This window comes from Achromobacter colocynthidis, from assembly GCF_057334535.1.
Genome location: NZ_JBHFIZ010000039.1, coordinates 767,238 through 808,688 on the forward strand (window position 1 = coordinate 767,238; position 41,451 = coordinate 808,688).

At 63.4% G+C, this 41,451-nt stretch carries 43 protein-coding genes, 1 other RNA gene and 1 pseudogene; 20 read left to right on the plus strand and 25 right to left on the minus strand.

What is annotated here, in order from left to right; translation table 11 throughout:
• From ACE04A_RS29895 to ACE04A_RS29905, 3 genes and pseudogenes are all read right to left on the minus strand, one after another.
• Window positions 1-700, minus strand: a pseudogene (locus ACE04A_RS29895) (TAXI family TRAP transporter solute-binding subunit); the annotation flags it as partial.
• Entirely contained in the window at window positions 697-1,905 is a 1,209-nt protein-coding gene (gene gltS, locus ACE04A_RS29900) for a sodium/glutamate symporter (protein ID WP_279995029.1), read from the minus strand. The gene gltS and the pseudogene ACE04A_RS29895, both read right to left, overlap by 4 nt.
• 164 nt (window positions 1,906-2,069) lie before the next feature.
• Window positions 2,070-2,585 carry a GNAT family N-acetyltransferase gene (locus ACE04A_RS29905; protein ID WP_448718203.1) on the minus strand — a complete coding sequence of 172 codons (516 nt, stop codon included), beginning with the start codon at window positions 2,583-2,585 and terminating at the stop codon, window positions 2,070-2,072.
• A gap of 238 nt (window positions 2,586-2,823) precedes the next feature.
• Here ACE04A_RS29905 and ACE04A_RS29910 point away from each other — a divergent pair, with 238 nt between their 5' ends.
• Window positions 2,824-3,900 carry a glycosyltransferase family 2 protein gene (locus ACE04A_RS29910; protein WP_485820808.1) on the plus strand — a complete coding sequence of 359 codons (1,077 nt, stop codon included), beginning with the start codon at window positions 2,824-2,826 and terminating at the stop codon, window positions 3,898-3,900.
• A gap of 30 nt (window positions 3,901-3,930) precedes the next feature.
• Here the strand turns inward: ACE04A_RS29910 and ACE04A_RS29915 are convergent, their stop codons facing one another.
• Complete coding sequence (locus ACE04A_RS29915) at window positions 3,931-4,323, minus strand: GtrA family protein (RefSeq protein ID WP_259253029.1); 393 nt, start codon at window positions 4,321-4,323, stop codon at window positions 3,931-3,933.
• A 36-nt stretch (window positions 4,324-4,359) separates the two neighbouring features.
• On the opposite strand from ACE04A_RS29915, the gene ACE04A_RS29920 reads away from it, so the two are divergent.
• Complete coding sequence (locus tag ACE04A_RS29920; RefSeq protein WP_448718206.1) at window positions 4,360-5,169, plus strand: ChbG/HpnK family deacetylase; 810 nt, start codon at window positions 4,360-4,362, stop codon at window positions 5,167-5,169.
• Between the two features lie 18 nt (window positions 5,170-5,187).
• Here the strand turns inward: ACE04A_RS29920 and ACE04A_RS29925 are convergent, their stop codons facing one another.
• Window positions 5,188-6,066, minus strand: coding sequence for a LysR family transcriptional regulator (locus ACE04A_RS29925; RefSeq protein ID WP_259253031.1), 879 nt, complete (start codon window positions 6,064-6,066; stop codon window positions 5,188-5,190).
• A 95-nt stretch (window positions 6,067-6,161) separates the two neighbouring features.
• On the opposite strand from ACE04A_RS29925, the gene ACE04A_RS29930 reads away from it, so the two are divergent.
• Complete coding sequence (locus tag ACE04A_RS29930) at window positions 6,162-6,686, plus strand: multidrug/biocide efflux PACE transporter (protein WP_259253032.1); 525 nt, start codon at window positions 6,162-6,164, stop codon at window positions 6,684-6,686.
• Window positions 6,687-6,691: 5 nt separating this feature from the next.
• Here ACE04A_RS29930 and ACE04A_RS29935 read toward each other — a convergent pair whose 3' ends face one another.
• The 4 genes from ACE04A_RS29935 to ACE04A_RS29950 all read right to left on the minus strand — a co-directional run bounded on the left by ACE04A_RS29935 (window position 6,692) and on the right by ACE04A_RS29950 (window position 9,991).
• Entirely contained in the window at window positions 6,692-7,342 is a 651-nt protein-coding gene (locus tag ACE04A_RS29935) for a GntR family transcriptional regulator (protein WP_485820809.1), read from the minus strand.
• Window positions 7,343-7,441: 99 nt separating this feature from the next.
• Window positions 7,442-8,329, minus strand: a complete 888-nt coding sequence (locus ACE04A_RS29940) for an alpha/beta hydrolase (protein ID WP_485820810.1) — start codon at window positions 8,327-8,329, stop codon at window positions 7,442-7,444.
• Window positions 8,330-8,429: 100 nt separating this feature from the next.
• A complete protein-coding gene (locus ACE04A_RS29945; RefSeq protein ID WP_100853151.1) occupies window positions 8,430-9,074 on the minus strand; it encodes a LysE family translocator in 645 nt (214 codons plus the stop codon).
• Window positions 9,071-9,991 (minus strand): DMT family transporter, encoded by a 921-nt coding sequence (locus ACE04A_RS29950; RefSeq protein ID WP_438859684.1) that lies wholly within the window; start codon window positions 9,989-9,991, stop codon window positions 9,071-9,073. Before ACE04A_RS29950 ends, ACE04A_RS29945 begins: the two co-directional genes overlap by 4 nt.
• Before the next feature lie 179 nt (window positions 9,992-10,170).
• Between ACE04A_RS29950 and ACE04A_RS29955 the strand changes: the two genes are divergently transcribed.
• From ACE04A_RS29955 to fusA, 4 genes are all read left to right on the plus strand, one after another.
• Complete coding sequence (locus tag ACE04A_RS29955) at window positions 10,171-11,586, plus strand: aminotransferase-like domain-containing protein (RefSeq protein ID WP_100853149.1); 1,416 nt, start codon at window positions 10,171-10,173, stop codon at window positions 11,584-11,586.
• Between the two features lie 29 nt (window positions 11,587-11,615).
• Window positions 11,616-11,960: a protein tyrosine phosphatase family protein gene (locus ACE04A_RS29960; protein WP_279995024.1), complete on the plus strand. Its 345-nt coding sequence runs from the start codon at window positions 11,616-11,618 to the stop codon at window positions 11,958-11,960.
• Between the two features lie 88 nt (window positions 11,961-12,048).
• On the plus strand, window positions 12,049-12,513 hold the full coding sequence (locus ACE04A_RS29965; protein WP_050449174.1) for a universal stress protein: 465 nt from the start codon (window positions 12,049-12,051) through the stop codon (window positions 12,511-12,513).
• A gap of 323 nt (window positions 12,514-12,836) precedes the next feature.
• Entirely contained in the window at window positions 12,837-14,948 is a 2,112-nt protein-coding gene (gene fusA / locus ACE04A_RS29970; protein WP_259253036.1) for an elongation factor G, read from the plus strand.
• 42 nt (window positions 14,949-14,990) lie between these two features.
• Here fusA and ACE04A_RS29975 read toward each other — a convergent pair whose 3' ends face one another.
• Entirely contained in the window at window positions 14,991-15,800 is an 810-nt protein-coding gene (locus tag ACE04A_RS29975; protein WP_279995023.1) for an alpha/beta fold hydrolase, read from the minus strand.
• A gap of 157 nt (window positions 15,801-15,957) precedes the next feature.
• Here ACE04A_RS29975 and ACE04A_RS29980 point away from each other — a divergent pair, with 157 nt between their 5' ends.
• The gene (locus ACE04A_RS29980; protein WP_259253038.1) at window positions 15,958-16,455 is read left to right on the plus strand and encodes a YbaK/EbsC family protein; all 498 of its coding nucleotides are present in this window, start codon (window positions 15,958-15,960) and stop codon (window positions 16,453-16,455) included.
• Window positions 16,456-16,507: 52 nt separating this feature from the next.
• Here the strand turns inward: ACE04A_RS29980 and ACE04A_RS29985 are convergent, their stop codons facing one another.
• From ACE04A_RS29985 to ACE04A_RS30030, 10 genes are all read right to left on the minus strand, one after another.
• A complete protein-coding gene (locus tag ACE04A_RS29985) occupies window positions 16,508-17,305 on the minus strand; it encodes an ABC transporter ATP-binding protein (RefSeq protein ID WP_279995022.1) in 798 nt (265 codons plus the stop codon).
• Window positions 17,302-18,345 (minus strand): FecCD family ABC transporter permease, encoded by a 1,044-nt coding sequence (locus ACE04A_RS29990; RefSeq protein WP_259253040.1) that lies wholly within the window; start codon window positions 18,343-18,345, stop codon window positions 17,302-17,304. Before ACE04A_RS29990 ends, ACE04A_RS29985 begins: the two co-directional genes overlap by 4 nt.
• Window positions 18,345-19,031, minus strand: coding sequence for a tol-pal system protein YbgF (ybgF, locus tag ACE04A_RS29995; protein ID WP_100853142.1), 687 nt, complete (start codon window positions 19,029-19,031; stop codon window positions 18,345-18,347). The genes ACE04A_RS29990 and ybgF overlap by 1 nt, the downstream gene beginning before the upstream one ends.
• A gap of 85 nt (window positions 19,032-19,116) precedes the next feature.
• Window positions 19,117-19,617 (minus strand): peptidoglycan-associated lipoprotein Pal, encoded by a 501-nt coding sequence (gene pal, locus ACE04A_RS30000; RefSeq protein ID WP_050449181.1) that lies wholly within the window; start codon window positions 19,615-19,617, stop codon window positions 19,117-19,119.
• A 31-nt stretch (window positions 19,618-19,648) separates the two neighbouring features.
• The gene (tolB, locus tag ACE04A_RS30005) at window positions 19,649-20,899 is read right to left on the minus strand and encodes a Tol-Pal system beta propeller repeat protein TolB (RefSeq protein WP_485820817.1); all 1,251 of its coding nucleotides are present in this window, start codon (window positions 20,897-20,899) and stop codon (window positions 19,649-19,651) included.
• Between the two features lie 85 nt (window positions 20,900-20,984).
• Window positions 20,985-22,151: a cell envelope integrity protein TolA gene (gene tolA, locus ACE04A_RS30010; RefSeq protein WP_485820811.1), complete on the minus strand. Its 1,167-nt coding sequence runs from the start codon at window positions 22,149-22,151 to the stop codon at window positions 20,985-20,987.
• Between the two features lie 39 nt (window positions 22,152-22,190).
• The gene (locus ACE04A_RS30015; protein ID WP_100853140.1) at window positions 22,191-22,652 is read right to left on the minus strand and encodes an ExbD/TolR family protein; all 462 of its coding nucleotides are present in this window, start codon (window positions 22,650-22,652) and stop codon (window positions 22,191-22,193) included.
• On the minus strand, window positions 22,652-23,332 hold the full coding sequence (tolQ, locus tag ACE04A_RS30020; protein ID WP_485820812.1) for a protein TolQ: 681 nt from the start codon (window positions 23,330-23,332) through the stop codon (window positions 22,652-22,654). Before tolQ ends, ACE04A_RS30015 begins: the two co-directional genes overlap by 1 nt.
• Before the next feature lie 2 nt (window positions 23,333-23,334).
• The gene (gene ybgC / locus ACE04A_RS30025) at window positions 23,335-23,757 is read right to left on the minus strand and encodes a tol-pal system-associated acyl-CoA thioesterase (RefSeq protein ID WP_100853139.1); all 423 of its coding nucleotides are present in this window, start codon (window positions 23,755-23,757) and stop codon (window positions 23,335-23,337) included.
• 59 nt (window positions 23,758-23,816) lie between these two features.
• Window positions 23,817-25,547 carry a proline--tRNA ligase gene (locus ACE04A_RS30030; protein WP_448718210.1) on the minus strand — a complete coding sequence of 577 codons (1,731 nt, stop codon included), beginning with the start codon at window positions 25,545-25,547 and terminating at the stop codon, window positions 23,817-23,819.
• A 65-nt stretch (window positions 25,548-25,612) separates the two neighbouring features.
• On the opposite strand from ACE04A_RS30030, the gene ACE04A_RS30035 reads away from it, so the two are divergent.
• From ACE04A_RS30035 to ACE04A_RS30060, 6 genes are all read left to right on the plus strand, one after another.
• A complete protein-coding gene (locus ACE04A_RS30035) occupies window positions 25,613-26,185 on the plus strand; it encodes an RNA pyrophosphohydrolase (RefSeq protein WP_006217428.1) in 573 nt (190 codons plus the stop codon).
• A complete protein-coding gene (locus ACE04A_RS30040; protein WP_100853137.1) occupies window positions 26,166-26,855 on the plus strand; it encodes a response regulator in 690 nt (229 codons plus the stop codon). The genes ACE04A_RS30035 and ACE04A_RS30040 overlap by 20 nt, the downstream gene beginning before the upstream one ends.
• Entirely contained in the window at window positions 26,852-28,384 is a 1,533-nt protein-coding gene (locus ACE04A_RS30045) for a sensor histidine kinase (RefSeq protein ID WP_259253056.1), read from the plus strand. The genes ACE04A_RS30040 and ACE04A_RS30045 overlap by 4 nt, the downstream gene beginning before the upstream one ends.
• A 265-nt stretch (window positions 28,385-28,649) precedes the next feature.
• Complete coding sequence (locus ACE04A_RS30050; protein WP_259253097.1) at window positions 28,650-29,078, plus strand: tripartite tricarboxylate transporter TctB family protein; 429 nt, start codon at window positions 28,650-28,652, stop codon at window positions 29,076-29,078.
• Between the two features lie 6 nt (window positions 29,079-29,084).
• Window positions 29,085-30,614 (plus strand): tripartite tricarboxylate transporter permease, encoded by a 1,530-nt coding sequence (locus tag ACE04A_RS30055; protein ID WP_448718211.1) that lies wholly within the window; start codon window positions 29,085-29,087, stop codon window positions 30,612-30,614.
• Between the two features lie 113 nt (window positions 30,615-30,727).
• On the plus strand, window positions 30,728-31,657 hold the full coding sequence (locus ACE04A_RS30060) for a 2-hydroxyacid dehydrogenase (protein ID WP_438859162.1): 930 nt from the start codon (window positions 30,728-30,730) through the stop codon (window positions 31,655-31,657).
• On the opposite strand, the gene ACE04A_RS30065 is transcribed toward ACE04A_RS30060, so the two are convergent.
• Window positions 31,651-32,589: a LysR family transcriptional regulator gene (locus ACE04A_RS30065; RefSeq protein WP_259253065.1), complete on the minus strand. Its 939-nt coding sequence runs from the start codon at window positions 32,587-32,589 to the stop codon at window positions 31,651-31,653. The two genes, ACE04A_RS30060 and ACE04A_RS30065, sit on opposite strands and share 7 nt — an antisense overlap.
• A gap of 200 nt (window positions 32,590-32,789) precedes the next feature.
• On the opposite strand from ACE04A_RS30065, the gene ACE04A_RS30070 reads away from it, so the two are divergent.
• Entirely contained in the window at window positions 32,790-33,419 is a 630-nt protein-coding gene (locus ACE04A_RS30070; RefSeq protein ID WP_448718212.1) for an FMN-dependent NADH-azoreductase, read from the plus strand.
• A 71-nt stretch (window positions 33,420-33,490) separates the two neighbouring features.
• Here the strand turns inward: ACE04A_RS30070 and ACE04A_RS30075 are convergent, their stop codons facing one another.
• The 3 genes from ACE04A_RS30075 to ACE04A_RS30085 form a co-directional block, all read right to left on the minus strand.
• Window positions 33,491-34,396 carry an NAD(P)-dependent oxidoreductase gene (locus ACE04A_RS30075; RefSeq protein WP_485820813.1) on the minus strand — a complete coding sequence of 302 codons (906 nt, stop codon included), beginning with the start codon at window positions 34,394-34,396 and terminating at the stop codon, window positions 33,491-33,493.
• A 159-nt stretch (window positions 34,397-34,555) separates the two neighbouring features.
• On the minus strand, window positions 34,556-36,061 hold the full coding sequence (locus tag ACE04A_RS30080) for a tripartite tricarboxylate transporter permease (protein WP_391440916.1): 1,506 nt from the start codon (window positions 36,059-36,061) through the stop codon (window positions 34,556-34,558).
• A gap of 13 nt (window positions 36,062-36,074) precedes the next feature.
• On the minus strand, window positions 36,075-36,539 hold the full coding sequence (locus tag ACE04A_RS30085) for a tripartite tricarboxylate transporter TctB family protein (protein WP_100853131.1): 465 nt from the start codon (window positions 36,537-36,539) through the stop codon (window positions 36,075-36,077).
• 478 nt (window positions 36,540-37,017) lie between these two features.
• Here ACE04A_RS30085 and ACE04A_RS30090 point away from each other — a divergent pair, with 478 nt between their 5' ends.
• The 4 genes from ACE04A_RS30090 to ACE04A_RS30105 all read left to right on the plus strand — a co-directional run bounded on the left by ACE04A_RS30090 (window position 37,018) and on the right by ACE04A_RS30105 (window position 38,843).
• Window positions 37,018-37,464 carry a hypothetical protein gene (locus ACE04A_RS30090; protein WP_279995018.1) on the plus strand — a complete coding sequence of 149 codons (447 nt, stop codon included), beginning with the start codon at window positions 37,018-37,020 and terminating at the stop codon, window positions 37,462-37,464.
• The gene (locus ACE04A_RS30095; protein ID WP_006217444.1) at window positions 37,464-37,775 is read left to right on the plus strand and encodes a cell division protein ZapA; all 312 of its coding nucleotides are present in this window, start codon (window positions 37,464-37,466) and stop codon (window positions 37,773-37,775) included. Before ACE04A_RS30090 ends, ACE04A_RS30095 begins: the two co-directional genes overlap by 1 nt.
• A gap of 32 nt (window positions 37,776-37,807) precedes the next feature.
• Window positions 37,808-37,990, plus strand: a non-coding RNA gene (ssrS, locus tag ACE04A_RS30100) — 6S RNA.
• Window positions 37,991-38,081: 91 nt separating this feature from the next.
• Window positions 38,082-38,843 (plus strand): SIMPL domain-containing protein, encoded by a 762-nt coding sequence (locus ACE04A_RS30105; protein WP_448718213.1) that lies wholly within the window; start codon window positions 38,082-38,084, stop codon window positions 38,841-38,843.
• Here the strand turns inward: ACE04A_RS30105 and lgt are convergent.
• Complete coding sequence (gene lgt, locus ACE04A_RS30110; protein ID WP_259253082.1) at window positions 38,818-39,606, minus strand: prolipoprotein diacylglyceryl transferase; 789 nt, start codon at window positions 39,604-39,606, stop codon at window positions 38,818-38,820. The two genes, ACE04A_RS30105 and lgt, sit on opposite strands and share 26 nt — an antisense overlap.
• Window positions 39,607-39,737: 131 nt before the next feature.
• Between lgt and ilvD the strand changes: the two genes are divergently transcribed.
• A complete protein-coding gene (gene ilvD, locus ACE04A_RS30115) occupies window positions 39,738-41,423 on the plus strand; it encodes a dihydroxy-acid dehydratase (protein ID WP_259253083.1) in 1,686 nt (561 codons plus the stop codon).
• Window positions 41,424-41,451: the final 28 nt, after the last annotated feature.

Here is a 41,451-nt window from a genome sequence, read left to right on the forward strand (position 1 = left end):
GGCGGGCGCGCCCCACGGCGCTGAGGGCGCGCGCGAATGCCACGTATTCGCCACCGTCGGGGCCGCCCGCCAGTGGGTAGCCTTGTTGCAGGCGCGCCAGCCGACCATTGATGCGCGCGACCGAGCGTTCCAGTTCCTGCTGCACGACATTCTGTGCCGTGCTTGACGCACTGTAGGCGACGGAATGGGTGATCTGGTCCAGCGCATCCAGCAATCGCCGGGTGACGGGGGGCGGGGCGCCGGTATCCAGCGACGGCGCTTCGGCGGCTTTGAAGCCCGCCGGCGTAACGCGTTTCCAGGTGTCGCCCTCTTGGCGATAGATGGCACTGGCGTGCGCCACCAGACGGTCGCCGGCCTGGTTCCCGCCAGACTTCACGCCGCTGATGCTGCGCGGGCCCGCGCCCAGCAATGTCACCAGCGACGCCGCGCCGGGTTGGTCCCAGGCGCCCAGCGCGATGTCGCGCCCCAAGGTCAGTTCGACGTCGTAATACACCACGCGACGGCTTTCGCCCGCGGGCGCATTGCTGTCGGAGGCGGAGCCACGGCGTTTCAGGTCCGTGATGCGGAACAGACCCTCGCCATAGGTGGCGGCCAGCGCGGAGTTGACGTCGGCACGTAGCGCATCGGCATCGGGTGCGCGGCCGCAAGCGGCCAGCATCAGGCAGAGCGCGATCAGGACAAGGCGTTTGAACATGGTCACATCCCCCCCACGAACGGCAAGGAGATCAAGGACGTCAGCACGATGACGTTCAGGATGTCCACCAGGAACGCGCCCGTGACCGGCACCACGATGAACGCCTCCGGCGCGGGGCCGTGGCGGCGCGTCAAGGCTTGCATGTTGGCAATGGCGGTAGCGGTAGCGCCCAGGCCGAAGCCGCAGAAGGCTGCCGACATGATGGCCGCTTCGTAGTCACTCTTGAGCAGCCGGAAAACAACCCAGGCGGCATACAGCGCGCAGAACAGCGTCTGCACCACCAGCATCAGGGCCAGCGGGCCGGCCAGCCGCGCCACGCTGGACAGGTCCAGCGTCATCATGGTCATGCCCAGGAAGAGCGAGAGCGCGATGGTGCCGATGATCTCGGTGACGCGGTCGTCCAGCTTCAGGCCGAGGCGCGCGCCGCCGTTGCGGATGAGCACGCCGGTGGCCAGGCACCACAGGAAGTTGGGCAGGCTGACGGGGGCGCCCTCGACCAGCATGGCCAGATAGCCGCCCACGACCAGGCAGACAAACGCCGCCGTCATCGACACGATGAACGACCCGGCGGTGGCGGGTTCCGTGGGCTCGGCAAGGTCTGGCACCTTGTTGCCGGTATCTGCCTTGGGGTCCAGGCTGCCGGCCAGCTTGTGCCGGCGCATCAGCCATTCCGCCACCGGGCCACCCACCACGCCGCCCAGCACCAGGCCCAAGGTGGCGGAGGTCATCGCCAGGGCCATGACGTCCTGGATGTTGTTGAAGTCGGCAAAGCGCGTCGCATAGGCCGCGCCGGTTCCATGCCCACCCACAAGGGTGATCGTGCCGCCCAAGAGTCCCATCAGCGGATGCATGTCCAGCAGCCAGGCCATGCCCAGGCCCACGGCGTTCTGCAAAATCAGGAAGGGGATCAGCGCCAGTAGAAAGGCGATCAGGCGGGGGCCGCCCTTGGCCAGCAATTTCAAGTTTGCCGTCAGGCCGATGCAGCCGAAGAACAGCAGCAGCAAGGTGGGCCTGATGCTGGTTTCCATCGAGACGGAAACGCCGCCCCAGTTCGCCAGTGCGTAGGCCAGGATGGCGAACAACAGGCCGCCTACGATGGGGTCGGGAATGCTGTAGCGGCGCAGGATGCCGATGTTGGTGGTCAGCACGCGGCCGATGACTAGCACCAGGCAGCAGGCTAGCAGGGACTGGACGGGCGAAAGCGAGATCATATAAACCTTCGCGCCCGGGCGGGGCGCAGCAAGTCAGACTATCGGAACCGTTGCCGCCACATCATTGAGATTGCGGCCCTATATTACGGCCGCGAATGTCGCGATGTATAGAAAAGAAGCGTCAACGCGCGGGGCCTTGCGATGCAAGGCCCGGGACAGGGCGGCTACAGCGGAAAGCTGCGCGCCATGTAGCTGGCCTGAGGGCCATAGCCCGCCAATTTGTCGGCCAAGGCCAAATCGTTTTTATCGGGCGCGGCGTTTGCCTCGGACACGGGACGGTAGCCGTGGCGGTGCCAGTAGCTGGTCGCCGATGCCAGCGACACCAGGCTGGCGCGTTGCAGTCCGCATTCCATGGCACGTGAAGCCGCCGTGCGCAGCAGCGCCTGGCCCACGCCCAGCCCTTGCGCGGACGGCGCCACGGCGCAGTCGTGCAGGAACCAGTGGTCAGCCTGCGTGGGCAGCGCCGTCAACGCCACCCCCAGGGCAGGCGGCAAGCCCGCGTCCCAGGGATACGAAATCAGATAACCCAGCACGGCGTCATCGTCCGACGCGCAGGCCACCCAGCAGTGATCGGGCGCGAGCATCAAGCGATTCAAAAAGAACGCAGCGCTTTCCAGCAGAAAGTTGGGATAGGCAAGGGCCTGGGTATCCAAGATGCCGTCCACGTCGCTGGCAAGCATAGGTCGGACTCGGTATTGCATAACAACCTGTAAAGACAAAAAAACTGCCGCGCATTTTACCGATGCGGGCCGGGACGCCGTTTCACGGGGCGTGACGAATCAGGGACGTATAGCGGCAGCCAGGGGGCCTGCGCCGGCCGGGCCGGCAGGTTGGCGCTTGGGCATTTCATGAAAATTTGACGCAGTGCCGCACATACTTCGCGTCATTGCATTCCCTGCATTCCTAGACCACCGTCGTATGCATCTTCATTTCCGGTCTGACCCGATAGCTCAGCGCGTGCTGACTCACCCGTACCCGCTGGAGACGCCTTGGGCCGCGAGAGCAGCGGTCGCGTCCGCGGCGGTGCCATATGACAGTTGTGTCTCCTGCGTGGTTCCCTGCCTGAACGAAGCCGAAAATCTGCGCGTCTTGCTGCCGCTCTTGCGCAGTCGCTTGTCGGCGCGTTGCACCCGTTGGGAAATCATTGTGGCGGACGACGGCAGCACGGACGCCACGGAATCGCTGATGGCCGAATGGACGCAGCACGCGGGCTTTCGCTACGTGCAGTTATCGCGCAACTTTGGCAAGGAAGCCGCGCTAAGCGCCGGGCTGCAAGCCGCCATCGGCGACGCCGTCATCTGCCTGGATGCCGACCTGCAACACCCGCCCGCGTTGATCGAGCAGATGCTGGCCCGTTGGGCCGCGGGCGCCGAGATGGTTTACGCCGTGCGCGAAACCCGGCATGACGAGTCTTGGTTCAAGCGCTCTGGCGCGCGCTGGTTCTACAAGCTGTTGAGCAGTGCGCGTGGCGTCGATGTGCCGGCACACGCGGGAGATTTCCGCCTGATGGACCGGGGCGTCGTCGACGCGCTGAACGCCTTGCCCGAACGTACCCGTTTCATGAAGGGCCTGTACGCCTGGGTCGGCTTCAAAGGCGAGGCGCTGCCCTACACGCCCGATGAGCGCATGCATGGCAACAGCCGCTTCGGCGGCATACGCCTGTTTCGCCTGGCACTGGACGGCTTGACGGCCTTTACCACCTGGCCGCTGCGGCTGGTGAGCCTGGCCGGTGTGGTCTTCGCGTTCGCGGCGATGTCTTATGCCGCGTATCTGGTGGGCGACTACCTCCACTCTGGCAACCCCGTTTCGGGTTGGACGACCATCGTCACCGCCGTGCTTTTCTTTGCCGGCGTGAACCTGATTTCGCTGGGTGTCGTGGGCGAATACGTCGCGCGCATCTTTGACGAGGTCAAGGGGCGGCCGCTGTATGTGGTGCGCCAGCGGCGCGGCCGGCCCATGGATGCCGGCACGGACTCTGGCAAGCCTGGCGTCTGATCCTGGCCTCTGACCCCGCTCGTGCGCCGCTTAGTTGGCGGGCTTGCGGAAGGCCCACAGCCTGCTCGCCACGAACGTGGCGAACGCCAGACCGATCAGGATCAGGGCCAGCAAGACGTCATAGCGGATGTTGGTGGTGTGCAGCAGCAGCGCATAGGCCGACTCGTTGATGACGAAGCCTGCCGCTGAAATTAAGAAGAAACGACGGATCGCTATGGTCCAGGGAATTTGGGCATGTTGGAACGTCAGCCGATAGTGGCCAGCGAACGACACGGCGAAGGCGACCAGCCATCCGATCAGGTTGGCGGCCAGCGGCGGCATGGCGAAAGCCTCGACGCAGCCGACGGCAACCGCCCAATGCGTTGCGGCCGCGGCGCATCCAACGGCAACAAAGAGGCTGATCTGGTGAAGCAAGGCGCGCATGGGGCCGGCGTGAATGGGAATATTGAGGTAAATGCGATGAGCAAACGAGTCATAGTCTGCGGCGACGATTTTGGCATGAATGCCGACATCGATGAAGGCATGATTGCACTGGCCGACATGGGCCGAATCAGCGCGGTCAGTTGTCTGGTGTTGGGGCCAACCTTTGCCGCCAACGCCCGCCGCCTGGGCGAGCGCAACGTCGATATCGGCCTGCATGTGAACCTGACTGAATCGCTGGGCGCCGGGGCCATGCCGATGCCTGCCTTGGGCAAGCTGATCTTCAACGCCTATGCGGGCCGCCTGGACACGGACTGGGTTCAGGCACAACTGGACCAGCAGTTCGATGCGTTTGACGCCGCGTTCGGCCGTGCGCCGGATTACGTCGATGGCCATCAGCACGTGCATCAGTTGCCGGGCATACGCGATCAGGTGCTGTCGCAGTTGAAGCGGCGCCAGGGCGCGCAACGACCCTGGTTGCGCCAGACCGCGCCGGGCATGCTTTGCGGTATTCCGCTCAAGGAATCGATCAAGGCGCGCGTCATCGGGGCGCTGGGTGCGGGGGCGCTGGCGCGTCAGGCCAGCCGCGACGGGCTGCGCACCAATCGCCGGCTGCTGGGCGTGTATGGGTTCGAAGGCGGCAAGCGGCGTTATGCGGATCTGTTGCAGCACTGGCTGTTCAATGCGCGCGACGGCGACTTGCTGATGTGCCATCCCGCCATGCGCGTCCAAGATGGCAATCCAATGTCGAGCCAACGCCGTGCCGAGTTCGATGTACTGGCAAGCCCCAAGCTGGGTGACTGGATGAACGCCAATGGCGTGCGCATCTCTCGGCTGCCCGCGTACTGAAGCGGGGCCGCGCGCGGATCAGCGCTGCCGGGAAGCGTCGCGGGTCAGGCTATCCAGCAGCCAGGCGCCTGCCGGCCCCAACGCGCGTCGGGTGGACCAGACGGCGTCCACGCGGATGTGGCGGGGCCAGCCCGGCACCGTCAGTTCCACGAGTTGGTCGCGGCCAAAACGTTGGATCATCCAGCGGGGCAGTTCGGCCCAGCCAAAACCCAGGCTCGCCATTTCCAGCAGCATCAGGTAACCCGGCGCCGACCAGGTGGCGTTCGGCGGTGCGGCGTCCTTATCGTCAAGCTCGTAGGTGCTCAGGCGCAGTTCGCGTTCGAGCCTGAGCGCATCGGTGCCGACGCTGGGCTGGCTGGCCAGTGGATGGTTGCGGCCTACGCACAAGACGATTTCGGAAAGCTCCGACAACGTTGCGTGCGCCACGTCGGGCGGGTAATCGTCCTGCGCGGCCATCAGGCCCAAATGCGCGCGGCCTTGCTGCACCAGCGCCACCACATCTTCGTATTCGGCGATCAGGCATTCAAAGCGCAGCGCCGGGTAGCGCTGGTCGATCTGGCTGAGCATGTTCTCGAATGTCTTCGACTGGAACGTGTCCGACAGCACTACGGTCAGCCGGGGTTCCAGGCCCTCGGCCAACTGGTTGGCGCTGCGGTTGAAGCGGTCGTTGGCGGCCAGCACCTGCAGCGCCTGGCCCAGCAGCACCTGGCCGGCTTCGGTCAGGGCGGGCTGCCGCTGGCTGCGGTTGAAGAGGGTGACGTTCAGGTCCACCTCCAGGTTCGCGATGGTCTCGCTGATGGTGGACTGGCTTTTGCCCAGCTTGCGGGCGGCGGCGGAAAAGGAACCTTCAGAGGCGACCTGGGCGAATGCCGCCAGGGATTCGAGCGAGTGGCGCATGGTTGTATCGGGTTTTCCGATGGATAGTATCTTTATCGTACCGGAAATATCGTCGAAAATCGTCGCCGTTCTCTTCAATCGACCGCAGGTGGGTCATGTCGCAATCCTCCAAAACCCCAAGCACCAAAACCCTCAAAGAACGTTTCTTCCACGCTTTCCTGTTCGAAATCCTGGCCATCGGCCTGTGCGCGCCGGCTGCCGCCTGGGCCATGGGCAAATCCTTGTTTGAAATGGGCGTGCTGACCGCGGTGATCGCCTGGATCGCGCTGGTGTGGAACATGATCTACAACGCCGGATTCGACCGCCTGGAAAACCGCTTGGGGTTCACCCGCAACATGCGCGTGCGGGTCGTCCACGCCTTTGGCTTCGAGCTGGGCCTGATCTTGATCGTGATTCCGCTGGCGGCCTGGTGGCTCAATATCAGCCTGTGGGAAGCCTTCGTGCTGGACATTGCGCTGGTGCTGTTCTACCTGCCCTACGCCTTCCTGTACAACCTGGCCTACGACCGCTCGCGCCCGCGCGTCATGCAGTGGCTGGGCCGGGGCAAGGCGGACGAGGCGCCGCCGACGGCCGTTACCCCGACGGTCGCTCCCCCGACGGTCGCTCCCATTACGCGCTGATTAAATTACGCGTTGATCACCTTGCGCGTGAACATCTCCAGGTAGTCCATCAACGAATCGGCGCCCTTGATGGCGTCGGCTTCGTTGCCGGTGGCGATGCCTTGGGCCATCAACATGTGGCGGCGCGCACCCTCGGCGATGTCGCCTTCATGCTGATAGGCGTACCAGAAGCGCCGGCATTGGATGATCAGCGGCTCGACGGCGTTCACCGCCGACTCATTACGACAGGCCTGATGGCAAACATGGTCCAACAACTGGTCCGCGTGCATGTAGTCGTCCAGGTTGTCGCCTTCCGAGGCGCGGATCATCTGCGCCGCGCATTCCACGATCTGGCTGCGTTGCGCGGAGGTGGCCCGGCGTGCGGCGTTGGCGGCTATCAGATGTTCCAGCGCGCGGCGGGTCTGAATCAGATCCATGTGATCCGCCAACTGGATCATCGATACGCGCAGGCCACGCCTGGGTTCCTGGCGGATCAGGCCGGCCGCCACCATGCGCAGCAGCGCTTCCCGCAGCGGCGTTCGCCCCAAACCGGTTTTTTCAACCAGATCTGCTTCCACCACCGCGCTGCCCGGTTCTAATTGCAGCGTGGCGATCATGCTTTCGATCTGGCCGTAGGCGACGTCCGCGGCGCGCCGCTTGGGCTCTGCTCCAGCCATGAATTATTGCTTTCCTTGGGTGTGCACCATTGCTTGCCGGCCAGCAGTTTGCGCCGATCCGTATCGTAACCTAGCGCATTGGCGCGAGCGAAGGCGCGCTCAGCCTTCCTTGCGCGTGTAGGCGCGCGAGGCGTCCTGCATGAAGGTTCTTACGGCGGCATCGTACTGCGGGCCGCTGCGGAAGGCGCCCGAGTGCGAGGCGCCGTCGATTTTTACCAGCCGCTTCAGCTCCGGCGCCACATTGCGGGCGGCGGCGAACAGTTCGTCGCTCATCGTGTGCGGCACCACGCGGTCGGCCGTGCCGTGCATGAACAGCATGGGCGTATGCATGCGCGCCAGCTTGTCCACCGAGTCAAAGGGCTGCGTCACCACCACCCCCGCGCCGGGAACTTTGCCCCAGCGCAATGTGCCCAGCATGGCGCCGATGCTGGTGAAGCTGGATTCCACGATCAGGCCGGCAAAATCGGGTTGTTCGGGGCGGGCCGCCAGGTCGATGGCGATGGCGCCGCCCAGGCTATGGCCATAAACGAAGCGGCGCGCGGGGTTGGGTTGCAGCCGGGCCAATTCCTTCAGTCCCGCCATGGCGTCTTCCAGCGCGCTTTCTTCCGAGGGCAGGCGCGGTGTCGAGGCCCCGAACCCCCGGTAGTCGATGGCCAGCACCGAATAGCCCATGCGCGCCCATCCGTCGATGCGAAAGGCGCTGCCGTTCAGGTTCCAGCGCGCCCCATGCAGGTAAAGCACGGTGGGCGCGTTTGCCTGGGCGCTTTGCCGGTACCAGGCACGAATCTGGTCACCATTGGCCAGCTTCAGGTCGTAGACCTCGGTGCCGGCGGCGGGTTCGCGCCACCACGTCTGCGGTTCGGATTGGGGGGAGAAGATCGTCTGGCGTTGCCAGGAGTCCAACTGCGAGCAGCCGACCACGCTGGCGGCGGCCAGCAGGGCAGCGACGAATAGTCGGCGGGGAGAAAAGCGGGGAAGGGCGGGCATGGAAAATATGACCCTGTTGGGCCGGCTGGGTTCCGCCGTCAGCATACTCCCGGATGCGCCGGGGCCGTCAACACCCCGTGCCCGCCAGCCGGCCTTGGCTTCAGCGCAGCAGGTCCAGCGCCACGGGATACAGGGATGCCACCAGCAGCAGCGCCATGCCCACGTTGAACGCGCGAATCGCCCAGGGCTTGTGCAGTACGCGGCGCAGGGCGGTGCCGAATGTGACCCACACGCCGATGCTGGGCAGGTTGACCACGCCGCACACCACGGTGGCGATGACCAGATTGGCGAAGAAGCCATTTTGCGGCGTATAGGTGGCCACCACGCCCACCGCCATGACCCAGGCCTTCGGGTTGACCCACTGGAACGCCGCCGCTTGCAGGAAAGTGAACGGCTTGCCGCGGGCCTCGCCATCTTCCATGTCGCCGGAGTTGGCAATCTTCCAGGCCAGGTAAAGCAGGTAGGCCGCGCCGGCGTACTTCAGCGCGGTGTAAAGCTCGGGCACCTGCTGGAACGCCGAACCCAGTCCGATGCCCACCAGGAAGATCATCAAGGTGAATCCCAGGTTCACCCCCAGCAGGTGGGGCAGGCTGCGGCGAAAGCCAAAGTTCAAGCCGGACGACGCCAGCATGACGTTATTGGGTCCCGGCGTAATCGAGCTGACCAGCGCAAACAGGGCCAGCGGCCCCAACAGCGACATGGAAGCCAGGGGCACGTCGGCCCAGTTGGTCGGGAACAGATTCATTTTTGGGTCCTTACGATGGCGCGGCGTCCGCCGGCAATAACGGCGATCACGGCAGCGGCAAAGACGAATGTCGACGCCTCCACGGTTTCGCCAAACAACAATGCGGCCGCGACGACGGTCAGGAAGGGCTGCAGCAACTGCACTTGGCCTACCCGGGCAATGCCGCCCACGGCCAGGCCGCGATACCAGGCGAAGAATCCAAGAAACATAGATCCGATCGCAAGATACGCGCAAGCTGAAACCACGGCGGCGCTTGGCCAGGTGGCTTGCGCCGCCATCCAGCCAACCGGCGCGGCGACGACGGGCGCGCTGATCGCCAGCGCCCAACAAATGGTGCGCGAGCCGCCCAGCGTGCGCGCGGCGCGTCCACCTTCCGCATAGCCCATGCCGCCCAGCACAACCGCCACGAGCAACCACAGGTAGCCCGTGCTCAAGGTGCCGTCGCCCTGGCGCAGCGCATAAACCGTTACCAGCGCGGCGCCGACGATCGCCCAGCTCCAAAAGGAGGCGGAAGGTCGTTCGCCGCTGCGTAATGCGGCAAAGGCAGCGGTCGACAGCGGCAGCAGCCCGTTGAACACGGCGCCGTGCGCGGCAGGCACCGTCTGCATTGCCATGGACGACGCCAGGGGCCAGCCCACCACGATGCCCAAGGCGGCAAGAATGACGCCGGGCCATTCCTGCCGGTTCGGTCGCCGGCTGCGCGTCACCCAAAGCAGGGCGACGGCCGGTACCGCCGCCACCAGCGCTCGTCCCAGCCCGACCAATAGCGGAGCTAGTTCGGCCACGGCCAAGCGGGTCATGGGCAGCGTCAGGGAAAAGACCAGGACACCCAGGAAGCCGTATCCATAGCCTTCCCAGACAGAGGAGGGCGCGGCGGGCATCGCCGGGGCCGGGGGATAGAGCGTGGAGCGGGTCATGTGATTACCGGAAAACAGGGGAGGACGTCACCCATTGCGGGCAAGCCGTATTGCTGTCACTCTACGCATAGTTATCGGTACAGTACCGGTACACTTCGGCATATCACTTTAATCACTGGCCTGGTCAAATTCCCATGACAGTTGCTCCTCCCCCCGCTTCCTCCCTGCCTTGGCTGCCCGTGCGCCAGGCCGATGCCTCGCTGGTGTCGCAATTGGCCGACGGCCTGGCGCGCCGCATCGACGAACAAGGCCTGCGTCCGGGAACGCGGCTGCCGTCCATTCGCAAAATGGCCGAGCAGTCCGGCGTCAGCCGGTTTACGGTGGTCGAGGCCTATGATCGCCTGGTCGCCCGGGGGCTGGTGCAGTCACGCCGTGGGGCCGGCTTCTTCGTCCGCGCGCGCAGCGGCCCCTTGGCGGCGGTGGCCACAGCCCCTGCCGCTTCGCTCGCGCCGCCCGCGCGCATCGATATTGCCTGGTTGCTGCGCAGCATGTTTCGCGAAACCACCGCACAGGGCATGCCGGGCGGCGCGGGCCTTTTGCCGGCCGACTGGCTCGATCCTGAAATGGTGGCCGGCGCGGTGCGCGCGGTGGGGCGGTCGGTGCGCGCCAACCTCGTCAGTTACGGCCACCCGCAGGGCTTTGCGCCGTTGCGGCAGCAGATTGCGGCCACCTTGCAGAACGACGGCGTGCCCGCGCACCCCGAACTGAATCTGCTGACCACGAACGGCGTCACGCACGGCCTGGACCTGATCGCCCGGTACCTGGTCAAACCCGGCGACACCGTATTGGTGGAAGACCCCGCCTGGTTCGTCATCTTCGGCCGCCTGGCGGCATTTGGCGCACGCCTGATCGGCGTGCCGCGCGGGCCCGATGGCCCGGATATCGCCCTGTTGGAGCAACTGGCCGCCGAGCACAAGCCCAAGCTGTTCATCATCAACAGCGCCGTCCACAACCCCACCGGGCACACGCTGTCCGCCGGCGTGGCCTACGACATCCTGCGCATCGCCGAACGCCACGACTTCATGGTCGTCGAGGACGACACCTATGGCGAGCTGCATCCGGGCGGCGCCATGAAACTGGCCGTGCTTGACCGGCTGAACCGCGTCATCCTGGTCAGCGGCTATTCCAAGATGCTGGCCGCGAGCCTGCGCGTGGGCTATGTCGCGGCCAACCCCGACATTCTTCAGAAATTGGCCGACTTGAAAATGCTGGCCGGCCTGACTTCGCCCGAACTGGGCGAGCGCGTGATCCATCGCGTGCTGATGGAAGGGCAGTACCGGCGCCACATCGAGCGCGTGCGCGCAAGAGTGGACGACGCGCGTCAGCGCTGCCTGAAAGGCTTGCTGAAGCTGGGCCTGACAGTGCCCCACGAGCCCAATGCCGGAATGTTTGTCTGGGCTGACTGCGGACGCGATAGCGAGGTGCTGGCGCGCGAGGCCGCCGACCGGGGGATGCTGCTGGCGCCGGGCACGCTGTTTTCCCCGTCGCAGGCGCCGTCGACCATGCTGCGCTTTTCCGTCTCGATCGCCGATGACCGCGGGATCTGGACCCAATTGGAAAAACTCTTCGCGCAAAACGGCTCCTACAATCAATAATATGCAGCTATCTATTTGAAGGAACCGCCATGTCCGCACCGATCAAACCCCTGACTGAAAACTTCGCCGTCGCGCCGCAACTCGGCCCCGACGACATGGCTGACGTTGCCGCCGCAGGCTACAAGAGCGTCATCATCAACCGCCCCGACTTCGAAGGCGGCCCGGACCAGCCCACCGCCGCCGACGTGTCCAAGGCCGCCGAAGCGGCCGGCCTGAAAATCGAATACCAACCCGTGGTGGGCAGCGCCATGACGGTGTCGGATGTAGTTCGCTTTGCCGAATTGCTGAAAACCCTGCCGGGTCCCGTGCTGGCCTATTGCCGCACCGGCACCCGTTGCACCAACCTGTACGCCGCCGCCCAGCAATTAGGTTGACGCACGTCAAGATCGCCGGGCTCACCTTGATGTGGGCCGGGCGGCTTTCCGGTAGCATAAAGATCCCTCTCAAACAGGAGCAGGCAAGATGTTCAAGAAGATCCTGATTCCCACCGACGGTTCGCCGTTGTCGGCCCAAGCCGCCAATGCGGGCATTTCCTTCGCACGTTCGGTCGGCGCGGAAGTCGTCGCGCTGTATGTCACCCAGCCGTTTGCGGCCACCATCGGGTTTGACGGCATGGCCGCCGCCTACGCCATCACCGACGAAGACTACGAGAAGGCATCGGCCGAGCAAGCCGACAAGTATCTGAAGCAGATCACCGACCGCGCCGATACCGCCGGGGTCAAATCCGAATCGCGCGCCGTGTCCAACTTCAACGTTGCGGACGGCATCGTGCAAGCCGCCTCCGACGTCGGCTGCGACCTGATCTTCATCGGCAGCCACGGCCGCAGCGGCCTGTCGCGCCTGCTGTTGGGCAGCGTCACCGCCAAGGTGCTGTCGCTGGCGACCACCGCCGTGCTGGTGTATCGCGTCAAAGAAGACAAGAAGTAAGGCGGGCGGCAAGGCCGGGCGTGCGCGCCTGGCCCATCGCTGCCGCCTCGCGTGCCGTGCACAGCCCCTCTTTCAAGAGGGGCTTTTTTGTGGGCGTTGCGCACGCGTTGCCGCCCGGCGGGGCGGCGGTAAAGCCGCGATGCCGGGTTTCCTTGTCGGCCGTAGTGGCAAAGCTTGAAACTTGGCGCGCGGCGCGTAATATTCACGCATCAGCGCGGGCGCGGTTACGCATCACCCCACACGAAACGCGGCATGGCGCCCGCCGCGGCAGCGCCCGGTCGGGCTTGCCGTACTGCCTAGTGGTTTACTGCAAGGAAGAGGCCATGACTCGCAAGACGCGCATCGAGCTTTACCGCAACATCGGCATCAGCGCCCATATCGACGCGGGCAAAACGACGACGACCGAGCGCATCCTCTTCTACACCGGTATCACCCACAAAATCGGCGAAGTCCATGACGGCGCCGCCGTGATGGACTGGATGGAACAAGAGCAGGAACGCGGCATCACCATCACGTCGGCCGCCACCACCGCCTTCTGGAAGGGCATGGCGGGCAATTACCCCGAGCACCGCATCAACATCATCGACACGCCGGGCCACGTTGACTTCACCATTGAAGTTGAACGGTCCATGCGCGTGCTGGATGGCGCCGTCATGGTCTATGACGCCGTGGGCGGCGTGCAGCCGCAGTCAGAAACCGTCTGGCGCCAGGCCAACAAGTACAAGGTGCCGCGCCTGGCGTTCGTGAACAAGATGGATCGCGTGGGCGCCGATTTCCTGCGCGTGCAGCGCCAGATCGCCGAACGCCTGAAAGGCGACGCCGTGCCGATCCAACTGCCCGTGGGCGCCGAAGACCACTTCGAAGGCGTGATCGACCTGGTCAAGATGAAGGCCATCATCTGGGACGATGCCAGCCAGGGCGTGAAATTCCAGTACGTGGACATTCCCGCAGCCATGCAGGACGAGGCCCGGAAGTGGCACGACAAGATGGTCGAAAAGGCCGCCGAAGCCAATGAAACCCTGCTTGAAAAATACCTGTCGGGCGAAACCCTGACGGAAGACGAGATCAAGCAGGGCCTGCGTGCGCGCACGATCGCCAACGAAATCGTGCCCATGCTTTGCGGCAGTGCCTTCAAGAACAAGGGCGTGCAAGCCATGCTGGACGCTGTCATCGACTACATGCCGTCGCCGTTGGACGTGCCTGCCATCAAGGGCCACGACGAGCGCGACGGCGAGATTGAACGCCATTCCGCCGACAACGAACCGTTCTCGGCCTTGGCCTTCAAGATCATGACGGACCCCTTCGTTGGCCAACTGGTGTTCTTCCGCGTGTATTCAGGCGTGGTGAAATCCGGCGACTCTGTCTACAACCCCATCAAGGGCAAGAAGGAACGGCTGGGCCGCATCCTGCAGATGCACGCCAACGAACGGCGCGAAATCACCGAGGTGTACGCGGGCGATATTGCCGCGGCCGTGGGGATCAAGGATGTCACCACCGGCGACACCCTTTCAGACCCCGCCCACATCATCATCCTGGAACGCATGGTCTTCCCCGAGCCGGTCATTTCCCAGGCGGTGGAGCCCAAGACCAAGGCCGACCAGGAAAAGATGGGCATCGCCTTGAACCGGCTGGCGCAGGAAGACCCGTCGTTCCGCGTGCGCACCGACGAGGAATCCGGCCAGACCATTATTTCGGGCATGGGTGAGCTGCATCTGGAAATTCTGGTCGACCGCATGAAGCGCGAGTTCAACGTCGAGGCCACCGTCGGCAAGCCGCAGGTGGCGTACCGCGAAACCATTCGCAAGGTCTGCAACGAAGTCGAAGGCAAGTTCGTCAAGCAGTCGGGCGGACGCGGCCAGTACGGCCATGTGGTATTGAAGCTTGAGCCGCAAGAACCCGGCAAGGGCTACGAGTTTGTGGACGCCATCAAGGGCGGCGTGGTGCCGCGCGAATTCATTCCGGCGGTCGACAAGGGCATACGCGAGTCCCTGAACGCAGGCGTATTGGCGGGCTACCCGGTGGTCGATGTGAAGGCGACGCTGTTCTTCGGCTCGTACCACGACGTGGACTCCAACGAAAACGCCTTCAAGATGGCGGGCTCGATGGCGTTCAAGGAAGGCATGCGTCGCGCGGATCCGGTCTTGCTTGAACCGATGATGCAGGTCGAGGTGGAAACGCCTGAAGACTTCACGGGCAACGTGATGGGCGACCTGTCTTCGCGGCGCGGCATGGTGCAGGGCATGGAAGACATTGCGGGCGGCGGCGGCAAGGTCGTGCGCGCCGAAGTGCCGCTGGCCGAGATGTTCGGCTATTCGACGTCATTGCGCTCGCTGACGCAGGGCCGCGCTACCTACACGATGGAGTTCAAGCACTACGCCGAAGCGCCGCGCCAGGTGGCGCAGGAAATCATCGCGGCCCAAGGCTCGGGGCGCTGAGCACGTACGCAACGCAACGCGATGCAATGCCGTGCATGAGCCTTAGCCGCCGATGAATTCCTGGATGGCGCCATTGAAGGCGCGCGGGTTGCCCAGGTTCATGCCATGGGACGAACCCACGACGGTCACGCGCTGGGCGTGCGGCAGCCATTCAGACAAGGCGTCCAGCACGGCGGGGTAGGGGGCGGGGCTCAGTGCCCCGCCGATCAACAGCGTGGGCAGCTTCAGCGTGCGGATCTGTTGCGGGGTCAGCGCTTCGGGGTGTTCGTCGGCTTGGCCGAAGAGCGTGCCCACGTTGTCGCGCACCATTTCCTTGAACCAGGGCACCATGCGTTGCCAGGTGTCCGGCCCCGTGACGGTGTCGACGAACAGCGCCAGGCCTTGCTCGACCTCGCCCTGGCGGATCAGCGCCAAGGCCCGCTGGCGAAATCCCCCGCGCGCGTCGCCGCCGCCAGGCAGCGGCAGGCCCGGGTCAGCCAAGGTCAGGCTGCGCACGGCATCAGGCCGGCTCAGCGCCGCTTCCAGCACGACGCGGCCGCCACGGGAATGGCCCACCAGATGGGCGGGGCCGCCCGCCACGGTATCGATGAATTCCAGCACGTCGGCGGCGTGCTGCTCAATGGAAAACCCATCGCCTTCGCCGTCCCAGGTTTCGGGCCAATACCGGCGCAGGCACACGGCCAGCACGCGGAATGATTTTCCCAGCGGCGCCATCTGCGACTTCCAGTAGCGGCAGTCGGACAGCGACCCGTGCACCAGCACCAGCGGCACGCCGCTGCCGTATTCGGTGTAAGACATGGCGTAGCCGCCAATCAGGGCGGTTTGCAGGGGTAGGACGGGTTCGGAACGCATGGGGGAAGAAAGCGGAAAGGCCAGGTCCGCATTCTAGCCCGGCACTGACGGCGGCCCATCCGCCCGGTCGCTTCGGGCAGCGCTGATAAACTCATCGTCGGCTTTCCGAACGCAGCGTCTGCATCGCTGCCGTCTTGTCTTCATGGAGTCTGTCACGATGTCCCCTGAGTCCCTTGCCCTGTTGCCCGAATCCGCCCAACGCGTCGCCCGCCTGTTGTTGGAAATTGGGCATGACAAGCCGGTCGTGATCCTGCCGCAAACCGGCAAGACCTCGGCGGAGGCGGCGGCGGGCTTGGGCTGCGAGGTGGCGCAGATTGCCAAGTCGATCATTTTTCGGCGCGCCTCGGATGACGCGCCGGTGTTGGTCATCGCCAGCGGCGCCAATCGCGTGGACGAGGCCAAGGTGGCGGAGCAGGTGGGGGCGCTTGCCAAGGCCGACGCCAAATTCGTGCGCGACATGACGGGCTACGCCATCGGCGGCGTCTGCCCGATCGGCCACGCCGTCAAACCGGTGATGCTGCTGGACGCGGATCTCTTCAATTACGACAGCCTGTGGGCCGCCGCTGGCCACCCGCACGCGGTGTTCAACCTGACGCCGAAGCAGCTAGCCGACATGACCGGCGCGCCGGTGGTGGACGTGGCCCAGCGCGGCTGACTCCGCGCATTGGTCAAGCACATTGGCTACGTGCACGGGGCAAGCGCCGAGATCAGCGCGGGTGCTCGTCCAGCCCGTCGATCAGCACTTGCCGCAGTCCGCGCGAACACGCTTCCACGCGGCCCTGCACGCCATACACCGCGGCCAGTGAATCCGGCGTGATCACCTCGGCCGGCGTGCCTTGCGCGTGCAGCCGACCGTGTTGAATCATCACCGCCCGGTCGGCGTGTTGCAGCGCCACATTCAGGTCATGCAACACGATGACGCTGATCAGCCCATGTTCCCGCGTTTCCTGTTTCAGCAGGCGCATCACGTGGAACTGGTAGTTCAAGTCCAGCGCGGACAAGGGCTCGTCCAGCAGCAGCACGCGGGGCTGGCGGATCAGCGCTTGCGCCAATCCCACCAATTGCTTTTGCCCGCCGGAAAGCGCATCCAGGTAATGCAGCGCAAGGTGCGCAATGCCCAGCCGCTCCAGCAGGCGGTCGATGTCCGTCAATGCCAGCGGAGGCGCCTGCGCGTGCCGGCTGGCGTTGGCAGCAACCAGCACGGATTCAAACACCCGCAAATGCACGGCGGCGGGCAGGCTCTGCGGCAGGTAGACCAGATGCCGGGCGCGTTCTCCCACACCTAATCGGCTTAGGTCCTGGCCGTCCAGCAAGACACTGCCGCTGCGGGTGCGCACCAAGCCCGCCAAGGCTTTCAGCAAGGTCGATTTACCACTGCCGTTCGGCCCAAGCAGGGCGGTGACTTCGCCCGCGGCCAGCGACGGTATCGACAGCGCATGCAGCACATCGTCGCGGGCATAGCCCGCACTCAGTTGATGCACGTTCAAGGCCATGCCGCGCGTCATGGCAGTTGGCGGCGCAAGATCACCGCGATAAAAAATGGAATACCGACCAGCGCCGTGACGATGCCCACGGGCACGACTACGCCGGGCACCAGGTTCTTGGATACGACCGACGCCAGCGACAAAATCAGGCCGCCCACCAACGCGCTGCCGGGTAGATAAAAGCGATGGTCTTCGCCGAATAGCCGTCGGGCGATATGCGGCGCCACCAAGCCGATGAAGCCGATCGTGCCGACAAACGCCACGGCCAACGCCGACAACAGGCTCACGCGGGCAAGCGCCGCCACGCGCACGCGGCGGACGTCAACGCCAAAACTGGCCGCGCGGTCCTCGCCCAGCCGTAGGGCGGTCAGCTTCCATGACTGGCGCATCGCCAGGGGCAGGCCAATGGCCACGGACAGGGCCACCACCCCGGCGCTTGTCCAATCCGAGCGGGACAGGCTGCCCATGGTCCAGAAGACCAGGCTTTGCAGCGCCTCGGCGCTGGCCAGAAACTGCACCAGCGACACCAGGGAATTGAACGAGAACACCATCGCGATGCCGAACAGCACGACGCCCGAGGTGTTCATGCCGCGCCAACGCGCAACCACGTCCAGCAATAGCGCTGCCAGCATGGCGAACAGGAAAGCGTTGCCCGCGATCAGCCAGGCGTCGGGAATGCCCGGCACGCCCAACTGCAAAACAATAGCCAGCGACGCGCCGAACGCGGCGGCTGATGACACGCCCAGCGTGAAGGGGCTGGCGAGCGGGTTGTTCAGGATGGTCTGCATCTCGGCGCCGGCCAGCCCAAGGGCCATGCCCACCAGTGCCGCCATCAACGCTGACGGCAGCCGGATGTCCCAGACGATTACACGGTAAGTCGCGTCGGCCGAGGCGGGCGTGGTCAAGGTGCGCCATAGATCCCGCCAGGGCAGGCCGGAAGGCCCGATGGTGAAGTCGATCAGCAGCGCCATGAAAATCGCCGCCAGCAGCAAGGCGATAAGCCCTGCGCGGCGGCGCACGATGCGCCGGTAGGCGCTGACCGCGCTTGCGGCGTGTGACATTACTGCAGCAATTGCAGGCGGCTCTTGGCGGTGCTGGCGGCCTGGGCGTTCGGATAGTCGCGAACGATGCGTTGCAAGGTGGCCTTGGCGCCTGCGCGGTTGTTCAGTTCGATCTGGCCGCCCGCGATGATCAACAAGGCGTCCGGCGCGCGTGCGTTGTCGGGCGACTTCTGGACCATGGCGGTCAATTGCTCGATGGCGCCCTTGAAGTCTTTCATGCCGTAGCGGCTGCTGCCCAGATAGAACTGAGCGCTGGGGGCCAGCTGGCTGTTGGGGTAGAGCGCGGTAAAGGCAGCCAGCGACTCGGCGGCGTCCTTGTACTGGCCCTTGCGGAACAGGTCCATCGCGCCGTCATAGGCGGCCTGTTCTTGCGGATCGCCAGCGGCGGCGCCCGGCGGGTTCGTGCCGCTGGGAGCGCCCGGCTTGGCGCTGGGCTGCTGGCGGGACACCAGTTCCAGTTGGTCGCGCAGTTGGGCAACTTCCTGTTGCAAGGCTTGAATCTGGTCGGCCAATTGAAGCTTGGCGCGTTGGCTTTGCTCGTTCTGCTGCTGAACCTGCTGGCGCAAATCCAGGATGGCCTTGCGGGCCTCATCGTCGGAAAAAGCGTGAGCGGGTGCCGCCAGAGCCGCAAGCACGAGGCCGGTGGCCACAATCAGAGGACGCAGGGACAGAACGTTATCGCGCATAAATATTCCCGGTATAAAAACAAACGTCGGGACGGCCGGCTGACCGTCCCGACGCGTGGTAGGGCTCTTGGACTAAGCGAAAAGCTTAACGCAGATATTCGATATCGGCGCGGCGGTTTTCAGCAAAGTCGGCTTCCGACGTACCCGTCGACTTCGGCTTTTCTTTACCGAAGCTGATGGTTTCGATCTGGTTGTCGCTGACGCCCAGCAGGGTCATCATGCGACGCACGGCGTCTGCACGACGCTGGCCCAGGGCCAGGTTGTACTCAGCACCGCCGCGTTCGTCGGTGTTGCCTTCGATCTTGACCTTCTGCTGCTGGTGCGAGGCCAGGTAGCGGGCGTGGGTTTCGACCAAGCCGCGGTACTGGTCCGACACGGTGTAGCTGTCGAAATCAAAGTACACCGAGCGCTGTTGCGCCAGGATGCTTTGGGGGTTAAAGGGATCAAGGATTTGGCCAGAGGCCGAAGATCCTTGGCCAGCGCCTCCGCCCTGACCCGCTTTATCGTCGAGAGGGACGGAGCTGCAAGCTGCCAGAGTGGCAGCCAGAGCGGCAATGGTCAGGCTTTTGGCAATGCGCGACTTCATGATAGTTCCTTTGCAAAGAGAGTCACACGTGTTATCGGGTAAATGGGCCCCAAGTCGGTTCACGTATTTCCCCGTTCAGTACCGAAAGCGTCTGTCGTACGCGGCCATCGCTCGAGACACCCGCAAGCACGCTACGACCATTTTGAATGGCGGCGTATAGGACTTGCATGCCATTTGGCGCGAAGCTTGGCGACTGATCGTCACGACCATCAGTGATCAAGGATTCGGAGCCTGTGGACAGGTTCAACGATGCGATTCGAAACGCGCCGTCGCGTCTTGCAACGTACAGCAGCGTCGATCCATCGGGGGAAATTCGGGGTGATATGTTGTAACCACCATTAAACGTGAGGCGGCGAGCTTCGCCACCTGTCGAGCCGGTCTGATAGATTTGCGGCCCGCCGCTGCGGTCACTCGTAAAGATAATGGAAGCCCCGTCCGGCGTAAAGGTCGGTTCGGTGTCAATCCCGGGAGAACGCGTAATTCGCGTGGGATTGGACCCGTCCGTCGCGCCAACGACGTAAATTTGCGACAGACCGTCTCGGGTCAAGGCCACGGCCAACTTGGAACCGTCGGGCGACCAGCCTGGTGCGCTGTTGTTACCCTTGAAGTTGGCAACCGGTACGCGCGCGCTGGTGGCCAGCGTATGCACATACACAACGGGCTTGCCGGACTCAAAGCTCACATACGCCAGCTTGGCGCCATCGGGCGACCAGGACGGCGAAATGATGGGCTCGCGCGAACGCAGGGCCACCTGCGGGTTCTGCCCGTCAGCGTCGGCCACTTGCAGTTCGTAGGTGGCGCCCTTCTTCAGCACATAGGCAATGCGGGGCGAGAACACGCCGCGAACGCCGGTGATCTTCTCGTAGATACGGTCGGCGATCTGGTGGGCCACGCGGCGCAGTTCCTGCTCGGTACCCGAGAACGCCACGCCGTCCAGTTGCCCCTTCTTGACCGTGTCGGCCAAGCGGTAGCGCACGTCGTAACGGCCATCGGCGCCACGGGTAATGCTGCCATAGGCCAGGAAGTCGGCGCCTTTGCCGCGCCAATCGTCGTGGGCGACGGGGGAGTCGACATTCAAGCCGGAGCCGGCGGCGTTGATCAGGCGGAACTGGCCCGTGCGGGTCAGGTCAGCGCGGATCACTTCAGCCAGGGCGCGGCCATGCGTATCGTCGACGGCAAAGTCGGCGATCGCCACGGGATATTGCGTGGCGCCCGTGCCGGAAATATCAACGCGCAGTTGCGCATGGACGGGTTTGGCTGCCATCAGGCATAACGCGATCATCAGCAAACCGAGCCCATACGATCGCCAGAGAGCGAGGAGGGAACCTCTTCGGCTATAAGCGGGAGTCATATTCATCAATCTCCTGTCAATCATACATTTTGTGCACTACGTCAATGAACTTGTCGTAGCCGCCCGTCGAGGGCTTCGGGAAGGGGTTGCAACGGCGGATGCCCGTCTCGACCGCGCGGTCGAAAGCCGGATTCCCCGAAGATTGGGTCAAGTTCACGCCGTTCACTTTCCCGTCAGTTCCTAACTGTACCCGGTATTGTGCAGTCGGATTCGCGGAGCCGTTGCGCGGCGGAGGCTGGTAAGCGACACCGGGAAGAATGCATGCGCGGACCTTCGCGGCGTAGCCGTTATCTCGGCCGCCGCCCGCTTGGTTGCGGTCTGCCGTGCCGCCCGGGATGCCAGCGGCGCCCAGGGCGTCATTGCGGAACGCGTCCTTCAACGCCTTGTCCGCGGCCGCTTTCTTGGCGGCGGCGGCCTTCTCGGCAGCCGCCTTTTCAGCAGCGGCCTTTTCCGCGGCGGCTTTGGCTGCCGCAGCCTTGTCAGCCGCTGCTTTCTCGGCCGCGGCTTTTTCAGTCGCTGCCTTTTCGGCGGCAGCCTTCTTGGCTGCGTCGTCCTTGGCCTTCTTTTCCGCGGCGGCCTTGTCGGCAGCGGCCTTTTCAGCCGCAGCCTTTTCAGCCGCTGCCTTGTCGGCGGCGGCTTTTGCAGCAGCCGCCTTTTCAGCAGCAGCCTTCTCGGCAGCCTGGCGTTCCTGTTCCAGGCGCTTCTTTTCTTTCAGCTCGGCTTGCTTGCGCTCTTCTTCCAGGCGCGCTTTTTCCTTGGCCTCGGCGGCCTCACGCGCCTTTTCTTCCTGCTCGCGCTTCTTCTTCGCTTCCTGAATCGCGATTTCGGGGTCGACTTCCTCAGTCTTCGGCTGAGCCTCGGGTTCGGGCGGGGGAGGCGGAGGAGGGGGCGGCGGCGGTGGCGGCTCCGGTGCCTTTTCAGGCTCGGGCTGCGGCTCGGGTTTGGGTTGCGGCTTGGGTTGTTCGGGTTGCGGCGTGGGCGGCGGGGCGACGGGCGAATTGCCGGCGGCCCAGAGCTGGACCTCGACGGGGCCGGGGGCCTCCGTGCGCCAGTTCACGCCCAGGATCAAGGCGACCAGCAGCAGCAAATGCACCGCCACGGCCAGAATGAGCGCATTCCGGTTGTCGTTGTTGGGCGGGGTGGCCGGTGGGCCGCTGCGGTGTCTAATAATGGGTGGCGTCATGGGCGTTGCATGCCGGCCGAGCCGGCGGAAGGCGGCGCGTTAGCGTTTAGTCGCGGATGCGGGCTGGGAAGTGCCGGCGGCGGATTGGTCCACCAGCAAGCCCAGGCGGGTGATGCCGTTGGTGCGCAATTCGTCCATCACCTTCACGACCGTCTCGTAAGGCACCTTGCCATCCGCGGCGATCACCACCGGCGTTTCAGCGGTAATACGCGAACGCACTTGCGCCACGAGTTCGGGGCGCGCGATGTCCTGCATGGTGGCGCCGGGTTCGCGCAGACGCAGGGCGATCTTGCCATCTTCCGAAATCTGGACTTCCAGCGGCTTCACGGGCACGTCCGAGGCCGCGCCAACCGAAGGCAACTGAATCAGTCCGGGCGTGATCAGGGGAGCGGTCACCATGAAGATGACCAGCAGCACCAGCATCACGTCGATGTACGGCACCACGTTGATGTCGGCCTTCATGCGGCGGCCGGACCTGCCGCGTGAGCTTACCGAGGGCATTAGCGTACCTGCCGTTGCAGAATGTTCAGGAATTCGTCGACGAAGCTGTCGAAACGGATCGAGATGCGGTCGATATCATTCGTGAAGCGGTTATAGGCGACCACTGCGGGGATGGCGGCAAACAGGCCAATGGCGGTTGCGATCAACGCTTCCGCAATGCCGGGCGCCACCGAAGCCAGCGTGGCTTGCTGCATGTTCGACAGGCCGATAAAGGCGTGCATGATCCCCCAAACCGTACCCAACAGGCCGATGTACGGCGACACGGAACCGGCGGATGCCAGGAAGTTCAGGTGCGATTCCAGCGCGTCCATTTCGCGCTGGTAGGCAGCGCGCATGGCGCGGCGCGGGCCGTCCAGCAGGGCGGTGGCGGCGCCGGCGGAATTGCCGCGGCGCGCCTTCAGGAATTCAGTCATGCCGGCATCGAAGATGCGCGCCAGGGCGCCTTGCTCGTCGCGGCGCGAAGCCACCGCTTGTTGCAGCATGGACAGGTCGCCGCCGGACCAGAAGTCATCTTCAAAACGGCGGGTCTGGGTGTGTGCGCGCTTGATGGCCAAGCGCTTGGCGAAAATGTAGGTCCAGGACATGATCGAGATGCCCAACAGCATCAGCATGATCAGCTGGACCGGCACGCTGGCGTGCGAAATCAGCGAAAGCAACGACATGTCGTTGGTGACTTGCATGGTTATTCCTGAATGAATTCCAGTTTTGCGCGAACGTCGGCCGGCAACTCCGCCGGCCGCATATGAATGGCATCGACACAGCAGACTTGGATGTTGCCCTCGGCGAGCAGTTCCCCGTTGCGTTCCGCGCGCTGCGCGAAGTGTATCGAAGCGCGGCCGAGTTTGGTGATTCGGCTGCGTATGGTAAGCAAATCGTCCAGTTTGGCCGGTTTCCGGTAGGACATGTCCAAGGAGCGGACAACGAACAAGCGTTGTTCGCTGGCGGCCAGCCCGGACTGGTTGACTCCCAGGTCGCGCAACCACTCAGTGCGTGCGCGTTCCAGGAATTTCAAGTAGTTGGCGTAGAAAACGACCCCGCCCGCATCCGTGTCTTCGTAATAGACACGGACCTGCAGGAGGGATTCGCTGGACTTCGGATCGGTCACGGTACGGATAAGCAATGAAGCGGGTCGGGACGCGGTGAAGTCCGTATCTACTATAGGGTTTAAAGGGTGTCGAGTTTCGTCAGCACCATTTCAAGCGCGGACTCTACCGGAATCTTGGCGGCTTCGGTTTCCCGACGCGCTTGCAATTCCACCACACCATCGTTCAAGCCGCGTTCTCCAACTGTTACACGCAAGGGCGCGCCGATCAATTCCCACTCGGCGAACATCACGCCGGGGCGCGCATCGCGGTCGTCCAGAATGACATCCACGCCCCGCGCCAACAGCGATTCATAGAGCTTCACGGCGGTGTCACGCACCGTTTCACTTTTGCCCCAGCCCACCGGGCAGATCACCACTTCGAAAGGCGCGATCGCGCGCGGCCAGATGATGCCACGCGCGTCGTGGTTCTGCTCAATGGCCGCGCCCACGATCCGGGTCACGCCAATGCCGTAGCAGCCCATCTCCAGGACGGCCGGCTTGCCGGTTTCGTCCAGGAAGGTCGCCTTCAAGGCTTCGGAGTACTTCTTGCCCAGATAAAAGACGTGCCCCACTTCGATGCCGCGCTGGATGGACAGCGTGCCCTTGCCGTCCGGCGACGGGTCGCCCGCGACAACGTTGCGCAGATCGGCCACCAGCTCGGGTTCGGGCAAGTCGCGGCCCCAGTTCACGCCCTGGATGTGGAAGTCTTCCTTGTTTGCGCCGCAAACGAAATCGGCCATGTGGGCGACGGTGCGGTCAGCAATCACGTGTACGGGCTTGACCGTCTTGACGGGGCCCAGGTAGCCGGGCTTGCAGCCGAAGTACTCAACGATCTCGCTTTCCGTGGCGAAGCGGAAGCCCGCCAGGCCGGGCAGCTTGCCTGCCTTGATTTCGTTCAGCTCGTGGTCGCCGCGCAAGAGCAGCAGCCAGATATCCACTTTGCCCTTGTCGCCGTCGGTGGCAAGCACGATGGACTTGATCGTTTTTTCCAGCGGCAGGCCCAGCAGCTTGGCCACGTCTTCGCACTTGGCCGCGCCAGGCGTGGCGACGTCGGCCATGGCTTGGGTGGCGTCCCCGCGGGTGGGGTACAGCGCCACGGCTTCGGCCAGCTCGATGTTGGCGGCGTAGTCGGTTTCGGCGTTGTAGACGAGCAGGTCTTCACCGGTGTCGGCGATGACCTGGAATTCATGGCTGCGCGTGCCGCCAATGGAACCCGTGTCAGCCGCCACCGCGCGGAATTCCAGGCCCAGACGGCCAAAAATTCGCATGTACGCGGCGTACATGGTGTCGTAGCTCTTCAAGGCGCCGGCTTCGTCACGGTCGAAGGAATAGGCATCCTTCATGGTGAACTCGCGGCCACGCATCAGCCCGAAGCGCGGACGGCGTTCGTCGCGGAACTTGGTCTGGATGTGATAGAAATTCAGCGGCAGTTGGCGATAGCTGTGAATTTCATTGCGCGCGATGTCCGTGATGACCTCTTCGGACGTCGGCTGCAACACGAAGTCGCGCTGATGGCGGTCCTTGATGCGCAGCAGTTCGGCGCCGTACTGCTCCCAGCGGCCCGATTCCTGCCAGAGCTCAGCGGGTTGCACCACCGGCATCAACAGCTCGATGGCGCCCGACGCATTCATTTCTTCCCGGACGATGGCCTCGACCTTGCGGATGATCTTCAGCCCAAGGGGCATGTAGGTGTAGATGCCGCCCGCGAGCTTGCGGATCATTCCGGCCCGGGTCATCAGCTGATGGCTGGCGACTTCGGCTTCGGAAGGGGCTTCTTTGAGGGTGTTGATGTGGTAGTTGGATGCGCGCATGTTTAAAGGTGGCAGCAGATACGTATAATCGACTGTAATTGTATTGAATTCGGTGGGGGTGGCCCATGCTTGACCGCGAAGGCTACCGCCCCAATGTCGGCATCATTCTCGTCAACAGTCGAAACGAGGTCTTTTGGGGCAAGCGTATCAGGGAACATGCATGGCAGTTCCCCCAGGGCGGCATCAAATATGGCGAAAGCCCGGTGCAGGCCATGTATCGCGAACTCCATGAAGAGGTGGGCTTGAAGCCCGAGCATGTCCGTATTTTGGGGCGTACACGAGATTGGTTACGTTATAACGTGCCCGATCACTTCGTCCGGCGTGAGTGGCGTGGCCACTATAAAGGACAAAAGCAGATTTGGTTCCTGTTGCGCCTGGTGGGACGCGACAGCGATGTTTGCCTGCGCGCGACGCAGCATCCGGAATTCGATGCCTGGCGCTGGAGCCAGTATTGGGTGCCCCTGGACGCGGTGATCGAGTTCAAGCGAGACGTCTACACCCAGGCGTTGAACGAGTTGTCGGCGATCCTCTTTCGGCGTCATCACGAAACCCGCTACCTGCGCCAGCGCGTGCATGGGCAGCGGGCAGCAGAGAATTTGCCCGAAGGAACGGACGGTCATGCGCATATTGTTGGTTGAAGACGAACGGGACATGGCGTCCTGGTTGATGCGCGCGCTCGCCCAAAGCGGATTTGTGCCGGATCACGCGGCCGACGCCCGCACGGCCGAGGCCTTCATGGCAGGCACGGAATATGACGCCATCGTCATGGACCTGCGCCTGCCCGACAAGCACGGGCTGGTGGTGCTGCGCGAAATGCGCAACCGGGACGACCGCACCCCCGTGCTCTTGCTGACCGCCCAGGGCGCGCTGCAAGACCGGGTGCGCGGCCTGAACCTGGGCGCGGATGATTTCCTCACCAAGCCCTTTGCGCTGGAAGAATTGGAAGCGCGGCTGACCGCCTTGGTGCGCCGCAGCCGCGGCCGCCAGCATCCGCGCCTGCAATGTGGCTCGCTTTCCTACGACAGTGAAAGTCGGGCGTTCACGCTGGACGGTTCCCTGCTGTTTCTAACCCCGCGCGAACACGCCGCGCTGGCGGCGTTGCTGACCCGCAGCGGTTACCCCGTCGACAAATCCCAACTATTTGGCAAGGTCTTCACGCACGATAGCGAAGCCAATCCCGACGCCATCGAAGTCGTGCTGCACCGCCTGCGCAAGAAGCTCGCCGGCAGCGATGTGCGCATCGTGACGGTGCGCGGCCTGGGTTACATGCTGGAAAGCGTGGCCAGCGAATCCACGGAAGCTGAGTGAGCCTGCGGATCCCCGGATTGCCGCGCGTCGGCATCCGCGCGCTGCTTATCATCCTGCTGCTGCCCGGCGTGGTGGTGCTGCTGGTCATCGACAGCCTGAACGACTACCGCACTCTGTCCGAGATCACCAACGAAGCCTATGACAGCGCGCTGGTGGAACCCGCCCGTGTGCTTGAAAGCAGCCTGGAGTTCACGCCCGACGGCAATCTGCAGGTGGCAACGCCGCTGTACGCGCAGGTCATGCTGGAATCCCGCGCCGGCCTGCGCAAGTACTTCCGCATCGAACAGATTGACCCGCCCATCCCGGACGAATCGACGGTACCTAAAGAGCAGGGCAAGACCCTTCTTGGCATGCCGGAGATGCCGCGCCCGCCCACTTGGCCGCGTTCGAATGGACAGCCTGTCTTTTACGACGGCGTCTACCGCAATGACCCGGTGCGGGTCGTGGCCGTGGTGCGCGATCTTTACTACCAAGGCCTGCATCGCCAGGTGCTGGTTGTGGTCGCCGAAAGCACGGGCAAACGGATCGAAGCCGAAAACAGCGCTCGGCGGCAAGAGATCCTGCGCGACACCCGCATGCTGGCATTGGTGGTGCTGCTGGTGTGGTGGGGCGTTTCCTGGGCGCTCAAGCCGTTGCGCCGCCTGCGCGCCGATATCCGCAACCGCCGTCCCGATGACCTGACGCCGCTGGACGCGTCGCGCGTACCCAGCGAGGTGGCGCCGCTGGTCGATGCCGTCAATCATCACATTGCCCGCTATCGACGGGTGCTGGATGAGCAGTCCCATTTTCTGGCCGACGCCTCGCATCAACTGCGCACGCCGCTGGCCATCATGCTGACGCAGGCGCAGTACGCGCTGCGCGAGCGCGACCCCGCCCGTACGCGCGAAGGCCTGCGAGCCATCGTCGACCAGTTGGGCCGTACCCGTCGCCTGACCGAACAACTGCTGTCCCTGGCGCACGCCAACCAGGCGGAGCCGCTGCCGCGACAGTTGCTCGACATGAACGCGGTGTCGCGTGAGGTCGTGCTGCAATACCTGCCCTTGGCTCATGAAAAGCAGCAAGACCTGGGCTGGGTGCAAGCGGGTTCCGAAGAGGGGCTGGAAACGTCCGCGCCGGTCTCGGGCAACGAAGCCGAACTGCACGAAGCCTTGTCCAACCTGGTTCACAACGCCATCAACTACGCGCCGGTCGGCGCGCGCATCACGGTGTCGGTCAGCCGACTGGAAAATCGCGCCGAGGTGTCTGTGTCGGATAACGGTCCGGGCCTGGATCCCGTGTTGCGCAGCAGGGCATTTGCGCGTTTCGAGCGCGTCGGCACCGATAAGCCCGTGGTGTCGTCGGGTTCCGGGCTGGGCCTGGCCATCGCTCGGGCCTACGCGCGCCGTAACGACGGCGATATCGAGTTGCGTGACGGCGAACCCAATGCGCAAGGCGGCGTGGGCTTGGCGTCAGTGCTATGGCTACCCTTGGCGCCCACGGTCTCGCAGTATCCGCGTCCGGCGGATGTCGACCTGAACGGCGAGCAATAAGCCGTCTGGCTTTCAAATTTTTTTCTTCTCTTCCCCCTTTCTTAGAGCTCTTCCTGTCAGGGATAACCCCCGGATTCAGGAATGCGACAGCGCATAGAAAGCGGATTAGCAGCTTCCCTCCGTAATCTGCGCTCCGGTTCGTTGTGAAGGACCGGGCGAGGCTCGTGTCGAGCGGCGCATCAAGGGCCAGCACGGTCCTGCACCCGGAAGGAGGAAGCAAGTGCAAAAAAATATCAACAGGAAGGACTATTACGGCGGTGCGCTGATGGTCCTGATCGGGTTGGGGGCGATATACGGCGGCACCGACTATCACATCGGCACGTTGAGCCACATGGGGCCCGGCTTTTTTCCGGCCGCGCTTGGCGGTCTGCTTGCATTGACGGGTGTGCTGATCGCGATGTCCGCGCGGTCGGGTGAGTCCACGCCTCCCGCGCCGGGCGATGGCCATGCACACGGCTTGCCCGACCTGCGCGGCAGCGTCTGCATCATTCTTGGCATCCTGGCGTTTCTGCTGCTGGGCGAGTACGGCGGCCTGCTGCCGGCCACGTTTGCCATCGTCTTCATCTCGGCGTTGGGTGACCGCAAAAACACCATCAAACAAGCCATCTTGCTGTCGGTCGCGATGTCCGCGATCGCGGTCGTCGTGTTCTGGTGGGCGCTGCAATTGCAGTTGCCGCTGTTTCGTTGGGGTTGAAGCGCCATGATCTCTCAATCTTTGATGGACCTTTGGTACGGCTTCGGTGTCGCGTTTCAGTGGCACAACCTGGTGTGGTCGTTCTTCGGCGTGCTGGTGGGTAACCTGATCGGCGTGCTGCCTGGCATGGGCGCCTTGTCGGCAATCTCGATTCTGTTGCCGCTTACTTATGTCATGCATCCCGTGCCCGCCATCCTGATGCTGGCCGGTATCTTCTATGGTTCGCAATATGGCGGCGCCATCGGCGCGATCCTGCTCAACCTGCCTTCGCACCCACCGCACGCGGTGACCTGCCTTGACGGTTATCCATTGACCAAGCAGGGCAAGGGGGGAACGGCGCTGGGCATCACGATGATCTGCTCGTTCTTCGCGGCGTCGGTCGGCATCATCGTCATGATCTTCGCCTCGCCGTTGCTGGTGGAAGTGGCGTTCAAGTTCGGCCCGACCGAGATTTTCTCGATCATGCTGCTGGGCCTGTTGGCCGGCGCGACGATGTCGCGCGGTTCACCTCTCAAGGGCGTTGCAATGACGCTCTTCGGCCTGATGTGCGGCGTGGTTGGCACGGACGTGAACACGGGCACCATCCGCTTCTCGTTCGGCTTGTTGGACTTGTCCGACGGCCTGGAGCTGGTGGCTATTTCGATGGGCCTGTTCGGCGTGGCCGACTTCCTGATGAGCGTAAACCGCATGACCATCATCGGCAGCGGCGCCAAGCTGCGCATTCGGGACATGCGGCCGACAAAGCAGGAGCTGAAGACGGCGTTCTGGCCCATGGTGCGCGGCACCGCGGTGGGAACGCTGTTCGGCGCCATGCCCGGCACGGGGCCGACCATCACTACGTTCGTTGCCTACGCGCTGGAACGCAAGATTTCCAAGACGCCTGAAAAGTTCGGCACCGGCATGATCGCTGGCGTGGCCTCGCCCGAAGCGTCGTCGCACTCGAAGACGCAGGTGGACTTCATCCCCACGATGAGTCTGGGCATTCCGGGCGACGCGGTCATGGCGCTGATTCTGGGCGCGCTCTTGATTCAAGGCATCCAGCCGGGTCCGCAGTTGATCACCGAGCATCCGGACATCTTCTGGGGCCTGATCGCCAGCTTCTGGGTAGGGAACGTTTTGCTGATGGTGCTGAACGTGCCGCTGATCGGCGTGTGGGTCAAGCTGCTGCAAGTGCCGTATCGCTATCTGTTCCCGTCCGCGCTTTTCTTCATTGCGGTGGGCGTGTTCAGTACCCAGAACAGCCTCTTCCAGATTTGGGAAGTGTTGGCGTTCGGCGTGATCGGCGCGATCCTGATGACACTGGAGTTTTCAGTGGCCCCCATCTTGCTCGGCTTTGTGTTGGGGCCGATGGTGGAAGAGAACTTCCGCCGTGCGTTGCTGCTGTCGCGCGGCGACCTGGCGGTGTTCGTCGAGCGCCCCATCAGCGCGTGGTTCATCGGTGCCAGCGCATTGCTGATCTTCCTGCAGCTTTGGGCCTTCGCGCGCCGGGGCAAGAGTAAGGGCAAGAACAAGCCCGAAGTCCCGCAGACGGTTTAAACGAAGCTGCTACGCAGGCACAAGACGGCCCGGCTTCATGCCGGGCCGTTTGATTTGTGAGGCGCCATCCTGCATGCTTGCGGTTTCGAAAACCGCCTTGCAGAGCCGCCATCATGCATATCCTTTTTGCTTGCCCCCTTCACGATCCCGATGTCTGGGTGCCCCGTCTGGAAGCCGCAATGCCCGGCTGTCGCATTTCGGTGTGGAACCCCGATGGCCCGCCCTCGGGGGCAGAAGTGGCGCTGGTGTGGCGTCCGCCCGTGGAGCTGTTCAAGCACGAAACCAACATCTCGACCTTGTTCAATCTGGGGGCGGGAGTGGATGCCTTGCTGAAGATGCCCGAGATTCCCGAGCACGTTCGTATCGTGCGCCTGGAAGACGCCGGCATGTCAGTGCAGATGGCCGAATATGCGCTGTATGCCCTGCTGCGCGTGTCGCGTGATTTCGAAGCGTTTGACCAGGCGCAGGCGCGCCAGCATTGGGATACCCGCGAAGGTACGCGCCAGGCGGATTGGCCTGTTGGCGTGCTGGGCCTGGGGCAGGTGGGTGCGCGCGTCGCGCAGACGCTGGCTGATTTCGGCTATCCCGTGGCGGGTTGGTCGCGGTCGCCGCGTGATTTGCCTGGCGTGGAATCCTTTGCGGGCGAAGCCGCCTTGCCGGCCTTCTTGGCCAGAACGCGCTTCTTGGTGAACGTATTGCCGCTGACGCCTGACACGCACGGCATCCTGAACCGCGACACGCTATCGCAACTGCTGCCTGACGCGCACCTGGTCAACGTCGGCCGGGGCGAACACCTGGTCGAAGACGACCTGGTTCAAATGCTCGAAGAAGGTGAGATCGCCGGCGCTACGCTGGATGTGTTCCACACCGAGCCGCTGCCCAACGATCACCCCTTCTGGCGCGATCCCCGTGTGCATGTCACGCCGCACATTGCCGCGCGCACGCTGCGTGATGAAAGCATCGAGCAAATCGCCGGCAAGGTGGCGCAACTGATGCGCGGTGAACCCATCACAGGCGTGGTCGAACGCACTCGGGGCTACTGAGGAGCCGGAGGGGCTGCGGCTTTCTCCAGCCGCTGATACATCGACGGCAGGCGTTGCGACAGGAAATCCAGCAACGTCCTGACCGCCGGCATCATGCCGCGCCGAGACGGATAGATGCAATGCACGATGCCTTCCGGCGATTGCCATTGCGGCAGCACCTGCACCAACTGGCCCCGGCGCAGTTCCTCTTGCGTGGCGATGGATGGCAGCAGCGCAATGCCTCGGCCACGCACCGCGGCTTCGGTCAGAACGATGAAGTCGTTGCACGACAGTTGCGGCTTGAGCTCAACCTGCAGCTCTTCGCCCTTGTCATTTCGCAGTGGCCAGCGCACTTCGTTTTGCGGGTCTGAAAAGCTAAGCGTGGTGTGAGAGGCCAGATCCTGCGGCGTGTCCGGTGCGCCATGGCGCTGCAGGTAGCCGGGGCTGGCCACCAGCGTGCCGCGCGCGGTGCCCAAGTGGCGCACCACCAGCTCGGCGTCGGTATCCAGCTTGGTCCGCACGCGCAAGGCCAGGTCCACGCCTTCACGGATCAGGTCCACGCGCCGGTTGGTCACCAGCAACTGCACGGATATCGCCGGCCATGCGTCCAGGAATTCAGGCAGCAGGGGCGCCAGCACATCCTGCGCTATGGAAACGGGGCAACTGACGATCACCGGGCCTGCTGGTTCGGATTGCAGTTGCCGCATGGCGTCGTCCGCGGCACGCGCAGATGCCGCCATTTCACGGCAGTAATGCAGGTAGCGTTCGCCGGCGGATGTGAGCCGCAGGCGCCGAGTCGTGCGTTGCAGCAGGCGCACGCCCAAGCTTTCTTCAAGATGTGAAATCCGCCTTGAAAGGCGGGATTTGGGTATGTCCAGCGCTCGGGCCGCCGCACTGAAGCCGCCCTGTTCGACGACTTGGGAAAAGTAGTAGAGGTCGTTTAGATCTTGCATGATTGTTCTATTCCTGGAACGAATAGTTCATCATATCTGGGTTTATGTGAATAATGAACCGGTCTACAGTGACGCCATGCAATCGGGATCTGCCAACGCCACCCGGCGCCCAGCCCCAGTCCGGTACCCCTTATGAATCGGACGTGGCGCTGACGGATCCCTCGCCTGCTCATGGCAGGCCACCACTGGAGAAATTCGCAATGAAGACCCTTGTCATCCTGTCCTCGATTCTTGGCAACCGTTCCCACAGCACGGAATTGGCCGATCATTTCATGGCGCGCGTCAAAGCCGCCCACCCGGCCGATACCGTGAAAATCCGCGACCTCGGCGCGCAGCCCATTCCGTACTTCGACGGCAATACCGCCGGCGCGCTGTTCTCCCCTGCAGAGGCCCGTAGCGTGGAGCAGCAACGCATCGTCGAGCTCAGCGATTCGCTGGTTGCCGAACTGATGCAAGCCGACCGCATCGTGTTCGCTGTGCCCGTCTACAACTTCAATCTGCCCGCTCAGTTCAAGAGCTATCTTGACCACGTAGCCCGTGCCGGCGTCACGTTCCGTTATACGCCCGAAGGCGTGCCGGAAGGCCTCGTCAAGGGTAAGCAGGTGTTCGTGCTGACGGCTCGTGGCGGCAAAGCCGAAGGCACGCCGTCCGACACGATGACGCCGTACCTGCGTCAGATGCTTGGTTTCCTTGGCATGGACGACGTCACGTTCATCGCCGCCGAAGGCATGGCGATGGGCGAAGTGGCTGCGCTGGAAGGCGTGACGCTGGCCAAGCAGCGTATCGATGCCCTGGTGCTGGACGCGGCGCAGGACGGCCTGGCCGCCTGATCGGCCTCGTTCGCGTGTCAGAAAAAAGGCGAGCCTTGTGGCTCGCCTTTTCATTGCTGCATGCTAAGTGCCTAGTCGCGTAGCCGTTTCACCAGGCTGGACGTGTCCCAGCGGCCGCCGCCCATCTTCTGAACATCGGCATAGAACTGGTCCACCAGCGCGGTCACGGGCACGCGCGCGCCGTTGTTGCGCGCTTCCGCCAGCACCAGACCCAGGTCTTTACGCATCCAATCCACGGCAAAGCCAAAGTCGAACTTGTCGTCGACCATGGTGCCGCCCCGGTTCTCCATCTGCCAGCTTTGCGCCGCGCCTTTGCTGATCACGTCCAGCACCAACTTCATGTCCAGCTTGGCCGCCTGGCCGAAAGCCACGGCTTCGGACAGGCCTTGCACGAGGCCGGCGATGCAAATCTGGTTGACCATCTTGGCCAACTGGCCCGAACCGGGCGCGCCCACCAGCGTCACGGCGCGGCCAAAACACTGGGCCACGGGCTTGATGGCTTCGAATACCGCTTCTTCTCCGCCGCACATGATGGTCAGCGCGCCATTGACGGCACCGGCCTGGCCGCCGGACACGGGCGCATCCACGAAATTCAGGCCCAGGCCCTTGGCTTGCGCGTAAAGTTCGCGGGCCACATCGGCCGACGCGGTAGTGTGGTCGACGAACACGGCGCCAGGCGCCATGCCCGCGAATGCACCGTCAGGCCCCAGCACAACGCTGCGCAGGTCGTCGTCGTTGCCCACGCAGGCAAAGACGATCTGTGCACCTGCCACCGCTTCGCGCGGCGTGCCCGCCTGGCGGCCGCCGAACTCCGCGACCCAGGCCTGAGCCTTGGCGGGCGTGCGGTTATAGACCGTCACGTCGTGCCCGGCGCGGGCCAGATGGCCGGCCATGGGCAGGCCCATGACACCCAGGCCGAGGAAAGCGACTTTCTGGGCTACGACCGCGTCGTAGCTCTTGGTACCGATCGTTGCCATTGCAGGAAACTCCGCTCAATGTGAGTAAGGTCAGTCTTAGGGAACTAACCTTAACGCAATCCAAAAGCCGGCGGCCAGTCCATCAAAAAAAAACCCCTGGGGCAAGCCCAGGGGTTTTGGAAAGAGGCAAGGCGCCGCGGTGGGCGGCCTGATCGCTTTTTACTCTTCTTCGACGAAGGTCTCTTCGCGCTTCTTGCGGATGGCGGGCAGCGCCACCAGGATCACAAGGAAGGCCGCCACGGCCAGCAACGAAGCCGACAGGGGACGGGTCACGAAGGTGCTGAAATCGCCACGCGACAGCAGCAGGGCACGGCGGAAGTTCTCTTCCATCATGGGGCCTAGAACCAAGCCCAGCAGCAGCGGTGCGCCTTCGCACTTCAGCTTCGACCACACGTAGCCGATGATGCCGAACATCGCCGTGGTGAAGATGTCGAACGAGTTGTAGTTCAACGAATACACACCGATCGTGCAGAACACCAGAATCGCCGGGAACAGGATGCGATAGGGCACCTTCAGCAGCTTGACCCACAGGCCGATCAGCGGCAGGTTCAGCACCACCAACATCAGGTTACCGATCCACATCGAAGCGATCAGGCCCCAGAACAGCTCCGGGTGGCTCGTCATGACTTGCGGGCCGGGCTGGATGTTGTGGATCGTCATTGCGCCAACCATCAGCGCCATCACGGCGTTACCCGGGATACCGAGCGTCAGCAGCGGAATGAACGACGTCTGCGCGGCAGCGTTGTTCGCCGATTCCGGACCAGCCAGGCCGGCCGGGTGGCCCTTGCCGAAGCGTTCCGGATTCTTCGAGATCTTCTTTTCCAGCGTGTAGGACGCGAACGACGACAGCACGGCGCCACCGCCCGGCAAGATACCCAAGGCCGAACCCAGGGCCGTACCGCGCAGCACGGCGGGAGCGGCTTCCTTGAATTCCTGCAGGTTCGGGTACAGCGAGCCGATCTTGTCGGTGATGTCGACGCGGTTTTCCTTCTGCTCCAGGTTGGTCATGATTTCGGCGAAGCCGAACACGCCCATGGCCACGATGGCGAAGTCGATACCGTCTTGCAGTTCGGGGATGCCGAAGTCGTAGCGGGCAACGCCCGAGTTGACGTCCGTGCCGACCATGCCCAACAGCAGGCCCAGGATGATCATCGCGATCGCCTTGGGCAGCGAGCCCGAAGCCAACACCACGGCGCCGACCAAGCCCAGGCACATCAGCGAGAAGTACTCGGCGGGGCCGAACTTGAACGCCACTTCAGCCAACGGAGGAGCAAACGCGGCCAACAACAGCGTTGCCACGCAACCGGCGAAGAACGAGCCCAGCGCGGCGATGGCCAGCGCGGCGCCCGCACGGCCATTGCGGGCCATCTGGTGACCGTCCAGCACGGTCACCACCGCGGACGTTTCCCCTGGCAGCGCCACAAGAATCGCCGTGGTCGAACCGCCGTATTGCGCGCCGTAATAGATGCCGGCCAGCATGATCAGGCCTGCAATCGGGGGCAACACATACGTGATCGGCAGCAGCATCGCGATGGTCGGGACCGGGCCGATGCCCGGCAGCACGCCAATCAGCGTACCCAGGATGCAGCCCAGCAGTGCGTAAGCCAGGTTCTCGGGCGTAAACGCCACCGAGAAGCCCAACATTAGGTTGTCAAACAATTCCATGACCGGTTGCTCCTTAGTTCATGCCCAGAAAGGACGGCCACAGCGGGAAGATCAGCCCCAGCCCCTTGACGAATGCCAGATACGAGAAGAGCACCAGGAAAATCGCGTTGGCAACGGCGACCTTCAGGCTGAACTCATGGCTGGCCAGGCTGCTTACGACAACCAGGATGAATACCGAAAGATAGATGCCCAGCGGCTTGAGGATGAATCCGTACAAGACCACGGAACCCACGACGAGAAAGACAATGCGCCAATCGAACTTATCGATATGCGTCTCGTGGGCTTTCTTGGAAAGTGAGCCAAGCAGCACGATGGCGCCCAGCAAAGCCAGAACAATGCCTAGCCAGAAAGGAAAGTACCCTGGGCCCATTCGGGCGGCAGTACCCATTTGGTAGCTGCTGGCCTGCCAGGCGAATCCCAGTCCAAGGGCGATGAACATCACCCCCGACCAGAAGTCCTGTCGATTGCGTAGCTGCATGATTGGTTGGCTCCTATTTACAGCATGTAGATAAAAAAGTTTGTAGCCGGATGGGACCCGCCGAAAGGCGAGTGACAGGCACAAAAAAGGCACTTCGGGGTGCCATTAGTTATTCTGAAAGCGACGGCGTGGTTTCTTGAAAGGGCGAATGGTAATGGACGCCTGCCATGCTGCAAACCCTGTAAGGTCGGTGAAAGGCTGGGGTTTTCCCTAGAATTCGGGTACTCCCGAGCCTCAGATGTAACGCCACAGGAAGAATGAGGGCTTTTTGAAAGCTAAGTGAAAGTTTATAGAAAGAAATGCGAAAGCCGAATCGGCCGGATGCGGGGATTTTGGAGGAGGCGCTTTTCTTCTTCTGCCGGAATCGGTTAGTCTCGCGCCGCCCAAATCAACACCGCATTTCCTACCGAATATTGCCGGGTTTCTCACCTTGCGTGAAGTGGCCCGGTTCACCTCAGGATGGTTTACGATAGCGCCCATGCTGCAAGACCTAGACCAACTCGCCGCCCGAATCGGGCAACTGGTGCATCGCACCCGCCAACTCCACGCAGAGCGTGATGCGTTGCGCCTCCGTCTGAACGAATTCGAAGCTGAACAGCGCGTGCAGAAGCAACGCGCGGCCGAGCGCGAGGCTGACATCGCCACGTTGCAAAGCAAGCTTCAGGATCACGACGGCGCGGTTTCCGCAATGCTTGAGCAAGCCCAGCAGGCCGAAGCCGCCTTGCGCGAGCAGCTTGCCCGAGAATCCGCCGAACGGCAATCGCTGGAGTCGCGTTTCACTGCTCGCGAAACCGAACTGCAGGGTAGCCTGCAAACCCGCGACGCCGAACTACAGCGCTTGCGCGTGGCCGCCGCCTCGGCCCGCGAGCGCATTGACGCCGTGCTGGCCCGCCTGCCGGGCGCACCGTCTGGAGAGCAACACTGATGGAACGCGTAGACGTAACCATATTGGGACGCGACTATTCGCTGGCCTGCTCCGCTGAAGAGAAGCCCACGCTGATGGCCGCCGTGCGCCACGTTGATCAACTGATGCTCCGCATCCAGGGAACCGGCAAGATCTCCAGCAATGAACGCATCGCCGTCATGGCTGCGTTGCAGGTCGCTGGCGAGCTTCTTGCCATGAAAGCACCTGATGGTCCGCTAGGGGGTTTGGCGGTTGGCGACTTCAAGCGTAGAATTGAGGACATGAACGCAGTACTCGATGACGCCTTGTCGGGTCAGGAAAAACTGCTCTAACGTTCATAAAGCTGTATTCAAGAATTTTCAGTTTGTCCCTGCCGTGTCCGTGACTAGGCCATACATTCTCTGAACCTATGCTTTCGGCATATGGTTGCGGGAGTGTAGAGCTGGAGTGATCGTCTCTCGTAGACGAACCCGACGCTCTGCGGAACGCGACCACCTCTTACCCTAGGGTTCGAGATGCCGGCCTTGACGGCACAGGCGGGGCATTTACCCAGCGGGCCTGCCAACAGCGCAGGGCCGCGTCGGGTGCCACAACCATCCCCCTCTCTTTCTCTCTGTCCTCCCTCCTAGGACCCGTCCATGTTTAAACACCCTGTTCTCTCGCTGACGAAACTCGGCGCAGCGTGCGCAGCCGTGGCCGCTATTGCTGCTGTTCAACCCGCATTCGCACAGACGCAGGCGCCCAGCGCGCCCGCAACGGCGGAATCGTCCACGAATCGTTCGCCGGAATTGACACTGCAAGCGGCCGCCTCGTCGGAGGTCAAGCAGGACACCGTTCGTATTTCCTTGTCCGCCGAGGTCGAGGCGCCTGATCAGCCCGCCGCCGGCAAGAAGCTGACGGCCGTGCTGGATGACGTCGTCAAGCGCGCGCGCGACACCAAGGGTGTGGAAGTGCGCACGGGCGGCTTCAACGTGTGGCCCAACACGAACAGCAAGGGCAAGATTGCGTCGTGGCGCGGCCAGGGTGAGATCGTGCTGGAGTCCAAGGACTTCGAAGCCGCTGCCGCCTTGGCTGCCAAGCTATCGGACAAGACTGCCATTTCCAATATCGGATTCTCGCTGTCGCGTCCCGCGCGCGAGGCCGAAGAGCGCAAGCTGATGAAAGAAGCGGCCCAAGCGTTCAAGGATCGTGCATTGGCTGCTGCCAACGCATTCGGTTTTTCGGGTTACCGCTTGTCCAAGCTGGAACTCGGGGGCTCGGGCGGCCCCGTGCCGATGCCGCGCATGCTTGGCGCGGCCATGGCCAAAGACGCCTCTGGCGGCTACAGCCCGGACGTCCCGCTGGAAGCGGGAGACGTCACGGTCAGCGTCGCCGTCAACGGGACGATCGTTTTGCAGTAAGGCTGAACATGATGGCGCCCAAGGCGACCATCGGCAGGGACAGCCACTGTCCCATGCTTAATCCGCCCGCGAGCAGGCCCAGGAAGTTGTCTGGCTCGCGGGTGAATTCCACCAGGAAGCGGAACGTTCCGTAGCCCATCAAAAACAGCCCGCTCACTTGTCCAAGTGGACGCGGCTTGCTCGAAAACCACCACAGCAGCACAAATAGCACAATGCCTTCCAGGCCCAGCTCGTAAAGTTGGGACGGGTGGCGCGCCAGCCCGTCGCCGCTATCGGGAAACACCATGGCCCAAGGCACATCGGTCGGTCGGCCCCAAAGCTCGCCATTGATGAAGTTGCCTAAGCGGCCAAATCCCAGGCCCAGCGGGATCAGCGGCGCGATGAAATCGCTGACCGCGAAAAAGGGCAGCTTCTTCTTTCGTGCAAAGAGAAGCATGACGAGGATCACGCCGATCAGGCCGCCGTGGAACGACATGCCGCCTTGCCACAAGTACGCCACTTCCAGCGGATGCGCCAGGTAGTAGGCAGGCTTGTAGAACAGTACATATCCCAGTCGACCGCCCAGTACGACGCCCAGCACGCTATAGAAAATCAGGTCTTCCAGGTCGCGCACGTTCAGCGATGTGGTGTGGCCGCTGGTGATGCGCCGGCGGCCAAGCACGTACACCAGGGCGAAGCCCGCCAAATACATCAGGCCGTACCAGTGGATGGCAAGCGGCCCGATCTGCAAGGCTACGGGATCGAATTTTGGATATTGCAGCATGTTCTGCCCGACACAATGAAGTTGAATGATAATAACCGGCGAGCTCTGAAGATTCGCATGCATGCAAGCGAGCCAGCTTCCCGGGTGCGTTCGCCTTGTCCGCGCCCCGACGCCGACAGGAGAGACTGACCATGCCGAACAACGAACGTTCCCGCCACATCACCGAAGGCGTAGCACGCGCACCCAATCGCGCCATGTACTACGCGCTGGGCTACAAGGAAGCCGATTTCAACAACCCCATGATAGGCGTGGCCAACGGCCACTCCACGATCACGCCCTGCAATAGCGGCCTGCAGCGCTTGGCCGACGCGGCCATCGACGCCATCCGGTCCTCCAGCGCCAACCCCCAGGTGTTCGGCACGCCCACCATTTCCGACGGCATGTCCATGGGCACCGAGGGGATGAAATACTCGTTGGTTTCGCGCGAGGTCATCGCCGACTGTATTGAGACCGCCGCCCAAGGGCAGTGGATGGACGGCGTGGTGGTCATTGGTGGCTGCGACAAGAACATGCCGGGCGGCATGATCGCCCTGGCGCGCACGAATGTGCCGGGCATCTACGTCTATGGCGGCACCATCAAGCCTGGCCACTACAAGGGCAACGATCTCACCATCGTCTCGGTCTTCGAAGCCGTTGGCGAATACACGATGGGCCGCATGCCCGAGGCCGACTTCAAGCAGATCGAAAAATGCGCCATCCCCGGCTCGGGTTCCTGTGGCGGCATGTACACCGCCAACACCATGAGCTCCGCCTTCGAAGCCATGGGCATGAGCCTGCCGTATTCCAGCACGATGGCCAATGAAGATGAAGAAAAAGTCGTCTCGGCCGCCGAGTCGGCGCGCGTGCTGGTCGACGCCGTCCGGCGCAACCTGCGTCCGCGCGACATCATCACGCGCGAATCCATCGAGAACGCCGTGTCGGTCATCATGGCCACGGGCGGGTCCACCAACGCGGTGCTGCACTTCCTGGCCATTGCCCATGCCGCCGACGTGCCGTGGACCATCGATGACTTCGAGCGTATCCGTAAGCGCGTGCCGGTGCTGTGCAACTTGAAGCCATCCGGCAAATACGTCGCAACGGATCTGCATCGTGCGGGCGGGATCCCGCAAGTCATGAAGCTGTTGCTCAATGCCGGCCTGCTGCATGGCGACTGCATCACGATCACAGGCAAGACCATCGCGCAAACGCTCGCCGATGTGCCTGATGCGCCGCGCGCTGATCAGGACGTCATCATGCCGCTGGATCGTGCGCTCTACCCGCAGGGGCATCTGGCCATTCTCAAAGGCAACTTGTCGCCGGAAGGCTGCGTGGCCAAGATCACCGGGCTGAAGAACCCCGTCATGACCGGTCCGGCGCGCGTGTTCGATTCCGAGGACGACGCGATGACCGCCATCATGGCGCAGCGTATCAAGGACGGCGATGTCGTGGTCATCCGCTATGAAGGCCCCAAGGGTGGGCCGGGCATGCGCGAAATGCTGGCGCCCACTTCCGCGTTGGTGGGACAGGGCTTGGGCGAAACGGTAGGCCTGATCACCGATGGCCGCTTTTCCGGCGGCACCTGGGGCATGGTCGTTGGCCATGTGGCGCCAGAAGCATTCGTGGGCGGGCCGATCGCCCTGATCCAGGAAGGTGATTCGGTTACCATCGATGCCCACAAGCTGCTGCTGCAGCTCAACATCAGCGACGAAGACCTGGCGGCTCGTCGCCAGGCCTGGGTCCAGCCCAAGCCGCGTTATACACGCGGTGTGCTTGCCAAGTTCGGCAAGCTCGCCAGCACCGCGAGCCGTGGGGCAGTTACCGATGCATTTGAAGATTAGTCTGTGGGCGGCCGTCGCCGGCGTGTTG

Bases quoted from the DNA above. Each gene is read 5' to 3' on its own strand.
- gltS (WP_279995029.1), bottom strand. From the start codon at position 1,905: ATGATCTCGCTTTCGCCCGTCCAGTCCCTGCTAGCCTGCTGCCTGGTG.
- ACE04A_RS29905 (WP_448718203.1), bottom strand. From the start codon at position 2,585: ATGCTTGCCAGCGACGTGGACGGCATCTTGGATACCCAGGCCCTTGCC.
- ACE04A_RS29910 (WP_485820808.1), top strand. From the start codon at position 2,824: ATGCATCTTCATTTCCGGTCTGACCCGATAGCTCAGCGCGTGCTGACT.
- ACE04A_RS29915 (WP_259253029.1), bottom strand. From the start codon at position 4,323: ATGCGCGCCTTGCTTCACCAGATCAGCCTCTTTGTTGCCGTTGGATGC.
- ACE04A_RS29920 (WP_448718206.1), top strand. From the start codon at position 4,360: ATGAGCAAACGAGTCATAGTCTGCGGCGACGATTTTGGCATGAATGCC.
- ACE04A_RS29925 (WP_259253031.1), bottom strand. From the start codon at position 6,066: ATGCGCCACTCGCTCGAATCCCTGGCGGCATTCGCCCAGGTCGCCTCT.
- ACE04A_RS29930 (WP_259253032.1), top strand. From the start codon at position 6,162: ATGTCGCAATCCTCCAAAACCCCAAGCACCAAAACCCTCAAAGAACGT.
- ACE04A_RS29935 (WP_485820809.1), bottom strand. From the start codon at position 7,342: ATGGCTGGAGCAGAGCCCAAGCGGCGCGCCGCGGACGTCGCCTACGGC.
- ACE04A_RS29940 (WP_485820810.1), bottom strand. From the start codon at position 8,329: ATGCCCGCCCTTCCCCGCTTTTCTCCCCGCCGACTATTCGTCGCTGCC.
- ACE04A_RS29945 (WP_100853151.1), bottom strand. From the start codon at position 9,074: ATGAATCTGTTCCCGACCAACTGGGCCGACGTGCCCCTGGCTTCCATG.
- ACE04A_RS29950 (WP_438859684.1), bottom strand. From the start codon at position 9,991: ATGACCCGCTCCACGCTCTATCCCCCGGCCCCGGCGATGCCCGCCGCG.
- ACE04A_RS29960 (WP_279995024.1), top strand. From the start codon at position 11,616: ATGTCCGCACCGATCAAACCCCTGACTGAAAACTTCGCCGTCGCGCCG.
- ACE04A_RS29965 (WP_050449174.1), top strand. From the start codon at position 12,049: ATGTTCAAGAAGATCCTGATTCCCACCGACGGTTCGCCGTTGTCGGCC.
- fusA (WP_259253036.1), top strand. From the start codon at position 12,837: ATGACTCGCAAGACGCGCATCGAGCTTTACCGCAACATCGGCATCAGC.
- ACE04A_RS29975 (WP_279995023.1), bottom strand. From the start codon at position 15,800: ATGCGTTCCGAACCCGTCCTACCCCTGCAAACCGCCCTGATTGGCGGC.
- ACE04A_RS29980 (WP_259253038.1), top strand. From the start codon at position 15,958: ATGTCCCCTGAGTCCCTTGCCCTGTTGCCCGAATCCGCCCAACGCGTC.
- ACE04A_RS29985 (WP_279995022.1), bottom strand. From the start codon at position 17,305: ATGACGCGCGGCATGGCCTTGAACGTGCATCAACTGAGTGCGGGCTAT.
- ACE04A_RS29990 (WP_259253040.1), bottom strand. From the start codon at position 18,345: ATGTCACACGCCGCAAGCGCGGTCAGCGCCTACCGGCGCATCGTGCGC.
- ybgF (WP_100853142.1), bottom strand. From the start codon at position 19,031: ATGCGCGATAACGTTCTGTCCCTGCGTCCTCTGATTGTGGCCACCGGC.
- pal (WP_050449181.1), bottom strand. From the start codon at position 19,617: ATGAAGTCGCGCATTGCCAAAAGCCTGACCATTGCCGCTCTGGCTGCC.
- tolB (WP_485820817.1), bottom strand. From the start codon at position 20,899: ATGATCGCGTTATGCCTGATGGCAGCCAAACCCGTCCATGCGCAACTG.
- tolA (WP_485820811.1), bottom strand. From the start codon at position 22,151: ATGACGCCACCCATTATTAGACACCGCAGCGGCCCACCGGCCACCCCG.
- ACE04A_RS30015 (WP_100853140.1), bottom strand. From the start codon at position 22,652: ATGCCCTCGGTAAGCTCACGCGGCAGGTCCGGCCGCCGCATGAAGGCC.
- tolQ (WP_485820812.1), bottom strand. From the start codon at position 23,332: ATGCAAGTCACCAACGACATGTCGTTGCTTTCGCTGATTTCGCACGCC.
- ACE04A_RS30030 (WP_448718210.1), bottom strand. From the start codon at position 25,547: ATGCGCGCATCCAACTACCACATCAACACCCTCAAAGAAGCCCCTTCC.
- ACE04A_RS30035 (WP_006217428.1), top strand. From the start codon at position 25,613: ATGCTTGACCGCGAAGGCTACCGCCCCAATGTCGGCATCATTCTCGTC.
- ACE04A_RS30040 (WP_100853137.1), top strand. From the start codon at position 26,166: ATGCGCATATTGTTGGTTGAAGACGAACGGGACATGGCGTCCTGGTTG.
- ACE04A_RS30050 (WP_259253097.1), top strand. From the start codon at position 28,650: ATGGTCCTGATCGGGTTGGGGGCGATATACGGCGGCACCGACTATCAC.
- ACE04A_RS30055 (WP_448718211.1), top strand. From the start codon at position 29,085: ATGATCTCTCAATCTTTGATGGACCTTTGGTACGGCTTCGGTGTCGCG.
- ACE04A_RS30060 (WP_438859162.1), top strand. From the start codon at position 30,728: ATGCATATCCTTTTTGCTTGCCCCCTTCACGATCCCGATGTCTGGGTG.
- ACE04A_RS30065 (WP_259253065.1), bottom strand. From the start codon at position 32,589: ATGCAAGATCTAAACGACCTCTACTACTTTTCCCAAGTCGTCGAACAG.
- ACE04A_RS30070 (WP_448718212.1), top strand. From the start codon at position 32,790: ATGAAGACCCTTGTCATCCTGTCCTCGATTCTTGGCAACCGTTCCCAC.
- ACE04A_RS30075 (WP_485820813.1), bottom strand. From the start codon at position 34,396: ATGGCAACGATCGGTACCAAGAGCTACGACGCGGTCGTAGCCCAGAAA.
- ACE04A_RS30080 (WP_391440916.1), bottom strand. From the start codon at position 36,061: ATGGAATTGTTTGACAACCTAATGTTGGGCTTCTCGGTGGCGTTTACG.
- ACE04A_RS30085 (WP_100853131.1), bottom strand. From the start codon at position 36,539: ATGCAGCTACGCAATCGACAGGACTTCTGGTCGGGGGTGATGTTCATC.
- ACE04A_RS30090 (WP_279995018.1), top strand. From the start codon at position 37,018: ATGCTGCAAGACCTAGACCAACTCGCCGCCCGAATCGGGCAACTGGTG.
- ACE04A_RS30095 (WP_006217444.1), top strand. From the start codon at position 37,464: ATGGAACGCGTAGACGTAACCATATTGGGACGCGACTATTCGCTGGCC.
- ACE04A_RS30105 (WP_448718213.1), top strand. From the start codon at position 38,082: ATGTTTAAACACCCTGTTCTCTCGCTGACGAAACTCGGCGCAGCGTGC.
- lgt (WP_259253082.1), bottom strand. From the start codon at position 39,606: ATGCTGCAATATCCAAAATTCGATCCCGTAGCCTTGCAGATCGGGCCG.
- ilvD (WP_259253083.1), top strand. From the start codon at position 39,738: ATGCCGAACAACGAACGTTCCCGCCACATCACCGAAGGCGTAGCACGC.